The sequence below is a fragment of the Streptomyces sp. NPDC049879 genome, from assembly GCF_044461265.1.
Taxonomy (GTDB): domain Bacteria; phylum Actinomycetota; class Actinomycetes; order Streptomycetales; family Streptomycetaceae; genus Streptomyces.
The window spans coordinates 169,515-226,519 of sequence record NZ_JBITKT010000001.1; the positions used below are offsets into that span (position 1 = coordinate 169,515).

A 57,005-nucleotide genomic window follows, 5' to 3' on the forward strand; every position below is an offset into this window, starting at 1 on the left:
CGCTTCGCCACCGAGGACGGCACGGTCAAGGCGGTGGACGGCCTGTCGTTCGACGTGCTGCGCGGCCGGACGCTCGGCATCGTCGGCGAGTCCGGCTCCGGCAAGTCCGTGGCCAACCAGGCGATCCTCGGCCTGCACAACCCCAGGGTCGCCGACATCAGCGGCGAGATCCTGCTGGAGGGCGAGGACCTCGTCACCGCCCGCGAACGCCGCATGGAGCAGCTGCGCGGCAACCGGATCGCCATCATCTTCCAGGACCCGCTGACCGCCCTCTCGCCGTACCACACCGTCGGGCAGCAGATCGCCGAGCCGTACCGCAAGCACAAGGGCGCCGGACGGCGCGAGGCGCGCGAGCGCTCCATCGAGATGCTGGCGCGGGTCGGCATACCCAGCCCGCAGCGCCGGGTGGACGACTACCCGCACCAGTTCTCCGGCGGCATGCGGCAGCGCGCCATGATCGCCATGGCCCTCGTCTGCGACCCCGACCTCCTGATCGCCGACGAGCCGACGACCGCGCTCGACGTCACCGTCCAGGCGCAGATCCTCGACCTCCTGCTGGAGCTGCAGCAGGAGTTCGGCTCCGCGATCATCATGATCACGCACGACCTCGGCGTCGTCTCGCGCGTCTCGGACGACATCCTCGTGATGTACGCGGGCCGCGCCGTCGAACGCGGCACCGTCCACGACGTCCTCAGCCGCCCCCAGCACCCGTACACCTGGGGCCTCCTCAGCTCCATGCCCCGCCTCAGCGGCGACGTCGGCAAGGAACTCGTGCCCATCACCGGCACGCCGCCCAGCCTGCTGAACCCGCCGCCCGGCTGCCCGTTCGCCCCCCGCTGCTCCTTCCGCGACGAGGTGCCGGAGGGCCGCTCCTGCACCGAGGACAGGCCCGCCCTGTCCGAGGGGCGCGGCGCCGCCTGCCACCTCACCGACGGGCAGAAGCGCGTCCTGTTCACCGAACGCATCAGGCCCCGGCTCGTGTGAGCCCCGCCCGCCATCGCACCGCACGCACGCACGGACCGGAGACCGAGGACCAGATGACGACCGAGACCGCCGAGACCAAGGCCGGGACCGCCGGGGCCCGCAGCGCGCTGATGACCGTCCGGGGACTCACCAAGCACTTCCCGGTCCGCGGCGGCTTCCCGGTCAAGCGGACCGTCGGCGCCGTGCACGCCGTGGACGGCCTCGACTTCACCGTGCACGCGGGGGAGAGCTTCGGGCTCGTCGGCGAGTCGGGCTGCGGCAAGTCCACGACGGGCCGCCTGCTCGCCCGGCTGCTCGAACCGACCGCGGGCACGATCACCTACCGGGACCGCGACATCACGCACGCCTCGCGCCGCGCGCTGGCCCCGATCCGCTCCGAGATCCAGATGATCTTCCAGGACCCCTACTCGTCGCTCAACCCGCGGCAGACCGTCGGCACGATCATCGGCGGCCCGATGGAGATCAACGGCATCGTGCCGCCCGGCGGACGGGAGGCGCGCGTCCGCGAACTGCTGGAGACGGTCGGGCTCAACCCCGAGCACTACAACCGCTTCCCGCACGAGTTCTCCGGCGGCCAGCGGCAGCGCATCGGCGTCGCCAGGGCCCTCGCGCTCGAACCGAAGCTGATCGTCGCCGACGAGCCGGTCTCCGCGCTCGACGTCTCGATCCAGGCCCAGGTCGTCAACCTGCTGCGCAAGGTGCAGGAGGAACTGGGCATCGCCTTCCTCTTCATCGCCCACGACCTCGCCGTCGTCCGGCACTTCTCGCAGCGGATCGCGGTGATGTACCTCGGCAAGATCGTGGAGATCGGCGACCGCGAGGCGATCCACGAGCGGCCCAGGCACCCGTACACGCACGCGCTCCTGTCGGCCGTCCCCGAGGTGACGCTGGAGAGCGAGGACGGCACGCCCGCCGAGCCGCCGCGCGAACGCATCAGGCTCCAGGGCGACGTGCCCTCGCCCACCGACCCGCCGTCCGGCTGCCGCTTCCGCACCCGCTGCTGGAAGGCGCAGGACGTGTGCGCCGAGCAGGAGCCGCCGCTCGTCCGCATCGAGGGGAACGCGGCGGGCCATCTCACCGCCTGCCACTTCCCCGAGGACGGCACCACGCTGGCCGCCGACCGCCCCGAACCGGTGCTGCCGGACCCCGTCGTGCCCTGAGCCGCGCACGAGCACGGACGCCCCCCGGCGCCAGGCGTGGGCCGGGGGGGCGTGCGCCCCTTCTCTGCTTCCGTGCACCCGGCCGTGCGCGCGCGCCCGCTCGTTATGATCCATGGCACGTGACGGGCAGCACTCACCCGAGCACGCGCTGAAGCCTGTCGCCGGCCGCCCTGAACGGGCCCGAACTGTAGGGGTGATCCTCGGTGGCGCTCTCCGTCTCCGCCGTGCTGCTGCTCGCCATCATCGTCGTCCTCCTGGTCAGGAAGGCGGGGCTCAACCTGATGCACGCCTTCGTGTGCATGCTCCTCGGCTTCTACCTCGCCGGGTCGAACATGGCGCCCGCCATCAGCGACTTCGGGTCGAGCGTCGCGGGGATGATCAGCGAGCTGAGCTTCTGACCGCCGGGCGCCCTTGTTTTTCGCCCGGCACTTGCCTCCGGCGTAGGCTCCCGGCATGAGTCCGGTCACTCCCCGGGTGCTGCTGGTGCACGCCCATCCCGACGACGAGTCGATCACCACCGGTGTGACCATGGCGGCCTGCGCCGCCATGGGCGCGCGGGTCACGCTCGTCACCTGCACGCAGGGCGAGGAGGGCGAGGTCATCCCGGCCGCGCTGGCCCACCTCGCGTCCGGCCGGGACGACGCGCTCGGCCCGTACCGCGCGGGCGAACTCGCCGCCGCCATGCGCGCCCTCGGCGTCACCGACCACCGCTTCCTCGGCGGCCCGGGGCGCTGGCGCGACTCCGGGATGGCCGGACTGCCGGAGAACGCGCGGCCCGCCGCCTTCGACCGCGCCGACCCCGACGAGACCGGCGCCGAACTCGCCGCGGTCGTCGCCGAGGTGCGGCCGCACGTCGTCATCACCTACGACCCGTACGGCGGTTACGGCCACCCCGACCACATCCAGGCCCACCGCACCGCCATGCGCGGTGTCGAGATCGCGGCGGAGCGGCACGGCCACCGCGTACCGCGCGTCCTGTGGGCCGCCGCGCCGCGCGGCGCCGCCGAGGAACGGCTCGCCGCCCTGCGCGCGGCCGGTCCCGGGCGGTTCGCGGGCGTGGCGGGCATCGAGGAGATCCCCGGCGTCGTGGCGGACGAGGAGGTCGCGCTCACCGTGCGCGGCACCCCGGAGCAGGCCGCGGCCAAGGCGGCGGCGATGGCCGCCCACGCGACGCAGATCGAGGTGGAGGGCGGCGTCTTCGCCCTCTCCAACGGGCAGGCGCAGCCGCTGTGGGAGACCGAGTACTACCGGCTCGCCGCCGGGGTGCCGCTGCCGCCGGGCGCGGCCGACGTGTTCGCGGGCCTGGATCTCGACCACACGCGGGACATGGCGGAGGAGGTGCGGTCGTGAGGATCGCGGTGTACGCGCTGCTCGGCGTGCTCGGCGCACTGGCCGGGATCGCGGGCTCGCTGGTGCAGGGCGGCTGGTTCCCGCTCGGGCTGCTGCTCGCGCTCGCGGGCGCGGCCGGGCTGTTCTGGGGCGGCGCGCTCGTCACCAGGTCGCGGGTCGGGGCGGGCGCGCCGGCCGCTGGGTGGGTGCTCGCGGTGCTCGCGCTCACGTCGAGCCGCCCGCAGGGCGACTTCGTCTTCGCGGCGGGCGCGGGCAGTTACCTCTTCCTGCTGGGCGGCATGGCGGTCGCCGCCGCGGCCGCGACCCTCGCCCCGTCGGAACGCCCGCTGTTCGCCGTCCCCGAGGTGCCGCGCGCGTCACGGTGACGTCTCGCACGTCAGCGCGATGTGGCGAACCGGTGTGCGGCGACCGGCGCGGCGGCCCGGCCCCCGTACGGAGGCCCGGCGCCGCCGCCGGATATGTCAACACCGCCTGACCTGCGCTTACTTGGAATCGGCGGCGACCGGCCCGCCGAGGTTTTGCGCCGCGCGGCGCGGCGCCGTACCGTGGCCGGACGGTGTGCCCCCGTGGTGTGTTGCACGGATGTGCCAATCCTGTGGGGGCGGCGTACCACACGGCCGTCACCAGTATCGTGGGGCCAGCCGCCCGGTCCCGGTGTGTTCCCGGGCCGGCCGGTGAAGCCCAACCGGGAGATCCTGCCTTGAGTCGTGAATCTGACAATCCGTCCCCCCGTCCCAGGGGGTGGGGGGACCCCCAGCGCAGCGAAGGAGACGGTGGCGCACGCCCGGCGGCTCCGCAGCCGGAGGAGAAGAAGACCGAGACCACGCTGACGACGCGCGCCCGGATCAACATCCCCGGGTCCCGGCCGATCCCTCCCATCGTGGTGCGCGAGACGGTGCAGGACAGCCCCGACGGCACCGCCGCCAGGGAAGCCACCGACGGCGCGGGCACCGCGAGCGCCGCCCAGGCCGCGCCCGAGGCCGCCGCCGCGCCGCCGTCCGCCCGGCCCGCCGCCCCCGCGAACGGCACCGGCGCCGCGCCCGGCAAGAAGACCAGCTCCTGGTTCGAGCCGCGCAAGCCGCCGCCGCCCGCCCGCGCGGACACGCCCCCGGGAGGCCACCCGGCCGTCACCGACACCCCGCCCGGCGGCGTGCCGGACGCGCGGTCGGCCGCCGGACCCTCCACCGGGCCCACCCCCGTCGTACCGCCGCGGGCCGCCACCGACACGGGCCCCAACCCGCTGCTCGGCCGCCCCGAGCCGGACCACGCCCCGGGCACCGGCCCGAACCCGCTGCTCAGCGGCGGTTCCCCGGTGGAGCACGAGCCGCGCGCCGGCCAGGACCCCTGGTTCCCGCAGCACCCCGACACCCCGGCCGAGGGCGTGCCGCGCATCCCGCCGCGCCCGGTCGGCCCGACCAGCGGGCCCGTCACCGGGAACATGCCGCTGCCCCGCCGCCAGCCGCCGCGCCCCGAGGACGAGGACCCGGCCGGTACGACGATGGACCTCGGCGGTCCGTTCCCGCCCGCGCCGCCACCCGGCATCGCGGACCTGGAGGCGACCGGCCGGATGGCGCCCATCACGGACGCGGACGCGCCCGTTCCGCCCCGTACCACCGGGCCGCGTACGACCGGGCCCCGTTCCCCCGGGTCGGGGCCCGCCGGGCCGGGGGCCGCCGTGCCCCCGCCGGCCGACCCCGCGCCGCAGCAGACGGCGCCGCCGCCCGCCGCACCCGCGGCGAAGGCGCGCAAGGGCGGCCGTTCCAAGGTGAAACTGCTGGTGGTCGGCCTCGTCGGCGTCGCCGTGATCGCGTACGGCGCCGGGCTGTTCCTGAGCCCGGCCGACGTCCCGCAGGGCACCACCGTCCTCGGCGTGGACATCGGCGGCCTGTCCACCCAGGAGGCGCAGAACCGCCTGGAGAGCAGCTTCGAGGCCGCCAACAACGAGCCGCTCGTCCTGCGGCTCGGCGACCAGGAGGTCGAGCTGAAGCCGAGCGTCGCCGGTCTGTCGGTGGACGCGGAGGCGACCGCCGAGGGCGTCTCCGGCCAGGACTACAGCCCGGTCGCGGTGTACGGCTCGCTGTTCGGCGCCGAGCACCCGCAGGACGCGGTCGTCGCCGTGGACCGCGAGAAGCTGACGGTCGCGCTGCGCGACCTGACCGAGAGCGCGGGCTCCGGCCCGGTCGACGGCAGCATCACGTTCACACCCGAGGGCCCGATCGCGGACGCGGGCCGTCCCGGGCTCGGCGTCGACCCCGAGGCGGCGGCCGACGCCGTGGAGGCCGCCTTCCGCGACCGCGCGGCGGGCACCGGCGACGGTGTCGTGGACCTGCCCATGACCGAGCAGCAGCCGGAGATCGGCGAGGAGCAGGTCAGGGCCGCCATGGCCGACTTCGCGGAACCGGCGATGTCCGGCTTCGTGACGGTCAGGGCCGGCGACCAGGAGATCGACTTCAGCCCGCAGAACTCCATCTACCAGTTCATCGGCATGGCCCCGGCCAACGGCACGCTGGTCGACACGTACGACCTCGAAGCCCTGGCGGCGCTGTACGGGCGGACGTTCGAGACCGTCCTCGTCACGCGCGGCGACGGCTCGCAGACGCCCGTGATGCCCGAGGACGTCGCGGGCGCGCTGCGGACGGCGCTGCGGGAGACCGACCCGGCGGCGCGGGTCGCGGTCGTGGACCTCGACCCCAGCTGACCGGGCCCGTCCCGGCGGCGGCCCGTCCGCCCGTACCTCCCCGGTACGGGCGGACGGGCCGTCAGCCTTCGCGGGGCGCCGCGCGGTAGTGGTAGTGGCTGTGCGCCGTGAAGCCGAGCCGTCCGTACAGGGCGTGGGCGGGCGCGTTGTCCGTCTCGACCTGGAGGTACGCGGCGCTCGCCCCCTCGGCGAGCGCCGCGCGCGCGAGTTCGCCCACGAGGGCGGTGGCCAGGCCGCGGCGGCGGTGCGCCGCGCCCACCTCGATCGCGCCGAGACCGGCCCAGCGGCCGTCGACCGCACAACGTCCGACGGCCGCCGGGCTGTTCCCGTCCGCGGGAGCCGAGGCGAACAGCACCGAGGGCCCGCCGGTCAGGACCCGGCGGGCGCCCGCCGGATTCTCGCGCGTACGGGAGTAGGCGGCGAGCCACGCGTCGGACGGCGCGCGCTCGACGCGTACGCGCGGGTCGGGCGCGCGGTCGGCGAGCGCGGCCAGCGGGGCGACCATCGTCACGCTGTGCCCCGACGCCGCCCAGCCGAGCGCGTCGAGGCGTGCCGCGAGCAGCGCGTCCGCGCCGGTGCTCCCCGGCCCGTCGGTCGTCAGCTGGAGGACGAGGGGGAGGCCGCGGGCCGCGTACCAGGCGGTGAGCGCGCCGGTGTCGGGGTCGGCGGGGCCGCTGCGCACCGCCGAGTTGGCCCGGCGCGTCCAGCCGCCGCCGCCCGCGCGGGCGAGCCAGTCGCCGACCTGCCCGGTCTCCTCGCCCGGCCAGCCGCGCGCGGCGACCGCCGTCAGCTCGGCGACGTCCGCCGCCGGGACGCCGCGCCGCGGCGGCGGCGCGGGCGGCACCACCTTGCCCGCCACGAGGTCCGCCTCCGCGAGCCGCACGATCCGGCCGTCCCGCCGTGTGACGCCGACCACCCCGTCCTGCCACGACGTCAGCACGCCGACGGTGTCCGTGAACGTCACATCCGGCTCGTCCGGGCCCGTCAACGACCGCACCGACACCCGTTTCCCCACGTCAGAAGGGGTGATGCGCACGACGAGCTGTCCGCCCACGGTGAACTCCATCCTCTTGCCCGCCCCCTCTTTGGCCTCCCGGGGCCCGGACCGGAGATACTAAGGCGGGCACCGACGACGCCGCGCCCCGCGCGCCCCGGCGGTCAGCCGCCACCGTAACGAGGAGGACAGACAGCGTGACCTATGTCATCGCGGAGCCTTGTGTCGACCTGAAGGACAAGGCATGCATCGAGGAATGCCCTGTTGACTGCATCTACGAGGGTCAGCGGGCTCTGTACATCCACCCCGATGAGTGCGTGGACTGCGGTGCCTGCGAGCCGGTCTGCCCGGTGGAGGCCATCTTCTACGAGGACGACACCCCGGAGGAGTGGAAGGACTACTACAAGGCCAACGTGGAGTTCTTCGACGACCTCGGGTCGCCCGGCGGCGCGAGCAAGCTCGGCCTGATCGAGCGCGACCACCCCTTCATCGCGGCGCTGCCGCCGCAGAGCCACGACGAGTGACGTCCGGCGTCACCACGCCCGTCACCGGTCCCGTGCGGCAACGGCCGTACGGGACCCGTGCGCTGTCGGGCACGCGCCGCGCGTGCCCCGTTCCGCAGGCCGCCCCGTCGCCGGGGCGGCCTTCTCACCGAGAGAGTTGAGCCACCCCGTGTCCCTCGTCTCCGCCCGGCTGCCCGTCTTCCCCTGGGACCGCCTGGAGCCCGCCAAGGCCACCGCCGCCGCGCACGCGGACGGGATCGTGGACCTGTCGGTGGGCACGCCCGTCGACCCGGTGCCCGCGCTCGTGCAGCGCGCCCTCGCTGCCGCGAGCGACAGCCCCGGATATCCGACGGTGTGGGGCACGGCGCGGCTGCGCGAGGCGATCCTCGGCTGGCTGGCGCGCCGCACCGGCGCGGCGGGGCTCGACGAGCGGAACGTCCTGCCGGTCATCGGCTCCAAGGAGCTGGTCGCCGCGCTGCCCGCGCAGCTCGGCCTGGGCCCCGGCGACCGCGTCGCCTACCCGGAACCCGCCTACCCCACCTACGAGGTGGGCGCCAGGCTCGCGGGCGCGGAGCCCGTCCCCTACCGCGGCAAGCCGACCGAACTCGACCCGGCGGGGCTGCGGCTGCTGTGGCTGAACTCCCCGGGCAACCCGACGGGCCGCGTCCTGGGCGTGGACGAACTGCGCGAGACCGTCGCGTGGGCGCGGGAGCACGGTGTGGTCGTGTTCAGCGACGAGTGCTACCTCGAACTGGGCTGGGAGGCCGACCCGGTGTCGGTGCTGCACCCGGACGTCTGCGGCGGGGACACGTCGGGCGTCGTCGCGGTGCACTCGCTGTCCAAGCGGTCGAACCTGGCGGGCTACCGCGCGGCGTTCCTCGCGGGGGACGCGGCGGTGCTCGGCGAACTGCTCGCGGTGCGCAAGCACGCGGGGATGATGCTGCCCGCGCCCGTCCAGGCGGCGATGGCCGCGGCGCTGGACGACGACGGGCACGTGGCGGAGCAGCGCGCGCGGTACGCGGCCCGGCGCGCGGCGCTGCGCGGGGCGCTGGAGGCGCGGGACTTCCGCGTCGAGCACAGCGAGGCGTCGCTGTACCTGTGGGCGACGCGGGACGAGGACTGCTGGGCGACGGTCGGATGGCTGAGCGAGCTGGGCATCCTGGTGGCGCCCGGGGAGTTCTACGGGGTGGCGGGCGAGCGGTTCGTCCGGGTCGCGTTCACGGCGACCGACGAGCGCGTCGCGGCGGCCGTGCGGCGGCTGGCCTGAACCGCCGCGGGGCCGTGGCGAGATGCCACGGCCCCGCGGCCGGGGCGCGGGTCAGAGCGGGCTGCGCAGCAGGCTGAAGTCCTGGGTGTCCGGCAGCGCGGCGGTCGCCGCCGCCCCGCCCAGCTCGGTGGACGCGGTACGGGCCTCCTCCGGGGTGCCGACGACGTCGCGCAGCGTCGTGGCCGCCGTGCGCCCCGTGTCGGCGGCGAGGTCCCTGGCCATCGGCCCGGCGACCGGCATGACCGCCTTCACGGCCTCGCCGCCGATCTCGTTCACCACGCCGTTCGCGGCGGTCGTCACGTTGTCGAGCGTCTGCTCGACGCCCGCGCTCTCCAGGCCCTGCAGGCCCGCGAGCGGCGCGGCCAGCGGCTGCTCGGAACCGGCCGCGGCCGCCTGTCCCGCCGCGCCCGCGACCGGCGCGGCACCGGCCGCGAGGAGGAGGGCCGCCTTGGCGATCCGGCGGGCGAACGGCTGCCGGGGGGTGGACGAGCTGGACATGGTGCTCCTCTGCCTGGGTGGTGCTGGGGGTGCTGGGTGGGTGCTGGGATGTCGGGGAGCGGCGGGGCTGAGTCCCGGCCGCGCAGTGCCTATCGGCCGGGAGCGGCGGGAGGTTGCGGCCCGCGAGGGTAAAGGATTGGCAATGCGTGGACGCGGCGGGGAATTGCCGCCCCGCGCGTAATCCGGGCGCGTAATGGCGCATTCGGCGGACGGCGGCACGCGCGGCCGCCCGTACCGGAATTGACGTGGCGTCAGCATGGTGTGTCAACGGCCGCGGTTTCGCGGGGCTTTCCCGGCGGTTGTCCGAAGCGCAGGAGAACGCGCCGTATTCCGTTTGCCGTACCCGCGTGGACGTATTTCCGTACATCTGTACCGCCGCGTTATCCGGCCCCCGCCTCCCCGGCGGGCGCGGCGAATCCGGGCCCGTATTCCGGCGGGTTCTCCGGCCGCCCCCGGGCCGCCGTGGCTCCGGCGGCGAGGGCGCCCGGCGGCGCCCGGGTACCGTGAGGCCATGGAACCGCCTCTCCTCGACCTCGGCCTGGACGCCGCCGCGCTCACCGCGCGGCTCGTGGACATCCCCTCCGTCAGCGGCACCGAGAAGCCCCTGGCCGACGCGGTGGAGTCCGCCCTGCGCACCCTGCCGTGGCTGCGCGTGGACCGGCACGACGACAACGTCGTCGCCCGCACCGCGCTCGGCCGCGCCGAGCGCGTCGTCCTCGCCGGGCACCTGGACACGGTCCCCATCGCCGAGAACGTCCCGGCGCGCCTCGACGGTGACGGCGTCCTGTGGGGCTGCGGCACCTGCGACATGAAGTCGGGCGTCGCCGTCCAGCTCCGCGTCGCCGCCACCGTCCCCGACCCCAACCGCGACCTGACCTTCGTCTTCTACGCCAACGAGGAGGTCGCCGCCGAGCGCAACGGCCTCGGCCACCTCGCCGCCGCGCACCCCGACTGGCTCGCGGGCGACTTCGCCGTCCTCCTCGAACCGTCCGACGGCGAGGTGGAGGGCGGCTGCCAGGGCACCTTGCGGATGTTGCTGCGGCTGACCGGCAGGCGCGCCCACTCGGCCAGGTCCTGGACCGGCGAGAACGCCGTCCACGCCGCCGCCCCCGTCCTGGCCCGCCTCGCCGCGTACGAGCCGCGCCGCCCCGTCATCGACGGCCTGGAGTACCGCGAGGGGCTCAACGCCGTGCGGATCGGCGGCGGCGTCGCGGGGAACGTCATCCCCGACGAGTGCGTGGTCGCCGTCAACTACCGCTACGCGCCCGACCGCGGCGAGCAGGAGGCCATCGCGCACGTCCGCGAGGTCTTCGCGGACTGCGGCGTCGAGGAGTTCACGGTGGACGACCACTCGCCCGGCGCGCTCCCCGGCCTCGGCCACCCGGCGGCCCGCGCGTTCATCGACGCGGTGGGCGGCACGGCGCGCCCCAAGTACGGCTGGACGGACGTCTCGCGCTTCAGCGCCCTCGGCGTGCCCGCGGTGAACTACGGTCCTGGTGACCCCAATCTCGCCCACAAGCGGGACGAGCGGGTGGACACGCGGCAGGTGCTGCGCTGCGAGGAGCGGCTGCGCGCCTGGCTGACGGCCTGAGGGGTACGCGGCGGGAGACCACGGGTGAGACGAGCGGTACGGCCCGAGCGGGGGAGTACCACGAGGTGAGGAGCACGGCATGAACGGCAGCGCGGAGCCGGGTGCGGACCGTCCCGAGGGCGTGCCGGAGGGCGTTCCGGCCGATTCGGCGGCGGCGGACGAGGCCGCGGCGCGCGAGCGCGCGGGCGCGACGACCGAACGGGGCGAGCAGCGCCTCGGCCCGGTGGTGCGCCGCCGGGACCAGGTCGTCGCGGGCACGGCCGACCAGCGGCTGCTGGACACCAGGGGCCCGTCCGACTGGGTGCACGGCGACCCGTGGCGGGTGCTGCGCATCCAGTCCGAGTTCGTGGAGGGCTTCGGCGCGCTGGCCGAACTCGGCCCGGCCGTCAGCGTCTTCGGCTCGGCCAGGACGCTCCCCGGCTCGCCCGACTACGAGCTGGGCGTACGCATCGGGCGCGGCCTGGTGGAGGCGGGCTTCGCGGTGATCACCGGCGGCGGCCCCGGGGCGATGGAGGCCGCCAACCGGGGCGCGAGCGAGGCGGGCGGCGTCTCGGTCGGCCTCGGCATCGAGCTGCCCTTCGAGCAGGGCCTCAACGAGTACGTCGACATCGGCATCAACTTCCGCTACTTCTTCGTGCGCAAGACGATGTTCGTCAAGTACGCGCAGGGCTTCCTCGTCCTGCCCGGCGGACTCGGCACGCTGGACGAGCTGTTCGAGGCGCTGACCCTCGTGCAGACCAGGAAGGTGACGCGCTTCCCGATCGTCCTGGTCGGCACCGACTACTGGGCGGGGCTCGCCGCGTGGCTGCGCGAGACCGTCGTCGCGCAGGGCAAGGCGTCCGACCGCGACCTGGCGCTCTTCCACGTCACGGACGACGTGGACGAGGCGATCGCGCTCGTCACGAAGCCTTGATCCCCTGGGCCTGATTCCCCGCGCCTGACCCGCGGCGCGCCCGCCGTCAGGCCAGTCCCCGGCGGGCCACCGCCGGGGGCCGGCGGCCCGCGATCGAGGCCACCATGTCGAGCACCTGCCGCGTCTCCGCGACCTCGTGCACCCGGTAGACACGGGCGCCGAGCCAGGCGGAGACGGCGGTGGTGGCGAGCGTCCCCAGCAGCCGTTCCTTGACCGGCAGGTCGAGCGTCTCGCCGACGAAGTCCTTGTTCGACAGCGACACCAGCACCGGCCAGCCGGTCGCCGTCATCTCCCCGAGCCGCCGCGTGGCCTCCAGCGAGTGCCGCGTGGACTTGCCGAAGTCGTGGCCCGGGTCGATGAGCACGCCGTCCGGGCGCACGCCGAGCGCCACCGCCCGTTCCGCCAGGCCGACCGTGACGTCCAGGATGTCCGCCATCACGTCGTCGTACGCCACCCGGTGCGGCCGGGTCCGCGGCGCCGCGCCGCCCGCGTGCGTGCACACCAGGCCCGTGCCGTACTCGGCGGCCACCTCGGCGAGCCGCGGGTCCACGCCGCCCCAGGCGTCGTTCAGCAGGTCGGCGCCCGCCTCGCACACGGCGCGGCCCACCTCGTGCCGCCACGTGTCCACGCTGATCACGACCGAAGGGTGCCGCTCGCGCACGGCCGCGACGAAGCCCGCCGTCCGCCTGATCTCCTCGGCCGCGTCCACCTCGGCGCCGGGGCCCGCCTTCACCCCGCCGATGTCCACGATCGCCGCGCCCTCCTCGACGGCGCGCGCGACGCGGTCGAGCGCCGGGCCGTCCGCGAAGGTGGCGCCCTGGTCGTAGAACGAGTCGGGCGTGCGGTTGACGATCGCCATGACCACCGGCTCGTCCGGGGGGAACGTCGCGGTTCCGAGGCGCAGCATGCCGTTCAGTTCTCCGCTCCTTCGAGTCCGCCGGGGCCCGCGGTCCCGGCCTGCCCCGAACCTACCTGGCCGTCCGGGCACCCGGCCGCGGCGGGACGTGCGACGATCGGAGCGCCGCACGGCGGCGCGGCGGGGAAGAACCGACGAAGGGGACGCGGGTGTTCTGGATTCTCATCGCCACCATGGTGCTGGTGATCGCCGGTGTCACGCTGGCGGTGCTCAGCAGCGGCGACGGCGCGGGCGGCCCGGTCACCGGCGGCCTCGTGGACGCGGTGCCCGACCGGCTCGACGACCCGCTGCCCCGCGACCGGCCCGTCGGCCCGGCCGACGTGGTGCGCGTACGGCTGCCGGTGGCGGCGCGCGGCTACCGCATGGCGGAGGTGGACGACGTGCTCGACCGGCTCGCGGCGGAGCTGGCCGAGCGCGACGCGCGCATCACCGAGCTGGAGACGGCGCTCGCCGGCGCCCAGGCCGTCGCGCTCGACCACCGGGCCCCCGCCGGTGGCGCCGCCGCCGACGACGACCCGGGCCGCGCCGACGCCGGGCCGGGGGCGTACGCGGGGGAGCGCTTCGCCGACGACGACCGGGCGGCGGCGGACGCGGCCTTCGTGGACGGCGCGTACGGGGACGGACGGCCCGGCGGGGACACTCCCTAGGCCCTGCCTAGCGCCCCTCGAACCGCGGCCGCTCCTTGCGCAGGAACGCTTCGACCGCCGCCCGGTGGTCGGCCGACGCCCCGGCCTCCCGCTGGAGCCGCGCCTCCTCGTCGAGCGTCTCCGCCAGCGGATGCGACGCCCCGAAGGCCAGGGACCGCTTCAGCGCCGCGTAGGCGAGCGTCGGGCCCGCCGCCAGCCGCAGCGCGGTCTCCCGCGCCGCCGCCGCCAGCTCCCCGTCCGGCACGACGCGCTGGACGAGCCCGATCCGCTCGGCCTCCGCCGCGTCCACCCGGCGCGGGTCGAGCAGCAGCTCGGCGGCCCTCCCGGCGCCCACCGCGCGCGGCAGCGTCCAGGAGAGGCCGGAGTCGGCCGTCAGGCCGATCCCGGCGAAGGCGGTGTGAAATGCGGCACTCGCGGCCGCGAGCCGCAGGTCGGCGGCGAGGGCGAGGCCGAGCCCCGCGCCCGCCGCGGCGCCCTGGACGGCCGCGACCACGGGCCGGGGCATCGCGGCGATCTCCCGGGTGATCGGCCCGTAGTGCCGCGCCACGGTCTCCATGGCGTCCCCCGGCCGCTCCTCGCGGGCGAGGGCGTCGCGGTGCTCGGCGAGGTCCTGACCGACGCAGAACGCGCGGCCGTTGGCGGTGAGGAGAACGGCCCGTACCGCGGAATCCGCGGCCGCCGCGCGGAGTGCGCGCAGCAGTGCTTCCTTCGCCGTGACATTCAGGGCATTCAGCTGTGCCGGTCGATTCAGTGTGATCGTCGCGAGACTCTCGGTCACTTCGTACAGCACCGTGTCGTCCATGTCCTTCAGCATGGCGCGGACAACGGGAGTATCGCGGTCAATCGCCGAATTGAGTGGTTTTGCGCGCGCGCGTTGCCGAAGGGATACCACCCAATGTTGGTCAGGGGGACGTTCCATGCGGGATAATGACGTGGAGCAATGTGTTCGACGCCGGTGTCCGTTGGCTTCTCGTCCTCGGGTCGCCGGTGGAGACGGGCTGGTTCAGGAAGGGGAACGAGCATGGCGGCCATGAAGCCGCGGACGGGCGATGGTCCGCTTGAGGTGACCAAGGAGGGGCGGGGCATCATCATGCGCGTTCCGCTCGAAGGCGGTGGCCGACTCGTCGTCGAGCTGACCCCGGACGAAGCGGTCGCCCTCGACGAGGAGCTCAAGAAGGTGACCGGCTGAGCGTTCGCGCCGGCCGTCTCCGCATTTCCGTATCTCCTCGTAGCGGTTCTCCCGCCGGTTCGCCGGCACGACCCAGGGCTGCGCAGGACTTTCCGATCCGTTCCACCGCTTCACCACCAGACCGCTCGACGGCTCCACCGTCAGTCTCTCTCCGGTCTGTTCGGCGCTGCCCCGGTCCCGGCCGGGGCAGCGCCGTTTCCGCGCCGGGACTCAGACACGGGTCGCGCACAGCAGGCCGTCGCCGACCGGCAGCAGCGCCGGGACGAGTTCCCGGCTCTCCCTGACGGTCCGCAGCAGCTCCCGCAGCTTCCGCACCTCGGTGGGCTGCGCGGCCGAGTCCACGGTCCTGCCCCCGGCGAACACCCCGGCGAAGACGAGCAGCCCGCCCGGACGCAGGAGCCGCAACGATTCTGCGAGGCATTCGAGGCATTCGAGCCGGTCGCCGTCGCAGAAGACCAGGTCGTACCCGCCGTCGGCCAGCCGGGGCAGCACGTCCAGCGCGTGCCCGGGGATGAAGCGCGCGCGGTTGGCGGCGAAGCCCGCCGAGCGGAACGCCTGCCGGGCGAACTGCTGCCGCTCCGGCTCGATGTCCACGGTCGTCAGCACCCCGTCGGGGCGCATGCCGTGCAGCAGGTACAGGCCGGAGACGCCGGTGCCGGTGCCGATCTCCGCGACCGCACGCGCACCCGCCGTCGAGGCGAGCAGCCGCAGGGCGTCGCCGGTGCCCGGGGACACGGCGCGCACCCCGGCCTCCCGCGCCCGCTCGCGGGCCCACCGCAGGGCCGTCCCCCCGGCGCTGTCGGCGTCCGGTTCGCCATACGCCTCGGCGAACGCCCAGCTCCTCAGCCGGTTGCCGGTAATGGCCCTCTCCTGTCCCCGTCTGTCACGCGCTTTGACTGTAGCGACTCCGGGCGGGAACAGGACGCCCGGACCGCTCGTTGGATCAACCGGACGGCCCGCGGTCCCGATGTCCGCGGTCAAAGCCGGTCGAAAATGCTTATCCGGAGCTAACGGGCGAGGTGGCTATGGTAGGGACTCCACTGGACACCACCAGAGCCGACAGGGGAGGTGCGGCCACGTCCACGGGGCGGAAAGTGCTCAGGCGCTTTCTGCGGACGTCCGGCGGGCCGAATTCCGTGACAGACACCGCTGACGCCGATCGGGCGCACACCACCGCCGACTTCACCGACGGCTCCACCACCGCCGTCGCGACGTTCGGCGCGGTGTCCGACGGTCAGAGCTGGGCACCCCCCAGCTGGGAGGAGATCGTCAGCACCCACAGCACCCGCGTCTACCGGCTGGCGTACCGCCTCACCGGCAACCAGCACGACGCCGAGGACCTCACGCAGGAGGTCTTCGTCCGGGTGTTCCGTTCGCTGTCCACCTACACGCCGGGCACCTTCGAGGGCTGGCTGCACCGCATCACCACCAACCTGTTCCTCGACTCCGTCCGCCGCAAGCAGCGCATCCGGTTCGACGCCCTGGGGGAGGACGCGGCCGAGCGGCTCGCCAGCCGCGAGCCCACACCGCAGCAGCACTTCAACGACACCCACTTCGACGCCGACATCCAGCAGGCGCTCGACACCCTGGCGCCCGACTTCCGCGCCGCCGTGGTCCTGTGCGACATCGAGGGCCTCAGCTACGAGGAGATCGCCACCACGCTCGGCGTCAAGCTGGGCACGGTGCGCAGCCGCATCCACCGCGGCCGCTCGCACCTGCGCAAGGCCCTGCGCCACCGCTCCCCGCGCGCCCAGGCGGCGGCCGGGGAGCACGAGGCGGACGAGTCCGTCCTGACCGCCGCCCCCGCCGGGCCGGAAAGCGGGGCGGTGTGACGACCACCCCCGCGACCCCCTCGACTCCCTCCGACCCGTCCGGTCACGGGTGCGCCGACCGGCACCTCGGGGACCGGCTCGCCGCCCTCGTGGACGGCGAGCTGTCCCACGACAGCCGTGACCGCGTCCTCGCGCACCTGGCGACCTGCCCCGGCTGCAAGGCGGAGGCGGACGCGCAGCGCGCGCTGAAGTCGGCCTTCGCCACCACCCCGCCGCCCGCCCCCTCGGCGGGCCTCCTCGCGCGCCTCCAGGGACTGCCCGCCATGACGGCGGACGACGGCGGCGCCGACGGTCCCCGCGACCCGGGCGACCCCGCCCCGTTCGGCCACTCCCTGGGCGGCGGGCTCACCGGGGGACCGCTGTCCCGGGGCGGCGAACGCCCGGGCGCGGAGCGCGCCTTCGCGTTCGGCCTGCTGCCCGGCGGCAGGGACCGCGGTTCGCTGCTCGCCCCCGCCGCACTCGACACGGACCGCGGCTTCCGCATCCACGAACCGGCGCGCGCCCACCGCGGGCACCGGCTCGCGTTCGCCGCCGCGGGCGCGGTGTCCCTGGCCGCCTTCGCCATCGGTGGGGCGCTCTCCGGCGTCGGCGGCTCGTCCGGCGGCCCCGGCTCGACCGGCACGGTGGCGGCGGGCAACGGCCCGGCCAGCACCGCGTCGTTCCGCACGACGGCCGGACGGTCCGACGAGGAGAGCCGCGGCAGCCGTTCCCAGCCGGGCAGCCTGAGCGCGTCCCTCGGCCCGCTGGCGCCGAGCGGCCAGCTGCCCCCGCCGGGCACACCGCTCCTCGCGGCCGACTCCCTGCTCGTCCCCGGCATCGCGCTCTCACCCGATCCGGTCGTCGTGCCGGCCGTCTCGCCCCTGGCCATCACCCCGCCGAACGCGCTGTCGCCCGACGGCACGTCCCCCGCCCCGACCCCCACAGCCCCCGCCCCCGGCGCCCCCGGAGCCGTGAGCCCCCGCTGATCCGGACCGCCCGACCTGGTTCAATGCACCCACGGGTACGGGGACCACGGACGGCTCGCAGACGATGGGGACACCGCCATGGACAAGGGAAACAGCGTTCCCGGCCCTCAGGCCGGCTCCCAGCCGCCACCGGACCAGCAGGAACAGCGGGACTCCGCACCGGTGCGGGAGGACCACCCCGGGCACGACCCGTACGGCACCCCGCCGTACGGGCAGCCCGGGCCCTGGGCGCCCGCCCCGCCGGTGCAGCGCCCCGAGCCGACGCCCCCGGCCGGGACCGTCCTGCCGGGCGCGCCGCCGCCGCGCTCCCCGCGCTACGACCCGTGGGCCCCGCACCCCGTCTGGACCGTCGAGCCCGGCCCGGAGGACACCGAGCCGCGCCGCCTCCCCGGGGCGCGCCGCCTCGTCGCCGGTGCCGCCCTGCTGGCGCTGCTCGCGGGTGTCCTCGGCGGCGTCATCGGCGTCTACCTGGAGCGGAACGGCGCGTTCAGCGACGTCCACCTGTCCAGCACCGAGGGCCGCGACGCCCCGCCCGAGCCCGGCAGCATCGCCGGGATCGCCGACGCCGTGCTGCCCGCCGTCGTCACCCTGCACGTCTCGGGCAGCGACGCGGGCGCCACCGGCACCGGCTTCGTCCTCGACGACCGCGGCCACATCCTCACCAACGCGCACGTCGTCCGCCCCGCCGGTGAGGGCGGCGCCATACAGGTCATGTTCGCCAGCGGCGAGACGGCACGCGCCGAGGTCGTCGGCCAGGACGCCGGGTACGACCTGGCCGTCGTCAAGGTGACGGGCGTCACCGGGCTGACGCCTGTCGAGCTGGGCGACTCCGACACCGTGCGCGTCGGCGACCCGGTCGTCGCCATCGGCGCGCCCTTCGACCTCGCCGGGACCGTCACCTCCGGCATCATCAGCGCCACCGAGCGGCCGATCACCGCGGGCGGCGAGGAGGCGGACGGCTCCGACATCAGCTACGTCAACGCGCTCCAGACCGACGCCCCCATCAACCCGGGCAACTCGGGCGGCCCCCTCGTGGACCTCGACGGCCGCGTGATCGGCGTGAACAGCGCCATCCGCACCGGCGACTCGGGCGGCTTCGACGCCGGGGGCTCCGGCAGCGTCGGCCTCGGCTTCGCCATCCCCGTCAACCAGGCCAGGGACGTCGCCGAGCAGCTGATCAACACCGGCCGCGCCACCCACCCCGTCATCGGCGTCACCCTCGACACCGGCTACCTGGGCGACGGCGCCCGCGTCGGCAGCTCCACCGGCGGGACCGCCGTCGAGCCGGGCAGCCCCGCCGACGCGGCGGGCATCCGGGACGGCGACGTCGTCACCGCCGTGGACGGCGCCCGCGTGCGCAGCGCGGACGAGCTGATCGTCAGGATCCGCAGCCACCGCCCCGGCGACGAACTGACCCTCACCGTGGAACGCGACGGTGACGAAGTGACGCTGGAGGTCACCCTGGGTGAGGCCGCCGGTGGTGAATGAGGGACGGACCACGGGCGGGTGCCCATCGTTTACCCGCTCGTGGGGCTCGGCCCCTCCCATCCGCCTCCCCGGGCGGGTACCGTTTTGTGACAACCGCGTGCGCGAGGGAGCTGACAGGTGTTCTTCGATATAGGGTCCCTGGAGTTCATCGTGCTCCTGGTCCTGGCGATTCTGGTCTTCGGCCCCGAGAAGCTGCCGAAGATGATCCAGGAGGCCGCCGCCTTCCTGCGCAAGATCCGCGAGTTCTCGGACAGCGCGAAGCGCGACATCCGCTCCGAGCTGGGTCCCGAGTTCAAGGACTTCGACTTCGAGGACCTCAACCCGCGGACCTTCGCCAAGAAGCACCTCCTCGACAACGACGACCTCGGCCTGCGCGAGCTGGGCAGCAGCCTGGACATGCGCAAGGAGCTGTCCGACGTCGCCGACGCCGTGAACAGCCGCCCGGCCACCCCCGGGCTCGCCAAGCAGCCGGGCAGCACCGCCCGCCCGGCCGCAGGACCGGTCAGCCTGGCGAAGGACTCCGACCCCAAGCCGGTCGTCCCGCCGCCCGCCGCGGCGGCCGGGGAGCACGCCCCGTTCGACGCCGACGCGACCTGAGCCGCCCGGCGGCCCGCGGCCGTTCCGACGCCAGCAGAGTGGAATCCCCGGCGCACGGGGGCGCATGACGCCACCCGTCCTCCGGCATGCCCGCCTGCTCCGATGCGGATGGCTATCCTCCCTATGTCCGGGGTGTGCCCAGGACGAGGGCAATGAGGAGGCGTCGCGTTACATGGAGACGACCAGTCGAGCCGAACCGCAGGACGCCATGGGTGGTGGCGACGAGACCGGGGGACCCGGGGGACACGGTGCGGCGCAGGGGGTGCCCGGGGCGCGGCGCGCGGTGGAGGGCTACCTGATGGCCCAGTTCCCCTGGTACGGGCTGGACGAGGCGTTCACCGGGCCGCGCTGGCTGATGCAGGTCGGCATGGCGGCGGACGGCGCCGTCGAGCACGGCTCCACCGGCCACGGCGACGAGCCGTCGCTCCGGGGCGAACTCGGCGGCGAGGCCGACCAGCGCTTCACCGTCGTCGTGACGGTCGCGAGCCGCCCGGGGCGCCGCAGCCCCGACGGCAACGGCATGCTGGAGGCGACGTCCGTGTCCTCCGCCGCCTGGCTCGCCGGCTCGGGACTGCTCTCGTGCACCTGGCCCGCCCAGATGGAACGCGCGCTGCGCCAGGACTGGCTCGAACAGCAGACGGCCATCGCCTGGGAGCTGGCCGACGACCTCGACGGCGGCGGCTGGTCCACGCTGTCCCTGCCCGTGGACGGCGTCCCCACCGACTTCCTCTACCGCGAGTCCGAGTACGGCTGGGTCCTCGCGGGCGCCGCCCCGCACGGCGTCCACATCGGCGCGTACGGGCGCGGGATGAGCGCGTACGGCCTCGGGTTCGCGGTCGTCAAGGACATCGAGGGCTACGCCGAGCGGACCACACCGGCGACCTGACCCCGCGCCCCCGCGCGGCCCGACGACCGCCGGGCCGGACCCGCCGGGCCCGGCCCGCGCACGTCATCCCGTCAGCGCGGGGCGGCGGGCGTCAGAGCCTGCCGCGCGGGGTCAGCCCCAGCGACATGCCCGCCAGGCCGCGCTGCCGCCCGCTCAGCGTGGACGCCACCCGGCGCAGCGCCTCGGCGGCCGGGGAGGTGGGATCGGCCAGCACGACGGGCGTCCCGTCGTCGCCGCCCTCGCGCAGCCGCACGTCGATCGGGATCGAGCCGAGGACCGGCACCTCCGCGCCCGTCGCGCGCGTCAGCCCCTCCGCGACGCGCTGCCCGCCGCCCGTGCCGAAGACGTCCACCATCTCGCCGCAGTGCGGGCAGGGGAGCCCCGCCATGTTCTCCACGACGCCGACGATCTTCTGGTGCGTCTGCACCGCGATCGACCCGGCGCGCTCGGCGACCTCGGCCGCCGCCTGCTGCGGCGTCGTCACGACGAGGATCTCGGCGCCCGGCACGAGCTGGGCGACGGAGATGGCGATGTCGCCCGTCCCCGGCGGCAGGTCGAGCAGCAGCACGTCCAGGTCGCCCCAGTACACGTCCGCGAGGAACTGCTGGAGCGCGCGGTGCAGCATCGGGCCGCGCCACACCACCGGCGCGTTGCCCGGCGTGAACATCCCGATGGAGATGACCTTCACGCCGTGCGCGGACGGCGGCATGATCATGTTCTCGACCTGCGTGGGCCGCGCGTCCGTGCCGAGCATGCGGGGCACCGAGTGGCCGTAGATGTCCGCGTCCACGACGCCGACCTTCAGCCCCTGCGCGGCCAGGGCCGCCGCCAGGTTCACCGTCACGGAGCTCTTGCCGACACCGCCCTTGCCCGACGCCACCGCGTACACGCGCGTCAGCGACCCCGGCTGGGCGAACGGGATCTCCCGCTCGGCCTGCCCGCCGCGCAGCGTCGTCGCCAGCTCCTTGCGCTGCTCGTCGCTCATGACGTCGAGATCCACCCGCACGCCGGTCACCCCGGGCACCGCGCGGACCGCCGCCGTGACCTCCGAGGTGATCGAGTCGCGCATCGGACAGCCCTGGATGGTCAGATACACGCCCACGGTGACGGTGCCGTCCGGGGCGATCTCCACCGACTTGACCATGCCGAGATCGGTGATGGGCCGGTGGATCTCCGGATCGTTCACCCGCTGTAGCGCCGCCCGTACGGCGTCCTCGCCGACGAGGGAGGTATCGGTAGCCATGCCCCGATGGTACGGCGACCTGAAGGGCTGGGGTCCGTCCGGCGGATCTTGTCGCGGCTCACGGCGTCGGATGCGGTGCATCGCAAGGCGCCGGATCGCAGCTCATACCCGGCCGTATTCGCGCGATTCGGCAACGCAGCGAGGTTCCCCCAGGCCCAAGGGGCCTGGGAGGTACCCCCATGCCGGGCGTCGTGAGACAGGCAAGATCCGCCGGACAGACCCTAGCGGTCATGGCCCTTTCCGGGCCGCGCGCCCTTGCCGGTACGCTGCGGCTCACCTGTCAGCGACCCCAGCGAGAGGCAGCCCGTCGTGACCCCTCGTTCCCCCCTGTCCCGCACGGCACGGCGCGCTGTCCCGCGGCGCTCCAGACGGGAGGGGGCGCGGACGCTCCTGTGCGCCCTCGCGCTCGGCGCCGCGCTGGCGGCGTGCGGCGGCGAGGACCCCGACGCGGGGACGAACGGGCTCGGGAAGCTGGACGCGCCCGAGATCGAGGAGCGTGCCAGGGCGGCGGCGGCCGGCGCCGCGTCCGTACGGCTCGCGGGGACCGTCATCAGCGGCGGGCACGAGTACGAGCTGGACGTCCAGCTCGCGCGGGACGGGGCGGCGGGCGAGGTGGCGTCCGAGGGCGGCCACTTCCAGCTGCTGCGGGCCGGCGAGGAGCTGTACATCTCGGCCGACGCGGCGTTCTGGCAGAGCGACGCCGTCCCCGAGGGGCTCGAATCCGACCCGGCGCAGACGCTGGACGGCAAGTACGTGCTCGTGGCGCCCGAGGACCCGGCGTACGAGCAGCTGGTCGGCTTCACCGAGATGGATGTCCTGCTCGACGGGCTGCTCGTCCTGGAGGGGGAGCGGGAGAAGGACGACCGCGCCGAGGTGGACGGCGTCGAGACGATCCGGGTGACGGCGGACGGCGGGGCGGGCGGCGCGCTCGACGTGGCGCTGATCGGCGAGCCGTACCCGCTGCGCCTCGAACGGGGCGGCGGGGCGGGCGAGCTGACGCTGCGGGACTGGGACGAGCCGTTCGAGCCGGTGCTCCCGGACGAGGAGCAGGTGGTGGACTACGGCGAGGCGATCCTCGACGAGGGAGACGGCGAGGACGGCGGGGACGGCTGACGCGGCCCGTCTCAGCGGGCGCGGCGGCGCCGCCTGGCCGGGAGGCCGCTGGGGGTGCCCGAGCGGGTGGTCGCCGGGGACGGCAGCGGCGGCGCGGCGGGGGAGGCCGTCGGCATGTGGGCAGGGCGCACGACGGGCCCGCCGTCCGGCGCGAGCCGCAGCACCCGGCAGTCCGCGCGCCAGCGGGCCGCCGTCTGCGCGGCGGTGTCCCGCCCGTTCAGCCGCTTCGCCGCCAGCTCCGCCACCGCGGCGGTCCACTCGCGGCCGCCCGGCGCCGGTTCCGCCACGGCCGCGGGCCACGCGACGAGCCGCCCGCCCTTGTCCTTGCTGCGGCAGGTGACCTCGGCCCGGACGCCGTCCGCCAGCCCGAGGCCGTCCAGCGGCTGCTCGCCGGGGCCGCCGACGAGCCAGACCGCGCCGTCGTGCCAGACGTGCCACAGCGCCCGCGCGGGCCCCTCGGGGCCGCGCACCCACACCAGCGCCGACTTGCGCGCCGCCTCCTCGACCAGCGCCGCGTCGAACGCCGCCCCGGACGCGTCCATGCCCGTCACCCCTGTCAGCCCCGTCACCGCTAGGCGGACAAACCGAGCGCGCTCATCCGCTTGGTGTGCGCCTCGGTGATCCGCGAGAACATCCGGCCGATCTCCGCGAGGTCGAAGCCGTCCGCGACCCCGCCCACCAGCATCGTCGAGAGGGCGTCACGGTCCGCGACCACCCGCTGCGCCTGCGACAGCGCCTCGCCCATCAGGCGCCGCGCCCACAGCGCCAGCCGCCCGCCGACGCGCGGCTCCGCCTCGATCGCCGAGCGCACCTTCTCGACGGCGAACGACGCGTGCCCCGTGTCGTCCAGCACCCGCAGCACCAGGGCGCGGGTGTCCGCGTCCAGCCGGGAGGCGACCTCGCGGTAGAAGTCCGCGGCGATCGCGTCGCCCACGTACGCCTTGACCAGGCCCTCCAGCCAGTCGGACGGGGCGGTCATCCGGTGGAAGCCGTCCAGCGCCGACGCGAACGGCTCCATGGCGGCCGTCGGGTCCTCGTCGATCCCCCGCAGCCGCTCCGTCAGCTGCTCGAAGTGGTTCAGCTCGGCCGCCGCCATCCTGGCGAGCGCCGCCTTGTCGCCCAGCGAGGGCGCCAGCTTCGCGTCCTCGGCGAGCCGCTCGAAGGCCGCCAGCTCGCCGTACGCCAGCGCGCCCAGCAGATCGACGACCGCGGCGCGGTAGCGCGGGTCCCCCGACGCCGACGGCCAGTCCTGGGCGGCGATGCCCGTCGGCGCGGGCGCCTCGGACGGGGGCTGGTCTGCGGAAGTCTGCGGCGTCTCCATGGCAGTGCACAATAGCCGTCACCGGCGGTCCCGCACCCGCCCGCGGCCGAGCCCCGGACGCCACGACCTGACACATGTGCGTGGTTCCGGGGTACAGTGCTAAAGAGACCCGCCCGTACGCGGCGGATCGCCAATCCCCCTGCTGGAGTCCCGGCGGCCCGGAAGTCACGGAGCCCGGGGACCCCCCGCGGATGCCCGGTCGGTGGCCCGATCGGCTCCGACTGACCAGCCCTCCGCGCGGTCCGTGCACCCTCGCACGGGCCGCATCACGAGGGACCCGCTCGCGCGGTGCGTGCGCTTGAGCGAGACGACCGGGTCCCGCGCCGGCCGGCCGGCCCTGGTGGCCGCCGGACCACGGCGCGGTGGACAAGACCCGCCTCGCCACCGTGTGCCGCGTCACACAAGAAGAGGCAACGACCCTGTCCGCTACCAGCTCCCTCACCTTCCGCGATCTCGGCATCCTGCCCGAGACCGCCGAGGCCCTCGAGGCCGTCGGAATCATCACCCCCTTCCCCATCCAGGAGATGACGCTGCCGGTCGCCCTCGCGGGCACCGACGTCATCGGCCAGGCCAAGACCGGCACCGGCAAGACGCTGGGCTTCGGTCTGCCCCTGCTGGAGTCCGTCACCGTCCCCGCCGACGTCGAGGCGGGCCGCGCCACGCCGGAGCAGCTCACCGACGCGCCGCAGGCCCTCGTGGTCGTGCCGACGCGCGAGCTGTGCCAGCAGGTCACCAACGACCTGCTGACCGCCGGCAAGGCGCGGAACGTCCGCGTCCTCCCCATCTACGGCGGCCGCGCGTACGAGCCGCAGGTCGAGGCGCTCGCGCGCGGCGTCGACGTCGTCGTCGGCACCCCCGGGCGGCTGCTCGACCTCGCCGGGCAGCGCAAGCTGAACCTGTCGGTGGTCCGCTGCCTCGTCCTGGACGAGGCGGACGAGATGCTCGACCTCGGCTTCCTGCCCGACGTCGAGAAGATCATGGACCTGCTGCCCGCCAAGCGGCAGACGATGCTGTTCTCGGCGACCATGCCGGGGCAGGTCATCGGGCTCGCCCGCCGCTACATGCGCCAGCCCACCCACATCCGCGCCGCCGCGCCGGACGACCACGGCACGACCGTGGCCAACATCACACAGCACGTCTTCCGCGCCCACTCGATGGACAAGGCCGAGATGGTCGCCCGCATCCTCCAGGCGGAGGGCCGCGGCCTGGCGATGGTCTTCTGCCGCACCAAGCGGACGGCGGCCGATGTCGCCGACCAGCTGACGCGGCGCGGTTTCGCCGCCGGTTCCGTCCACGGCGACCTGGGGCAGGGCGCCCGCGAGCAGGCGCTGCGCGCGTTCCGCAACGGCAAGGTGGACGTCCTCGTCTGCACCGACGTCGCGGCCCGCGGCATCGACGTGGACGGCGTCACGCACGTGATCAACTACCAGACGCCCGAGGACGAGAAGACGTACCTGCACCGCATCGGCCGTACGGGCCGCGCGGGCGCCACCGGTACGGCCGTCACCCTCGTGGACTGGGACGACATCCCGCGCTGGCAGCTGATCAACAAGGCGCTCGTCCTGGACTTCCAGGACCCGCCGGAGACCTACTCCACCTCGCCGCACCTCTTCGAGCTGCTCCGCATCCCGGAGGGCACGAAGGGCACCCTGCCGCGTGCCGAGCGGACCAGGGCGGGGCTCGACGCCGAGGAGGTCGAGGACCTCGGCGGTCCCGACGCGCGCCGCAGGCGCGGCGGTGGCGGGCGCCAGGAGGCGCAGCAGAAGGACCAGCGGGACCAGAAGGACAAGGAGAAGGAGCGGGCGCCCCGTACGCCGCGCCAGCGCCGCCGTACGCGGGGCGGGCAGGCCGTGGCGGGCGGTGCCGAGGGCGCGGCGGAGGCCGCGGCACCGGCGGCCGGGCCCGAGGCGGCCGGTGAGCCGGGCGACGCGCCCGCGACGCCGCGTACGCCCCGCCGCAGGCGGCGCAGGCGCGGCGGCAGCGGCGGCGGTGGCACCGACGGCGCCGGAGCGGGCGCGGCGGGCCAGGCGGCCGCGGGCGACTGACCGGAGTGAACGCACGGGCGAGGCGGACCCGCACCTGTCCGCCTCGCGCACGAGGGGCCTGCGCGGTGGTCGCGGGCCCGCTCGGGGCACGGACGGGTGATCCGTCCATGCGCCAGGACCCGGGAGATCGGCCCGTCGCGGATCTCCCCGGGACCGACCCCAGCCCTATGAGGCACCGGGCGCGCGCCCGTCCAGGACTGTCACCGTTCCCGGCGCGGCCCCCGCAGGACCGGCGTCCGTCGCACGCGGCCGCTTGATCCCGTGAGCGCGTGCCATACCTCCCGGCCGCCCACACCGGCGCGATACCCCCGGCGGCGTCCGGGATGCGTCGCATCCCCGGCGTGGCCCGGTAGGCCGGCTCACCCGCCGCCCGCGAACGCGGTACGCATCCGGTCCCGCCCCGGCCGCTGCTGGCGCCGATGCTGTGCGGGCCGTATGAGCTGTTGGGCGTACATCCGGGCTCCGGCGGCGTCCGGGATCCGTCCCATCCCCGGCGTGGCCCGGAGAGCCGTCTCTCCCCGCCCGCGAACGGGTCGCGTGTCCACCTGATTCGGCTGACCGACTCCCTCAGCGCGTGCCACGCCTCCCGGCCACTGACGACAGCGTGCCGCGCATGCCGTGCGGGCTGTTCGGCGTACGCGTCGGCTCAACGGCCTCGTGGCTCCCGGCGGTGTGCCGGATCCGCGAGCACGGTGCCCATCCGGGGCTGACACGGCCGACCGGTTCCGGCGCCGGGAGACGGGGATGAGGCACCGGTCTCCGCGTTCCGGGAACCGGCCGAAGGCCCCTGGGACCCGGACGGGATGATGTCGCGGCCCGTCACCCAGTCCCTCCCGCCCCCCCACACCGGCGGCTCGACGTGGCCGTGGCCTCGGTGGGCGGGGACGAGAACGGTGCCCGTGCCCGTGGCGCGCGGATGCGGCACCCCGGCCCACCGTTTCACCGGCCCTCACACCCGGAACCGGAGCAGCACGTCACGCTGCGCAGAGGAGCGAAGGCCACCGGTGCGGGGCTTCAGGGTGTTCCGCGGGGCACTGTGGCCGCGCCCCGCCCCTCCTGGATCGTTCCGGCCGGAGCAGCCTCCCGGCGGCCTGCGCCGCTCTGCGGCGTGCGGCGGGACCGTTGGGCGCTCCGGCCTCGCGGAATGTCCGGTGGCGCGTCCGGGCCGGGGGAGAGGGGCCGGGAGGCGTGACCGGAAGGTGGTGTCCGGAACGGTGAGTCCGAGGACGGTCGTGTTGACGTCCCGGCCGTGCGGGGGTGGAGACGCGGAGTATGCGGGGAGTCGTGCCGGGCGGTGGGACCGCCCGTGCGGCGTCGTCCGCCGTGCGCGGTTAAGGTCGGTTCCGGGGATGTCCGGGGTGTGTTCGGGAGGACAGCGTGAGCAGGCCGCCGTTCTGTGTGCCGCCGGTCGGGGTGCGGGCGTACCGGCTCGTGACGCGGCGGGGCGACTTCGCGGTGCTGGACGTCGAGCCCGCCGGTGAGCCGATCGGCACCGTGCTGCTCGTGCCGGGCTACACGGGCAGCAAGGAGGACTTCATCGCGCTGCTCGTGCCGCTGTCGGCGGCCGGGTTCCGCGCGATCGCGGTGGACGGGCGCGGGCAGTACGAGACGGTCGGGACGCGGGCGCGCGCCTCGTACGGCATCGGCGCGCTCGCGGAGGACGTCCTCGCGCAGGCCGACGCGCTCGGCGGCGCCGGGCCCGTGCACCTGGTCGGGCACTCGCTGGGCGGGCTGATCGCGCGCGGCGCGGTGCTGCGGGCCGTCGCCGCGCGGCGCGACCCGCTGCCGTTCGCCTCCCTCACTCTGATCGCCTCGGGGCGCGGGCGGGTGGCACCCCTCCAGCGCTGGAAGGTCCGCATGCTCGCGGTGAGCCTCCCGGTGCTCGGCGCCGACCTGCTCTGGCGGCTGCTGAACCCCCGGGCGGAGCCGGGCGAGATCGCGGACTTCCTGCGCCGCCGCTGGCTGGCGAACGCGCCGACGCAGCTGCTCGGCACCGGCAGGCTGCTGCTGCGCGAGCCCGACCGGGTGGCCAGGCTCGCCGCCGCCGGGCTGCCGGTCCATGTCGTGTCGGGGGAGCGGGACGGCGCCTGGCCGGTGCCGACGCTCGACCGCATGGCGGAGGAACTCGGCGCCCACCGCTCGGTGATCCCCGGCGCGGAGCACTCGCCGAACGCCGAGCAGCCGGGCGCCACGGCGGCGGCGCTCGCCGGATTCTGGACCGGCCTGCCAGGCGCGGACGGCTGATCCCGGGGCCCGCCCGCCTCAGCGCGCCAGCAGGTCCCCGCAGAACGCGCGGATCGCACGCTCCACCACCACCGGCTTCTCCCACGGCAGGAAGTGCCCGGCCCCGCGTATCCAGAACGGGCCGACGGCCCGCGGGAACGCGAGGGCGCACCGCTCGTCCACGTGCTCGCCCAGGGTGACCTGGTCCGTGCCTATGAGGATCAGCGCGGGCTGCTCCACCGGCCGGTCGGTCAGCTCCGGCCCGGACACGGGCCGCGTGCCCATCACCACCTCGTAGTCGGCGAACGAGGCGCGCAGCCGGTCGGCGTCCGCGTACGGCTCGGTGAGGACGGCCAGGTCGTCCGCGCCGAACGCGTCGGGCGGGCACCACATCCGGTGGCCGAAGAACTCGGCGATGTAGCGCCGCCGCCGCTCGGGGGTGTCCAGTTCGGCGACCAGCTCGTCGGCGTGCCGCCCCTGGCGCTCCTGGTAGTCGTAGACGGCGGGCTTCGGGCGGCCCGGCGGCAGTCCTGCGGCGGCGAACCGCTCGGGCAGGTCGGGCATCGAGTCGTCGAGTATCACCACGCGGTCCACCCGCTCCGGGTGCCGTGTCGCCATGTCGATGGTGATCATGGCGCCCAGGTCGTGGCCCGCGACCACCGCCCGCTCCCAGCCGAGCGCGTCGAACAGGCCGGTCAGGTCGGCGTTGAACGCCTTGAAGTCGTAGAAGCCGTCCGGGGCGAAGTCGGAGTCGCCGTAGCCGCGCAGGTCAGGCGCGACCACGTCGAACCCGGCTTCGGCCAGCGGGCCCATGACGTGCGACCAGATGAGACCCGTGCAGGGGAAGCCGTGCACGAGCAGCAGCGGCACGCCGCCCTCCCCGGCGCGGCGGACCGCCAGCCGGTGACCGTCGCGGACGGTGACGAACGAGGGGGGCCGGACGGTGACGGAGCGTGCGGTCTGGTGCATGCGGCCATACTGGCACGGGGGTCTGACAACGGACCGTGACCGCCGGGGAGGGCAGCGCGCCCCTCAGCGGGCGGCGGTGACCGGCCCGGCGCCCGTCGCCCGCGCGACGATCGCCTCGTACGCCGCGGGCGCCGTCGTGTGCTCGCCCAGGCGGCACGTCTTGCGGCTGCCGTGGTAGTCGCTCGACCCGGTGGCGAGCAGCCCGAGGTCCGCCGCCATCGCGTCGAGCCGCAGCCGCGTGTCGATGTCGTGGTCCATGTGGTCCACCTCGATGCCGTCCAGCCCCGCCGCCGCGAGGCGGGCGATCGCGTCGTCCGGCACGACACGGCCGCGCGAGACGGCCATCGGGTGCGCGAAGACCGCCACCCCGCCCGCGCCGTGGACCAGCCGGACCGCCTCGAACGCGTCCAGCTCGTGCTTGCCCACGTGCGCCCGCCCGCTGTCCCCGATCCACTCGGGCGTGAACGCGTCCGAGACCGTCGCGACGACCCCCGCCTCCACCAGCGCCTGCGCGATGTGCGGGCGGCCCACGGACCCCTGGGCCAGCTCCCTGACGCGCTCCCACGTGATCGGCACGCCGAGCCCCCGCAGCCGTTCCACCATGGCCTGCGCGCGCGGCACGCGGTCGTCGCGCAGCAGGTCGCGCTCGTGGGCGAACGCGGGCTCCTCCGGGTCGAAGAGGTACGCCAGCATGTGGAGGCTCACGCCGTCCAGCACGCAGGAGATCTCCGCGCCTGGCACCAGGGTCAGCCCCGGCGGCAATGCTGCGGCCGCCTCGGCGAGGCCCGCCACCGTGTCGTGGTCGGTGAGCGCGACGACGTCGAGGCCCGCGTCGGCGGCGGCGCGGACCAGCCCGGCGGGCGAGTCGGTGCCGTCCGAGGCGGTGGAGTGCGCGTGCAGGTCGATCCGCATGGTGCGCAAGGCTACGGCAGGGGGCGCGGGGGCCCGTCAGCCGTCCGGCGCCATCAGCCGGGGCGACAGGGCGCCGCAGGGGACCAGCTCGATCTCGGAGCCCGCGTCGCGCAGGTCGGTGAGCACCATGTCCTCGTACAGCAGCGGGCCGCACAGTTCGGGCCACACGACGGCCCACAGCCACAGGCCCCTCGCCTCGCCCGCGAAGACGGCGCGGTCGGCGGGGGCATCCGCCACGTGCCACAGCGGCGTGGGGCGCCCGGCCGCGAGGACCTTCGCCTCGGGCGGGCGGCCGGTGCGCAGACGGGGGCCCGGGTCGGGCCCGGGTATGCCCGCGTAGTGCGCGCCGAGCCCGACGCCCGGCTCCTCGGCGACCAGCACCAGTTCGCCCGGCCCGCCCAGCGGCCCGGGGCCCGTGCAGGCGACGGCGGTGGCGCGCCCCCCGCCGCGGTCGTCACCCGCGCAGGCGACACCGCTGAACAGCCAGCCGACCGGGAGGGGCCACGGCATCCACACCGGTACGCGCGTCCGCTCCACGACCACCGCCAGGGCGCCGACGCTCGGCGGGACCACGGGCTGCACGGGATGCACGGCGCCGTGCGCGGCACACTGCCACGTGTCGGCGAACAGACCGGGCGCCCGCACCCGGCCACCGCACTTCGGGCAACTGGGTTCGCCCCTCATGGGGAACAACAGTCCCTTCCACCTGTCGGTCCGTCAAGCCGTCGCGATGAGACGTCCGCCGAGCGGCACTCATCCGCTGAGGGGTACCCCGGCCCGGCCCGGATCACGCGGATCGACGCCGTGCTCCCGCCACCGTTCGCGCAGGGCCTCCGCGCCACGCGCGCGTTTCCAGGCCGTCTCGTGCGGCGTCATCGGCAGCAGGGGCAGGAAACGCACCGGGTCGAGCGGCGCGGGCAGCGCGAGGTCGGGCACCGGGTCCCCCGGGTCGCCGACCAGCACGGAAGTGAACGGCGCGCCGGGCCACAACGGTTCACCCAGGTCGAGGGACGCGCCGGGCGCCACCACGACGCCCTCCACCACCGGCGACGCCGCCAGCACGGCCAGCGGACGCAGCACGCGGTCGGTGTCGGCCGCGCCCGCGCGGAACGTCAGCAGCAGCTCGGCACGCGGCCCCCGCTCCGGGTCGGCGACCACCGCCGCCGGGTCCGCCATCGGCGCCGCCGCCATGCCGAGCGTCGCGTACCGCACCGTCCCGCCGCCGGTGAAGCGCAGCACCTCGACGCGCTCGGTCCCCAGGAACGTGACGGACGCGCGGGCGTCGGGCTCGCCGAGCGCGGCCCGCAGGCGCTCCTCGACCAGCGGCAGCACGGACACGGGCCTCACGGGACGCGTTCCCCCCGGATCACCAGGGCGAGGCCCACCAGGACGGCGGCCATCGCCGGGTACGCGGCGGCGGGCGGGAACTGCCCGAGCCACACGGCCGCCACCAGCGCCGCGCCCGGCGTCTCCAGCAGGATCGCCGTGGACGTCACGGACGGGCCGAGCCCGGCGACGACGCGGTTGATCAGCGAGTGCCCGAGCAGCTGCGAGACGACCGTCAGCACCAGCAGCTTCCCCCACGTGTCGGCGCTGTAGCCGCCGCCCAGGGAGGCGCCGGTGGCGAGGCAGAGGACCAGCGTCAGCACGGCGGTGCAGCCGTAGCAGAGGAACGTGTAGACCGTCGTGCTGGTGGTGCGCCGCACCTCCGCGCCGATCAGGACGTACACCGCGGCCGCCATGCCCCCGGCGAGCGCCAGCGCGTCACCCGCGAGGGCCCGCGCCGACACGCTCAGGTCCACGCCGGTCAGCAGCAGCACACCGGCGAACGCGACGGACGTCCCCAGCCATACGGCGGCGGGCGGCCTGCGGCCCGTGAGACGCAGCAGCAGCGTCGTCCACAGCGGGGTCGTCGTCACCAGCGCGACGGACGAGGCGACCGACGTCAGCCGCAGACTGGGCAGCCACAGGGCGAAGTGCGCCGCCAGGGCGACCCCGGCGGCCAGCGACAGCAGCAGCGTCCTGCGGCCCACCCGCGCCAGCTCCCTGCGCAGCCCGGCCCGCAGCAGGACGACGGGCGCAAGGCCCGCGGCGGCGAGCCCGTTGCGCCAGAACGCGATGGCCAGGGCGGGCGCGGCGGTCGCCGCGATCAGGGGGCCCGACAGGGAGATGCCGACGACGGCGACGGCCAGCAGCGCGAAGTCGAGCCGCTGCGCCGGGCCGAAGGGGGAGAGGGGGACCGGCGGCGTGGTGGCGGTGGCGGTGGCGGTGGCGGCGACGGCGGCGGTGCGGCTCGTCGTGTCAGGAACGGCCACGGTTCCTCCCTCCCTTTCCGGCGGTCGCACAGCGCGTGTCGAGCATGGGGGCGCGCCCCCGGCGGCACAAGCCCCCAGGACAGCCGGAGGGCGGCCCGCCACGGCGGACCGCCCGCGCACGCCCCGGGGCGCGCCGTACCGTTCGAGCGCCCGGTGGCGTCAGACCGCCCCGAAGCCCACCCGGCGCGCGGCCGGCCTGCCGATCTCGATGTACGCGATCCGGTCGGCGGGGACGAGGATCTTGCGGCCGTTCACATCGACCAGGCTGAGCAGCTTGGCACTGCCGGAGAACACGTCGGCGACAGCGCTCTCCACGTCCTCGACAGACTGCCCGCTTTCGAGAGCGATCTCGCGCGGCGTGTGCTGAACGCCGATCTTGATCTCCACGGCTTGTCCCTCCACTGGTCCGTTGCTGGATCTCAGGTTAGCCGCGCCCGCGCCGCGCCCGCCGCCGCCCTGCCACGCCGAGAGCGAACAGCCGCCGCCCCCGGTCGGCGGGGACGGCGGCCGTCCGTACGGGCAGGCGGGCGCGCGTGTCAGTGCTGCTCGGCGCCGCTGTGCATCGGGAAGCCCGCGATGCCGCGCCACGCCAGCGAGGCCGTCAGGTTCTTCGCGACGTCGCGCGGGATCCTCCGGTCGGAGCTGAGCCAGTGCCGCGCCGTCACCTGCGCCATGCCGCACAGGCTGACCGCGAGCAGCATCGCCTGCTCCTCAGGCAGGTCGGCGTCCTCCGAGATCAGCGGGCTGACGAGCTTCGCGCAGTCCTCCGAGACCTGGTCCACGCGCTCGCGCACGGCGGGCTCGTTCGTCAGGTCCGACTCGAAGACCAGCCGGAACGCGCCGCCCTCGTGCTGCACGTAGCTGAAGTACGCGTCCATCGTCGCCGCGATGCGCTGCTTGTTGTCGTTCGTCGAGTCCAGCGCCTCGCGCACCGCGACCACCAGCGCCTCGCAGTGCTGGTCGAGCAGGGCGAGGTACAGCTCCAGCTTCCCGGGGAAGTGCTGGTAGAGCACCGGCTTGCTCACCCCGGCGCGGTCCGCGATGTCGTCCATGGCCGCCGCGTGGTAGCCCTGGGCGACGAACACCTCCTGCGCCGCGCCCAGCAGCTGGTTGCGTCGGGCCCGGCGCGGCAGGCGGGTGCCGCGGGGGCGAGCCTCGGTCTGCTCGGTGGCGCTCACGCCGGCCTCCCATGGGTGTCTGGTTCGGTGCGCCGCGCGGCTCGCGCCGTGCGCCGTGCGGTCATCGTACGTTCGTGCCGTCGCGCAGCGTGCATCTGTCGCGGGACGATCTCACGCTGCGGACACCCCGTTGCCCGGGGTGACCGCCCCCGGCGGCGGGGCGTCACGGCGCGCACCGGCCGCCGCTCAGCGGTAGTCGTCGTCACCCGGCCCGACCTCGCGGTCCTGCTCCGCCGCGTCGGCCGGGTCGGCCTCGTCGGGCAGCCGCACGCCGGGCCCGGGGTCGACCGGGTCCAGCAGCTCGCGCCGCTGCTCGGCGGCGTCGGCCTCCGGCGTGCCGTCGGCCAGGCCCTCCCCGGCGTCCGGCGCGTCCGCGCGCCGCTCACCGAGCGTCTCGTACGCCTCCGCCTCCTCGGCGAAGCCGTCCTCCGTCTGTTCCCTCGCCATCACAGTCACCTCCGGACGACCGGCGGGTAACTCCAGCGTAGGGGCGCGGCGGTGCGGACGCGAACCGGCCAGGTGCACGCCGTACGGGGGTGCGGCCGGTGCCGTGCTCGTACTATTGCGGGCATGCCGAGCACCGAAGAGCAGCGCGTCGAGGCCGCACTCGCCGCCGCGGAGGGCTGGCCGGGGGTACGTGACGGGGAGACCCTGCGGTCCGTCGCCCTGCCGGGGATGATCCTGGCGGTACGCCGCAGAGCCGCCGGGCGCGACGGACTCGAACCCGCCCTCTTCGTCCACGGTCTCGGCGGTTCCTCCCGCAACTGGTCCTCCCTGATGGCGCTCCTGGCCGACGAGGTCGAGTGCGAGGCCGTGGACCTGCCCGGCTTCGGCGCCTCCCCGCCGCCCGACGACGGGGACTACTCGGTGTACGGCCACGCGCGCGCCGTCGTCCGCGTCATCGAGTCCTCGGGCCGCGGCCCCGTCCACCTCTTCGGCAACTCGCTCGGCGGCGCCGCCGTCACCCGCGTCGCGGCACTGCGCCCCGACCTGGTGCGCACCCTCACCCTGATCTCGCCCGCCCTGCCCGAACTGCCCCCGCAGCGCACCGCGATCCCCACCGGCATGCTCGGCCTGCCGGGCGTCGCCCCGCTCGTACGGCGGCTCACCCGCGACGTCTCGCCCGCCCAGCGCGCCCGCGAGGTCCTGCGGCTCTGCTACGGCAACCCCGAGCTGATCACCCCCGAGGAGCACGCCGCGGCCGAGGCGGAGGCCGAACGGCGGCAGGCCCTCCCGTACTTCTGGGACTCGCTCAGCCGCTCGGCCCGCGGCATCGTCAACGCCTACACGCTCGGCGGCCAGCAGTCGCTGTGGCGGCAGGCGGAACGCGTCCTGGCCCCCACGCTGCTGCTCTACGGCGCGCGGGACCGGCTCGTCGCGCTGAAGTCGGCGAAACGGGCGAAACGTGCATTCGGGTGCTCCCGGCTGGTCGTCCTGCCGGAAGCGGGACATGTGGCGATGATGGAGTACCCAGCCGTCGTGGCCGGTGCGTTCCTGGACTTCAGGCCCGACCGGCCCGTCGGGCCCGCAGCCGCCGGGACGACCGCCGCCACGGAGGGCTGAGGGAGCCGCATGGACCACCGCGAGACCGCCGCACCCTCCTCCACCGCCGGGCCGGAGGAGGCGTTCGGCCCGCGCCAGGAGTATCTGGATGCCTTCGAGGACGAGACCTTCGGACGCGCGCAGCCCATCCCCGGGCAGCGCACGGCGCAGCGGACGGGCACGCCGTCGTCCGGCCGCCACGGCCGCCCGCCGCAGCACCGGCGCCGACGCGTGCCCGGGGATAGCGGGGGCCGCCGGACGGGCGGCAGGGGCAGGACGCTCACCGGGGTGGCCGCCGCGGCGGTCGTGACGGTGCTGGCCGTCGTCGTCGCCACGCAGGTGACCGGCGGCGAGGACGGCGGGTCGGCGCTGCCGCCGCCCGGCGGCGACGGGCGCGGGCCCGCGGCGGCGGTCACGCCGGAGCCGGAGCCGGAGGCCCTGGCCTCCTCGCCCGCGGCCGAGGCGCCGCCGGACCCGGAGCAGACGTACGACCGGATGATGACGACCATGTTCGCCATGGACCCGGAGCTGACCGGTTCCGGCGAGCTGGTGCCGGTGCCCGGGACCGATCCGGCCGCCGACCCCGAGGCGACGACCGTGCTGCGCTACCGCGTGGACGTCGAGGAGGGGCTCGGGCTCGACGCCGAGTTCTTCGCCGAGGTCGTCCACCGCACGCTCAACGACGAGCGGAGCTGGGGGAACGGCGGCGAGCGCAGCTTCGCCCGCGTCTCCGGCGGCGATCACGACTTCGTCGTCACCCTCGCCAGCCCCGGCACCGCCGCCGACTGGTGCGCGCGCTCCGGCCTCGACATCACCGAGGACAACGTCTCCTGCAACTCGTCCAGCACCGAGCGCGTCATCATCAACGCCTGGCGCTGGGCGCAGGGTTCGGAGACGTACGGGGACGACATCGCCGCGTACCGCCAGATGCTCGTCAACCACGAGGTGGGCCACCGGCTCGGGTACGGGCACGCGCTGTGCCCGTCGGAGGGCGCGCTCGCGCCCGTGATGATGCAGCAGACCAAGTTCCTGGAGACGGACGGCCTGACCTGCGTGCCCAACCCCTGGCCGCATCCGGACAACTGACCGACTCTCGAACCAATCGCGGTTAACGACCGGGGCGCGCCCCGAGTCACGAAACTTCACCCCTTCCGGTGGTGTGACGGACAACCGTCCGCCGTAACCGGCACATGTAGACATACCGTCTTTCCGTCACGGGAGAGACGTATGACAGGGGGTGCGCCGGTGCGCGTCGCATTGCTCACTGAGGGCGGATATCCGTACGTCCACGGCGAATCGGCCGCCTGGTGCGACCGGCTGCTGCGCGGCCTGTCCCGCTACGACTTCGAGGTCTGGGCGCTCAGCCGCAGCGGGCGGCAGGCCGCCGGGCCGCGCCGCGCGCTGCCGCCGAACGTCAGCCGGCTGCGCACCGCCGCCCTGTGGGGGCCGCCGCCCGGCGGGCCGGGGGGCGCGCGGGGGCGGCCCGCGCGGCGCTTCGCCGAGTGCTTCGCCGAGCTGGCCGCCGCGCTGTGCTCGCGCCCGGGGCACGCCGGAGCCCACGGGCAGGCGGACCGTTTCAGCACCGGTCTGCTGGGCCTCGCCGCGCTGGCCGCCGCGCACCGCGGCCTCACCCGCTGGCTCTACTCCGAGCAGGCCGTCCGCGTCCTGGAGGCCGCCTGCCGCGCCCCCGGCGCGCCCCGCGCGGTGCGCGCCGCCCGCGTGCCGGACCTGCTGGCCGTCACCGAACGGCTCGAACGGGCGCTGCGCCCGCTCGGGCTCCTCCCGCCCGGCGGGCCGCCCGGCGTCCACCTGTGCCACACCGTGGGCGCCGGGCCCGTCGCGCTCCCCGGGCTGCTCGCGGCGCGGCTGCACGGCGTGCCGCTGCTGCTCACCGAGGACGCCGGGCGGCCGGGCGCCGGGAGCGCGCCGGGGGCGGCGTACGCGGTCGCGCCCTCGGCGGCGCGGGCGCCGGTGCGCGCGCTCCTCGCCGCCTTCCAGGACCGGCTCGCGCACGAGACGCGCGCCGCCGCCGCGCTGGTCGCGCCGGGCGGCCGGGCGCCCGCGCCCGCCCCGGGGCCGGGCCCCGCCCCCGAGGACGCCGCGACGCTCGTGTGGGCCGGGCGGATCGAGCCGGCCAAGGACCTCGTCGGCCTGCTGCACGCCTTCCGCGCCGTACGGGACGCCGAGCCCGCCGCGTCCCTGCGGGTCGTGGACACCGGCGGCGCGCGCACCGACGCGGGCTACCTCGCGCGGTGCCGCGCGCTGGCGCAGCGGCTGGTGCCCGGCGGGGTCTCGTTCACCAGCGCCGGCACGCCCGGCGCGCCCACCCTGGCCGACGCGTACGCGGCGGGCGCCGTCGCGGTGCTGTCGAGCGTCGTGGAGGGCGTGCCCGTGCCGCTGATCGCCGCCATGCACCGCGGGCGCGCGACGGTCGCCACCGACGTCGGCGCGGTGGGCGAGGTCGTCGGCGCCGCCGCCGTCCTCGTACCGCCGCTCGACCCCGCCGCGCTCGCCGCCGGATGCCTCGCCCTGCTGCGCGACCCCGAGCGCCGGGCCTCGCTCGGCGCGGCGGCCCGCGCGCGGGCGCGCGAACTGTTCACCACCGACCACGGCGCCGCCGCCTACGGCGCCATCTACCCGGAGCTGCTCGCCATGGCGAGCACCCCCCGGCCCGTCCCCCACGGGGACACCGCTGGGCACGGCACACCCCGTTCCGTGCAATGCACATGACCGCCCTCTTCCCCCAACCCCACGATCGATCGTGCACACGCAAGGAGCACAGAGTCATGAGAGTGCTGCTTCTCGGCGCCGCCGGCTACCTCGGCCGGTTCGTCGCAGACCGGCTGCTCGCCGACCCCGCCGTCCAGCTCACCGCACTGGGCCGCGGTGACGACGCCGACGTCCGGTTCGACCTGTCCACCGGCAGCCCCGGCGCCCTGACCCGCTTCCTCGACGCCGTCCACCCCGGCGTGGTCATCAACTGCGCGGGCGCCATCCGCGGCACCGCCAGCGAACTGGCCCGCCACAACACCGTCGCCACCGCCACCCTGTGCGAGTCGCTGCGCCGCAGCGGCTGCCGCGCCCGGCTGGTGCACATCGGCTGCGCCGCCGAGTACGGCCCCTCCCCGAACGGCTCGTCCATCGCCGAGGACGCCGTCGCGCGCCCCGGCGGCCCGTACGGGGTCAGCAAGCTCGCCGCCACCGAGCTGGTCCTCGGCTCCGGACTCGATGCCATCGTCCTGCGCGTCTTCTCGCCCACGGGCCCCGGCACGCCCGCCGGATCACCCCTCGGCCGCCTCGCGGACGCCCTGCGCCGCGCGATGCAGCACGGCGACACCGAGCTGAAGCTCGGCGGACTCGCCGTGCACCGCGACTTCGTGGACGTCCGCGACGTGGCGCGCGCCGTGCACGCCGCGACCCTCTCCGCCGCCCAGGGCGTCGTCAACATCGGCACCGGCCACGCCGTGCGGCTGCGCGACGCCGCCGTCTCCCTGGCCCGCATCTCCGGCTTCACGGGCGCGCTGCACGAACTGGAGGGCCCCGCCGTGCCCCGGCAGGGCCACGAGCCCGGCGCCCACCCCCACACGCCCGCCGCGTCGCACCCGGTCGCGCCCCCGTACCCGGACGGCTGCGGCGGCTGGCAGCAGGCGGACGTCCGCACGGCGCGCGACCGCCTCGGCTGGCGCGCCAGGATCGGGCTGGAGGAGTCCCTGGCGGACATCTGGATGGAGGCGGCCTGCCGCATGTGACGCGCGGTGTCCGGGACGGTGCCCGCGACCGCGCCCGGACCGCCCGCGGGGACCCGCGCCCGGCCCTGCCGCGCCCTGCCCGCAGTGTGGGACGGCTGTCCAGGAATGCGACGGCGCGTGGCACTGTTGGGGGGAGAGTCACGACTGTCCCTAGACCTACGGAGTCCCCGTGTCGCTGCCACCCCTGGTAGAGCCGGCTGCCGAGCTCACCGTCGATGAGGTCCGCAGGTACTCCCGCCACCTGATCATCCCCGACGTCGGGATGGACGGGCAGAAGCGGCTGAAGAACGCCAAGGTGCTCTGCGTGGGCGCCGGCGGTCTGGGGTCGCCGGCGCTGATGTACCTGGCCGCGGCCGGGGTCGGCACGCTCGGCATCGTCGAGTTCGACACCGTCGACGAGTCGAACCTGCAGCGGCAGATCATCCACAGCCAGGCGGACATCGGCAAGTCCAAGGCGCTCTCCGCGAAGGAGACCGTCCAGGGCATCAACCCCCTCGTCCAGGTCAACCTGCACGAGGACCGCCTCGACTCCTCCAACGTCATGGAGCTGTTCGCCCAGTACGACCTGATCGTCGACGGCACGGACAACTTCGCGACCCGCTACCTCGTCAACGACGCCGCCGTCCTGCTCGGCAAGCCCTACGTGTGGGGCTCCATCTACCGCTTCGACGGCCAGGCGTCCGTCTTCTGGTCCGAGCACGGCCCCTGCTACCGGTGCCTCTACCCCGAGCCGCCGCCGCCCGGCATGGTCCCGTCGTGCGCCGAGGGCGGCGTGCTCGGCGTGCTGTGCGCGTCGGTCGGCTCGATCCAGGTCACCGAGGCCATCAAGCTGCTCGCCGGTGTCGGCGACCCGCTGGTCGGCCGTCTGATGATCTACGACGCCCTGGAGATGACGTACCGCCAGGTCAAGGTCCGCAAGGACCCCGACTGCGCGGTCTGCGGCGACAACCCGACCGTCACCGAGCTGATCGACTACGAGGCGTTCTGCGGCGTCGTGTCCGACGAGGCGCAGGCCGCCGCGGCCGACTCGACGATCACGCCGCGGCAGCTCAAGGAGTGGATCGACGCCGACGAGAAGATCGACATCATCGACGTCCGCGAGCCGAACGAGTACGAGATCGTCTCGATCCCCGGCGCGCGCCTGATCCCGAAGAACGAGTTCCTGATGGGCGGCGCGCTCAGCGACCTGCCGCAGGACCGGCGCATCGTCCTGCACTGCAAGACGGGCGTCCGCTCGGCCGAGGTGCTCGCCGTCCTGAAGAACGCGGGCTTCGCCGACGCCGTGCACGTCGGCGGCGGCGTCATCGGCTGGGTCAACCAGATCGAGCCGGAGAAGCCGGTGTACTGACCCGCGGGGCCAGGTACGGAACGGCGGCGGCGCCAGGGGTACGTTCCCCCGGCGCCGCCGTCCGCGCGTTCAGGCGTCGCACGTCGTCCCGTCGTCCGGGACGTCGCCGTCGAGCAGGTACGCGTTCGCCTTGTCGCGCACGCACTCGTTGCCGCTGTTGTACGCGCCGTGGCCCTCGCCCTCGTACGTCAGCTCGACGCCGACGCCGTCGCCCAGCGCGTCCTTCATGTGCGCCGTCCCCTCGTACGGGGTGGCGGGGTCGCCCGTCGTGCCGATCAGCAGGATGGGCGCCGAGCCCTCCGCCTCCACGTCCGGATGGTCCTGGCGGCCGCGGACGGGCCACCAGGTGCACGACAGCATGCCCCAGGCCATCGGCGGGCCGAAGACGGCCGAGGCGTCCTCGAACTCGCCGAGGCTGTCGCGCACGTCGTCCACCGAGAAGCGCTTCTTCGAGTCGGCGCAGTTGATGGCCGTCAGGGACGACTGGAGAGTGGAGTAGGTGCCGTCCGGGTTGCGGCCGTTCATGGAGTCGCCGAGGGACAGCAGGACGGTGCCGTCGCGCCCTTCGTCGGCCATGGCGTCGTCGAGGCCCTGCGTGAGGTAGGGCCAGAAGTCCTCGGAGTACAGCGACTGGGCGATGCCGTTCCACGCGAGGGACTGCGTCAGCTTGCGGCCCTCCGGGTCCTGCGTGCGCAGCGGGTGGTCGCGCAGGCGGTCGAGGAAGCGGCCGAGCCGGTCCTCGGCCTCGTCCTTGTCGCCGCCGAGGGGGCAGTCGTCGCTCTCGGTGCAGTGGTCCAGGTAGTTGCCGAGCGCCAGCTGGAAGCCCTTGGCCTGGCCGAGGGCGCCCTGCTCGCTGTCGCCCGTCGGGTCCACGACGGCGTCGAGCAGCGCGCGGCCGACGCGGCGGGGGAAGAGGTGCGCGTAGACGCCGCCGAGTTCGGTGCCGTAGGAGATGCCGAAGTAGTGCAGCCGCCGGTCGCCGAGGACCTCGCGCATCAGGTCCATGTCGCGGGCGGTGGCGGTGGTGGTGAGGTGCGGCAGGAGGTCGCCCGAGCGTTCCTCGCAGCCGTCGGCGAACTCCTTGAGGCGGTCGGTGTACGCGCGGCGCTCGCCGGCCGTGCGGGGGGCGGCGTCGGCGGCGAAGAAGTCGTCCAGCTGCCGGTCGTCCAGGCACTGCACGCCCTCGCTGTCGCCGACGCCGCGCGGGTCGAAGCTGACGAGGTCGTACCGCTTGCCGAGTTCGGCGTAGTCCTTGCCGAAGGCGGGCAGCGTCGCGACGCCGGAGCCGCCGGGGCCGCCGAAGTTGAACAGCAGCGAGCCGATGCGGTCGTCGCCCTTCGCGTCGGTACGGGCGCGGATCATGGCGATGCCGATCGTGTCGCCGCCGGGGTCGGTGTAGTCGACGGGCGCCTTCATCGTGGCGCACTCCCACGCGGCGCCGTCCGGCAGCGGGGTGGGGGAGGACTCGGGGCCCTGCGCCGGGTCGGTGCCGGGGCAGCGTGACCAGTCGAGGCGCTGGCCGGTGAGGGAGTCGGGGAGGTCGTCGGTGTCGGTGGCCCGGCGGTCGGCGGCGGCGCGCTGGGGGGCGCGTTCGGCGCCGTCCGCACCACTGCCGCCGCAGCCCGCGGCGGCCAGCAGGGCGGCGGCGGCCAGCCAGGACGGTGCGGCGAGTCGGGCACGGCTCATGCGGGCTCCCATCGATCGCTCCGACAGGCCCATCGTCCGCGCCCGCCGCGCGCCCCCGCACCCGCAGCACGTCAACCGGGTGAGCGGCGCACCGATCCCAGCCAGCGGCCGCGCAGCCCGATCAGCACGGCCGCCGCGACCAGCAGCAGGAGCAGGGAGACGGCGGTGGCGGCCTCCTGGTCCTCCTGGAGCAGCAGGTAGACCTTGAGCGGGAGGGTCTGCGTCGTGCCCTCCAGATTGCCCGCGAACGTGATGGTCGCGCCGAACTCGCCGAGCGCCCGCGCCCAGCACAGCGCCGCCCCCGCCGCCAGCGACGGGCCGACCAGCGGCAGCGTGACGAGGCGCAGGGTGCGCAGCGGGCCCGCGCCCATCGTCGCGGCGGCCTCCTCGTACTGCGGCTCGATCCCGGCGAGCGCGCCCTCCAGCGTGATCACGAGGAACGGCATCGACACGAACACGGCGGCCAGCACCGCGCCCGTCGTGCTGAACGGCAGGGTGATCCCCAGCGACTCCAGCCAGCCGCCGAGCAGCCCGCGCCGCCCGAGGCCCCGCAGCAGGGCGACGCCCGCGACGGTCGGCGGCAGCACCATCGGCAGGATGACGAGGCAGCGCACCGCCGTCTTGCCGGGGAAGTCGGTGCGCGCCAGCAGCCACGCCAGCGGCACACCGACCGCCATCGAGACGGCGAGGGCCCACGCCGAGACGAGCAGCGACAGGCGCAGCGCGGCGGCGACGGACGGCTCCGTCAGGCGCGTCCACAGGCCGGTCCAGGGCGCGTCGGCGACGATGCCGAGCAGCGGGACCAGCAGGAACGCGATGGCGAGCAGCGCGGGCAGGACGAGCGTCAGGGGCGGCCTGTGCCGGGGCGTCACGGGATCAGGGGGGCAGGGGGTCAGGGGGCGAGGAAGCCCGCGCCCGCCAGGACCTCCTGCGCCTCGTCGGTGAGCAGCCAGTCCACGAAGTCCTGGGCGGCGTCGGCGTTCTCCGAGTCGGTGACCGCGGCGGCCGGGTACGCGGCGAGGACGTTGTCCTCCTCCGGGATCGGCACCGCGCGGACGGCGTCCGCACCGGCGGCGGTCGCGTCCGTGACGTAGACGAGCCCGGCGTCGGCCTCGCCCAGCTCGACCTTGCCGAGGACGGCGCGCACGTTCGGCTCCTCCGAGTCGGGCCGCGCGTCGATACCGAGGCGGTCGAGGATCTCGCGCCCGTACCGCCCGGCGGGGACCTCGGGCGCGGCCAGGACGAGGCGGAGGTCCTCGTCGGCGAGGTCGGCCAGCTCGTCCACGCCGCCGGGGTCGTCGGGCGGGGTGACGAGGGTGAGCGCGTTGCGGGCGATGACGGCGGGGTCGTCGGTGAGGTCGGCGACGCCGTCCATCGTGGTCGTGTCGGCGGTGACCAGGACGTCGGCGGGCGCGCCCTCCTGGACCTGGGCGGCGAGTTCCTGGGAGCCGGCGAAGGAGAAGCGGAGGGAGACCTGCGGGTTCGCGTCCTCGTAGACCTCCTTCGCGTCCTCGAACACGTCGGTCAGGGACGCGGCGGCGAGCACCGTCAGCTCGACGGACCCGCCGCCGCTGCCGCCGGACGGGGACGCGCCGCCCGCGGGCGCGCCGTCCCCGTCGGAGGCGTCGTCGGAGCCGCACGCGGCGAGGAGGGCGGCGGCGAGGACGGCGGGCAGGGCGCGCGTCAGGGTCCGGGAGTGCAGCAGCGGCATGGGTACCTCACACCGTGTCGATGTGGACGTTGGTGGCCTTCACGCGGGCGACGGCCTCCATGCCGACGGCCAGGCCCAGTTCCTCGACGGCCTCGCGGGTGAGCAGCGACACCAGCCGGTGCGGGCCCGCCTGGACCTCCACCTGGGCCGCGACGTCGCCCAGCCGGACGGCCGTGATGATGCCGGGGAACGCGTTCCGCGCGGACGTGTACGGGGCCTCCCCGGCGTCCCCGCCCTCTCCGGCGCCGTCGGCGGCCAGGGCCACGGCGAAGGCGGCGAGGTCCGTGCCGTCGATCAGCCGCCTGCCCGCCTCGTCGCGGCGGGTCGGCAGCCGCCCGGCGTCCGCCCAGCGGCGCACGGTGTCGGGGCTCACCCCGAGGAGGCGCGCGGCGGGGCCGATTCCGTAGGAACGCATGTGCGGCACGTTATGTGTCCCGGGCTCGCATACGCAAGGTGGCCCGGGAGTTGCGGCTCGCAGATGCGGCGTCGGCACCGCGTCAGATGGCGCCCTTCCTGGTGAGCTGGGTGAACGCCAGCCAGCCCGGCAGCACCGGCAGCCAGAACGTCATCAGCCGGAACAGCAGCACCGCGCCCAGCGCCGCGTGGTCCGGCACGCCGAACGCCGCCAGACCCGCGCTCAGCGTCAGCTCCACCGCCCCGATGCCGCCCGGAGTCGGGGCCGCCGAGCCCAGCGCGTTCCCCGCCAGGAACACCACCGCGATCGTCGGATAGCTCAGCTCCCAGCCGAACGCCCGCAGCGACGCGTCCAGGCACATGACGAACGCCAGCGTCATCAGCAGCATCCCGCCGATGCCGGACAGCAGCTTCTTCGGCCGCTGCACCACGTCCAGCATCCGCGGCACCACGCCCGCGAACAGCGTACGCACCCGCTCCGACAGCGACTTCCGCAGCCGCGGCACCGCGGTGATGATCAGCGCGGCCACCGCGACCGTCAGGAGACCCGCGATCACCGTGCGGGACGGCGACAGCGACGGCGTGTGCTCGGTCCCCGTGATGTAGCCGAAGACGGCCAGCAGCACGATGTGGCTGCCCAGGCCGAACAGCTGCGACGCCCCGACGCTCGCCACCGCGTGCCCCGGGCGCAGGCCCTGCCGCTGGAGGTAGCGCGTGTTCAGCGCCACGCCGCCGATCGCCGCGGGCGCGACCAGCTTCACGAACGAGCCCGCCACCTGCGTGACGACCGTCCGCCCGTACGCCACCTTCTCCGGCACGAAGCCCAGCAGGCTCATCGCGGCCGCGAAGTACGTCAGCGCCGAGAACAGCGCGGCGACGATGACCCAGCCCCAGTTCGCGTCCTCCCACACCCGCTGGAACTCGGGCGTGATCACCTGGATCGACAGGAAGTACGCGGCGAACACGGCCGCGATGATGCTGACCAGCGTCCGCGGCTTGATGCGCTCCACGCGGGCGGGCTCTATCGGCGCCTGCGGCCTGATCAGCAGCACCTGCTGGCGGATCAGCGACAGCAGGTCCTGCTCGCGCGCCGCCTCAAGCGCCTCCTCCATCACCTGCTTCTCGGCCTGCCGCGCGGCCTTCACCGTCTTGCGGTCCGCGTTCTCCGGCAGGCTGCCGCGCGCCTCGCGGTACGCGCGGGTCGCCTCCAGCACGGCCTGTCGCTCCCGGCCCGAGCGTTCGCGGGCGAGCTGGCGCAGCGTGGCGCGCGTACCCCTGGTCAGCGCGATGGGCTGGAGCAGCGGCAGGCTGTCGGCCACCGCGTCGGGGCCGAGGACGGACACGGCGGCGGCCACCGTGCGTTCCGCGCCCACGCGCAGGCCGAACGTCGTCAGCAGCTGCGCCACGTCCATCCGCAGCAGCAGATCGCCCGCAGCGATCTCGCCACCGCGCAGATCGGTCAGGAAAACGGTGCCCAGGTGATCGACCAGCAGTGAGCCGCCGTCCAGGCGCCGGTGCGCGATGCGCCGCGACTGCAACGCGGTGACCTGCCGCCAGGCGGTCTCCATCAGCGCGTCGGTGATCTCGTCGTCGGGCAGCGAGTCCAGGTCACGGCCGCCGATGTGCTCGTAGACCAGCATCACCGCGTCGGGGCCCAGCTCGGATGTCGCGATCAGCTTCGGCGCGTTCGCACCGGCGGCGATGGCGGCGTACGCGAGCAGCGCCTCCTGCTCGAGGACCTGGCGCAGTGTCGGCAGGCTGCGGCGCTGGGTCATGCCGCGCAGCGCCAGCCGGCGCCACAGGCGGTAGAAGAAGCCCTGCGCCTGCTGGGCGCGGTCCACGACCGTCACGTCCAGGGGCGGCCCGTCCTCCAGCGTCACCAGGTAGCGCCGGGAAGGCTCGCTGTAGTCGCCGCGCTCACGCCTGGCGCGGCGCTCCGCCTCGTCCGGGTCCTCGGCGCGCAGCGCGCTCACCGGACGGAAGCCGACATGGCGCAGCCCGGCCAGCAACTGCTGCGCAGTGGGCCGTACGTTGGGCGAGCCGACGGTGTACAGCGTCGCGTACGCGATGGTCCAGCCGATCAGCATCGTCACGATGATGGAGAACGGCGTGGTGTACCCGGCCACCAGCACGGCCACCCCGTCGAGCACCAGCACCGACCACATCGCCAGCCGCCAGCGCGGCCGGTGCGTCATGCCGACGGCGGTCGCGTACGCGATGACGGGCGCCAGGTAGTCGTGCACCGGGTCGGTCAGTCCGCCGCCGGGGGCGTCGCGCGTCAGGGCGTTCTGCACGGAGTCGGGCGACATGCGCGCCACCCACAGACTGAACGTCAGCGACACGCCGTGCGCCAGCACCGCGGCCAGCACACCGTCCGCGATGCGCAGCCCGTCCCGTTTCACCAGCCGCTCGATGGCGAACGCCACCGGCACCACCAGGACCGCCACACTGGACGCGAACCCCGCGAAGCTGATCAGCAGCGAGGGCGCCTGCTCGGCACCCGCGTCCACGTCGTGCTCGATGCCCTCGGTCGTGCCGATCGCCCAGGTCGCCAGCGCCAGCACCACACCGATGCCCAGCAGGCCGAGCAGGACGCGCAGCAGGTCGGCGGGCCGGTGCACGCGCGCCGCGAGGATCGGTTCGTCACCGTCCACCGGGCCCGGCGGACCGCCGGGCTCCCCGGCCGCCGCCCGTCCGGGCTCCTGCGGCAGGTCGCCCACCCTCGTCGCGCCGAGCACGGGCTCCTCGTCCCGTCCGCCCGGCCGCCGCACGCGCTCTTCCTCGCCCCGTATCACCGGCCGCTTCCCCGCGCCTCTCCTCGTCCCGGGGCCGCCGACCAGCTCCCTCGTGCGTACGTCACCGTGATTCCCCCCGTGCTGGGACGATAGTGGCACGCGGGACGCCGCGTGGGGACCGCCCCGTGAGATACGGCACGATGGGCGGCATGGCCGAGTCCCGCGCGCCCCACCAGATCGGCGAGTACGCCGACCAAGTCCTGTCGGTCGTCGAGCACATCCCGCCGGGCACGGTCCTCACCTACGGGGACGTGGCGGCGGCTGTCGGGCGGGGCGGACCGCGCCAGGTCGGGACAGTCATGGCGCAGTACGGCGGCGCCGTCCCGTGGTGGCGCGTGGTGCGGGCGGACGGGCGGCTGCTGCCGGGGCACGAGCGCCGGGCGCTGGAGAACTACCGCGCCGAGGGCACGCCACTGCGTGACGCCGGGGAGCCCGGCGCGTATCCGCGGGTGGACATGCGGCGGGCCCGCGGGGACGATCCGGCGCCCTGAGTCCGGCCGCGGGTCGCGGTGTCCGGCGCCGTCGGGAGCGAGCCTCACACGTACCAGCATCCCGCACGGCGCGTCCGCCCATCGGATGACCGGTCCGACCGGGGGACACGGGCCGTGCCGTGCGCGGGGCGCGGGGAGGGGCGTACGGTCGTTCTTCCGCCCGGACCACCCGTACCGCCCGTCCTGCCCGTTCTGCCCGCAGCGTCCGTTCCGTCCGCCGTCCGTCCGGCCGCGCCGTCCGGTGGCGCGGCGGTCTCCCAGAATGCGCGATGCACGTGAGTCTCTCCGTCCCGTCGACCGATCGCCCGCCGTCCGCTTCGGGAGCGTACCGACTGGTCCGTCCCCCGGCCGCCGACGCACGCGCCCTGGCAGGGGACGCGAGCCAGGCCGCCGTGGTTGAGCACGCGGCCGGTACGGGCGGTCCACTTCTCGTACTCGCCGGTCCCGGCACCGGCAAGACGACGACGCTCGTGGCGGCCGTCGCCGAGCGCGTGGAGCGGGGCACCGAGCCGGAACGGGTGCTCGTGCTGACGTTCAGCCGCAAGGCCGCCGCCGAGCTGCGGGACCGCATGACGGCGCGCATGGGCGGGCGCGCGCCGCAGGCCACCACGTTCCACGCCTTCGCGTACGCCTTCGTGCGCTCCCACCAGGACCGCGAGCTGTTCGCCGAGCCGCTGCGGCTGCTCTCCGGTCCTGAACAGGACCTCTACCTGCGCGAACTGCTCGCCGGGCACCGCGACTCCGGGCGGCCCGCGACCGGCTGGGAGTGGCCGGACGAGCTGCGCGCCTGCCTCACCACGCGCGGCTTCGCCGACGAGCTGCGCGCCGTCCTCGCCCGCGCCCGCGAACTGGGCCTCGACCCCGGCACGCTCGCCGCCTTCGCCCGCCGCACCGGCCGCCCCGACTGGGAGGCCGCCGCCCACTTCCTCGCCGAATACCTCGACGTGACGCAGGCCCAGGGCGTCCTCGACTACACCGAACTGGTGCGCGGCGCCGTCCGCCTCACCGAGGACCCCGAGATCGCCGCGGCCGTCCGCGACCGGTACGACGCCGTGTTCGTCGACGAGTACCAGGACACCGACCCGGCCCAGGCCGCGCTCCTCGAAGCCCTCGCGGGCGACGGCCGCGACCTCACCGTCTTCGGCGACCCCGACCAGTCCATCTACGCCTTCCGCGGCGCCGACGTGAACGCCATCCTCGGCTTCCCCGACGCCTTCCGCACCCGCGCGGGCGCCCCCGCGCCCGTCGCCGTCCTCACCACCGGGCGCCGCTCCGGCGCCGCCCTGACCGCCGCCACGCGCCTCGTCACCCAGCGCATGCCCCTCGCCCGGCTCCCCGCCGACGCCGTGCGCCGCCACCGCGCGCTGCATGCCGTACGGGAGGGCGGGCGCGTCGAGGCGCACACGTACCCGACGCCCGGCGCCGAGCTGGAGAACATCGCCGACCTCCTGCGCCGCGCCCACCTGGAGGACGGCGTGCCCTGGCGCGAGATGGCCGTCCTCGTCCGCGCGGGCGCCCGCTCCCTGCCCGGCGTACGGCGCGCGCTGACCGCCGCGGGCGTGCCCCTCGACGTGGACGGCGACGACCTGCCGCTGCGCCAGGAACCCGCCGTCGCACCGCTGCTCACCGCCCTGCGCGCCGTCTCGCGGCCAGAGCCGCGGCGCGCCCCGGCCGAGGGCCCCGACAGCCACGACAGCCACGACAGCACCGACGACCCCGACGGCTCGGGCGACCGGCCCGCGCTCGACCCCGAGACCGCCCACACCCTGCTCACCTCCCCGCTCGGCGGCATGGACGCGGCCGACCTCCGCCGCCTCGGCCGCGCCCTGCGGAACGAGGAACGCGCCGCCGGGACCGCCGTGCCCCGCCCGTCCGGCGAACTCCTCGCCCGCGCCCTCGCCGAACCCGAGCGCCTGGTCGCGCACGACCCGGCGTACGCGGGCGCCGCCCAGCGCCTCGGCCTCCTCCTGCGCAAGACCCGCGAACTGCTCGCGGGCGGCGGCAGCGCCGAGGAGGCCCTGTGGCAGCTGTGGGACGGCACCGGCTGGCCCGGCAGGCTGGAGCGCGCCGCGCGGCGCGGCGGCGCCGCCGGGCGGAACGCCGACCGCGACCTGGACGCCATCTGCGCCCTGTTCGACGCGGCGGCGCGCGCCGAGGAGCGCGTCGGCGGACGCGGGGCGCGCATCTTCCTGGACGAGCTGGAGGCGCACGACATCGCCGCCGACACGCTCGCCGGGCGCGTCGTACGCCCGGACGCCGTACGGCTGATGACCGCGCACCGGTCGAAGGGCCTCGAATGGTCCCTGGTCGTCGTCGCCGGGGTGCAGGAGGGCCTGTGGCCCGACCTGCGCCGCCGCGGCTCGCTGCTGGAGGCCGACCGCATCGGGCGGCACGGCCTCGCCGACCCGCTCAGCCCCGGCGCGCTGCTCGCGGAGGAACGCCGCCTGTTCTATGTCGCGGCCACGCGCGCCCGCGACCGGCTCGTCGTCACCGCCGTGCGGGGCGCGGACGACGGCGACCAGCCGTCCCGTTTCCTGCGCGAGCTGGGCGTGGAGCCCGTCGACGTCGGCCAGCGCCCCCGCCGCCCGTTGTCCCTCGCCGCCCTGATCGCCGAACTGCGCGCCACCACCGTCGACCCCGCCACGTCGCCCGCACTGCGCCGCGCCGCCGCCGACCGGCTCGCGGAACTGGCCGCGCTGCGCGACGACGACGGGCACCCGCTCGTCCCCGCCGCCCACCCCCAGCGCTGGTGGGGGCTGCGCGAGACCTCCCGTTCCCCGGCGCCCGTGCGTGACCCCGAACGCCCCGTGGCGCTGTCGGGCAGCGCGCTCGACCAGCTCGTCAACACATGCTCGCTCCAGTGGTTCCTGGGACGCGAGGTGCACGCCGACACCCCCGCGACGGCGGCGCAGGGATTCGGGAACGTGCTGCACGTCTTGGCCGACGAGGTCGCCTCCGGCACGACACCCGCCGACCTGTCCGTGCTGATGGAACGCCTCGAAACCGTGTGGGACGCCCTGGCGTTCGAGGCGCCGTGGCAGTCGCGCAAGGAACAGGCGGAGGCGCGGGCGGCGCTGGAACGCTTCCTGCACTGGCACGTCCTCCAGCAGCGCGAGGGACGCGAGGCCACCGCGAGCGAGCAGGAGTTCGACGTCACGCTGACCGCCGGGCGGCACGAGGTGCGTATCCGCGGCGTCATGGACCGGGTCGAGCAGGACGCGGACGGACGCGCGTACATCGTCGACTTCAAGACCGGCCGCGGACGGCCCACCAAGCGGGAAGTGGAACGCCACCCGCAGCTCGCCGTCTACCAGCTCGCCATCAGGCACGGCGAGGAGGGCGTCACGCCCGCAGGAGCTGAGCTGGTGCACCTGCGGCAGGGCGCGGCCAAGAAGGACGGCGGCGACACACTGCCCGCCGTGCAGCGGCAGCCACCCCTGGGCGGGGAGAGCGGCGACGGCGGCGACGGCGCGTGGGTCGGGGAACTGCTGGCGGAGGCGGCGGGCCGGGTACTGGACGAACGGTTCTCGCCCCGCACCGGACAGCACTGCGGGACGTGCTCCTTCCACGGGGCGTGCGGCGCGCGGCCCGAGGGACGGCAGGTCGTGGACTGACCGGCGGGACCCGCGCCCCCCGCGGGGTGTAGCTGGCACCACCACCGGCTGACCACCTGGACGGCTGGGAACCGCCCGCCCCGTGCGGGAGCGTGGAGGCATGGCGGAAACGAGGGAGACGGCCGTGACGGCGACGAGGACGACGGACAGCACGCGCGACATGCACGACACGTGGGGCACACCGCCCCCCGCGCCCCGCAAGGGACGCTTCGGCCGCGAACTGGGCTACCTGCTCACCGGACTGCCCCTCGGCATCGCGGCGTTCTCCACCGTCCTGACCATGCTCGTGCTCGGCGCGGTCGGCCTCGCCCTGGTCGTCGGCGCGTCCCTGCTCGTCGCCGCGCTGGCCGTGGCGGGCGCCTTCGCCCGCGTCGAACGGCAACGCGTCGCACACGTCACCGGCCGCCCCATCCCCGCCCCCCGCTACCGGGAGCGCCGCGGCAGCGGCATCCCCCGCGCGCTGCACGCCCTGGGGGACGGTCAGCGCTGGCGCGACCTGGCCCACGCGCTCGTCGCGTTCCCCCTCCGGATCGTCACGTTCTGCTTCGCCGTCACCTGGACGGTCGGCGGACTCGGCGAACTGCTCTACGGCGCCTGGTCCTGGTCCCTGCCGCGCGACGAGGGCGAGGAAGGGCTGCTCGACCTCATGTTCGGCATCTCCTCCGAGGCGGCCGACATCGCGTTCAACACGGCGGTCGGCGTCGTCCTGCTGGCCACCGCCGTCCCCCTCCTGCGCGGCCTCACCGCCCTCCAGACCGCACTCGCCCGCGCCCTCCTCGCCGACCGCGCCTGACACCACCCGCGACCCCTCCCGCCACCGACGACGGCCGCACTGTCAGCGGCGGGGGATAGGCTCCCCCACGTGTCCGGCGCCCCACTCGAACGGCCCGAGCAGCTCGGCGAACTGCTCGGCATCCCGTTCACCCGCGAGCAGCTGGCGTGCATCACCGCACCGCCGGCACCCCAGGCGATCGTCGCGGGCGCCGGCTCGGGCAAGACCACCGTGATGGCCGCCCGCGTCGTCTGGCTCACCGGCACAGGACAGGTCGCGCCCGAACGCGTCCTCGGCCTCACGTTCACCAACAAGGCCGCCGCCGAACTGGCCGAACGCGTCCGCGCCGCCCTCGCCCTCGCCGGAATCGGCGGCGGCCCGGCACCCGGCCCCCACACCGCCCCCGACCCCGTTCCCGACCCGGACGCCGAGGCCACCGGCGAACCGCAGATCTCCACCTACCACGCCTTCGCCGGACGCCTCCTCGCCGAACACGGCCTGCGCCTCGGCGTCGAACCCGCCGCACGCCTCCTCGCCGACGCCGGCCGCTTCCAGCTCGCCGCCGAAGTCCTCCGCGCCGCACCCGCCGACTTCGAACCGCCCCCCGGCAGCTTCACCACCCTCGTCACCGACCTCGTCGCCCTCGACGCCGAACTCTCCGAACACCTCGTCGAACCCGCCGCCCTCCGCACGTTCGACACCGCCCTCCTCGCCGAACTGGAACACACCCCCCTCACCAACGCCGACCTGCGCCGCATCCCCGAGACCGCCGCGGGCCGCACCCGCCTCCTCGACCTCGTCGAGGAGTACCGCGCCCGCAAACGCGCCCGCGACCTCCTCGACTTCGGCGACCAGATCGCCCTCGCCGCCCGCCTCGCCCGCGACCTCCCCGAAGTCGGCCAGGCACTGCGCGACCAGTTCGGCGTCGTCCTCCTCGACGAGTACCAGGACACCTCCGTCGCCCAGCGCGTCCTCCTCGCCGGACTCTTCGGCGACGGCACCGGCCACCCCGTCACCGCCGTCGGCGACCCCTGCCAGGCCATCTACGGCTGGCGCGGCGCCTCCGTCGCCAACCTCGACGACTTCCCCGACCACTTCCCCCACCGCGACGGCCGCCCCGCCACCCGCCACACCCTCAGCGAGAACCGCCGCAGCGGAGGCCGCCTCCTCACCCTCGCCAACGACCTCGCCGCACCCCTCCGCGCCCGCCACCCCGCCGTCGCCCCCCTCCGCCCCGCCGACGGCGCCGAACACGCCGGACGCGTCCGCTGCGCCCTCCTGCGCACCCACGCCGAAGAACTCACCTGGGCCGCCGACCACATCGCCCACCTCGTCGCCACCGGCACCCCGCCGGGCGAGATCGCCGTCCTGTGCCGCACCGCCGGCGACTTCGGCGCCATCCAGCGCGAACTGGTCGACCGCCGCGTACCCGTCGAGGTCGTCGGCCTCTCCGGACTCCTGCACCTCCCCGAGGTCGCCGACCTGGTCGCCGTCTGCCAGGTCCTCGCCGACCCCACGGCCAACGCCGCACTCGTCCGCCTCCTCACCGGCCCCCGCTGGCGCATCGGCCCCCGCGACCTGGCCCTCCTCGGCAGACTCGCCCGCCTCCTCGTACGCCGCACCGACGCCGCCGCCACCCCCGAACGGCTCGCCGCGGCCGTCGAGGGCACCGACCCGGCCGAGATCACCTCGCTCGCCGACGCGCTCGACACGTTCATCGACAGCGGCCCGCCCGGCGACACCCCGCGCGAAGGCGACCGGTCGCCCTCCGAGGACGCCGCCCTCCCGTTCTCCGCCGAGGCACGCGTCCGCTTCGCCCACCTCGCCGCCGAGATCCGCGAACTCCGCCGCTCCCTCGGCGACCCGCTGATGGACGTCCTCCACCGCGTCCTGTCCATGACCGGCCTCGAAGTCGAACTGGCCGCCTCACCCCAGGCCCTCGCCGCCCGCCGCCGCGAGACGCTCGGCGCGTTCCTCGACGTCGCCGCCGGATTCGCCGCCGGCCGCGCCGGCACGGCCGTGGACAGCGAGGCCACCCTCCCCGCCTTCCTCGCCTTCCTCCGCGCCGCCGCGCAGTACGACAAAGGGCTCGACGGCTCCCTCCCCGGCGGCGACGACACCGTGAAGGTCCTCACCGCCCACAAGGCCAAGGGCCTCGAATGGGACGTCGTCGTCGTCCCCGGCCTGTCCGCCGAGGTCTTCCCCGCCAAACCCACCCGCGACTCCTGGCTCAAACAGCCCCGCGCCCTGCCCCACCCCCTGCGCGGCGACGCCGGCACCCTGCCCGCCGCACCCGAATGGACCGCCGCCGCCCACAAGGAGTACCTGGCCGCCGTCGCCGACCACCTCGCCCTGGAAGAGCTGCGGCTCGGCTACGTGACGTTCACCCGTCCGCGTACCCTCCTCCTCGGCTCCGGCCACTGGTGGGGCCCCAGCCAGAAACGCCGCCGCGGCCCCTCCGACTTCCTCGAAGCACTCCGCGCCCACTGCGAGACCCACCCCGCGCACGGCGAGGTCGAGGCCTGGGCCGACGAACCCGCCGACGACGAGGAGAACCCCGCCCTCGCCGACCGCGACGAGGACCAGCTGTGGCCCCTCCCGCTCGACCCCGCCGCCCTCGCCCGCCGCCGCGCCGCCGCCGACGCCGTACTCGCCCGGCTGCGCGACGGCACCGTCCCCGCCCCACGCGACACCACCGAAGACCCCCAGGGTCCCGACGACGGACCGACCCCCGACGACGGCCTGACCCCCGAGGAACGGCGCACCGTCACCTCCTGGGACCGCGACCTGGCCGCCCTCGCCCGCGAACTGCGCCAGACCCGCGCCACCTCACGCGACGTCCCCCTGCCCCAGTCCCTGTCCGCCTCCCAGGTGCAGCGCCTCGCCGCCGACCCCGACGGCTTCGCCCGCGACCTCGCCCGCCCCATGCCCCGCCCACCCCAGCCCGCCGCCCGCCGCGGCACCCGCTTCCACGCCTGGGTCGCCTCCCGCTTCGAAACCCTCGCCCTCCCCATGCTCGGCCCCGACGAACTGCCCGGCGGCGACCGCGACGACATGGAGATCCGGGACGAACGCGAGCTGGAAGCCCTCAAGGAAGCCTTCGGCCGCACCCCCTACGCCCACCGCAGGCCCTACCGCATCGAGGCACCCTTCCAGCTCCAGCTCGCCGGACGCGTCATCCGCGGCCGGATCGACGCCGTCTACCGCGGACCCCACGGCACCTTCGAGATCGTCGACTGGAAGACCTCACGCCGCCAGGACGCCGACCCCCTCCAGCTCGCCATCTACCGCCTCGCATGGGCCGAGCGCCGCGAACTGCCCCTTTCGGCCGTCACCGCCGCGTTCCTCTACGTCCGCAGCGGAGAGGTCGTACGCCCCAGCGTCCTGCCAGGACGCCGCGGACTGGAGCTCCTGCTGCTGGGGGAGGACTCCTGGGAGCCCAACGACCCCGGTTAGGCTTTTCATCATGAGTACAACCCCGGCGTCTCCGGACAACGTCGTCCACCCGATCGCCCTCACCGGCACCGGCGGCATCGACCGCGATGCCAGCCACCGCCTCGACGAAGCATGGCTCGCCGCGGCGTGGAGCCACCCCACCACACGCGTCTTCGTGGTGTCCGGCGGACAGGCACTGATCGAGGACACGCCGGACGGCCGTACCGAGCTCGTCACCATGCCGTCCTTCGACGCGCCCCTCACCGAGGCCCACCGCTACTTCCTCGGCACCGACGCGGACGGCGTCAAGTACTTCGCCCTCCAGAAGGACGCCCTCCCCGGCCGCATGGACGCCGCCGCCCGCCCCGCCGGACTCCGCGAGGCCGCCGCACTCCTCTCCGAACGCGACAGCGAACTCCTCGTCCACGCCGTCGCCCTCGAGAACTGGCAGCGCCTCCACCGCTTCTGCTCACGCTGCGGCGAACGCACCGTCATCGCCGCCGCGGGCCACATCAGGCGCTGCCCCGCCTGCGGCGCCGAACACTACCCGCGCACCGACCCCGCCGTGATCATGCTCGTCGTCGACGAGGACGACCGCGCGCTCCTCGGCCGCCAGATGCACTGGCCCAAGGGACGCTTCTCCACCCTCGCCGGCTTCGTCGAACCGGGCGAGTCCATCGAGCAGGCCGTCGTCCGCGAGGTCCACGAGGAGGCCGGCATCCCGATCGGCGAGGTCCAGTACATCGCCAGCCAGCCCTGGCCCTTCCCCTCCAGCCTCATGCTCGGCTTCCTCGCCCACGCGACCGGCACCGACGTCCGGGCCGACGGCGAGGAGATCGAGGAGGCCCGCTGGTTCTCCCGCGACGACCTGCGGGCCGCCATGGAGTCCGGGGAGGTCCTGCCCCCCTCGGGCGTCTCCATCGCGGCCCGGCTGGTCGAGATGTGGTACGGCAAGCCGCTCGCCTCGGCGTCCCCCTGGTGACACCGCCCCGGTGACAGGGCCCGGTGACACGGCCGGGTGACGCCGGGCACACCGCGTCAGGCCGTCAGCGCCTGCTTCACCTGCTGCAGCGACGGGTTGGTCATCGTGACCTCCGAGCCACCCGACTCCGGCGAGACCACCACGGTCGGCACCGTGCGGTTGCCGTTGTTCGCCTTCTCGACGAGTTCCACGGCCGACGGCTCCTGCTCGATGTCGATCTCGGTGTACGCGATGCCCTCGCGCTCCAGCTGGCTCTTCAACCGGCGGCAGTAGCCGCACCAGGTGGTGCTGTACATCGTCACGGTGCCAGACATCGTCCCGGACTCCTTCGTGTATCGCGCTGTCGTCCCCGTCAGGAGACTGGTCGCCTCCCCCCAGCAGAACATGCGAAGCGGTGTGACTAATTCCTCGGCCCTGTGGACAAGCCGCCCGCACCGCCGACCGGACCTGGCAGCATGACGTCCGTGAGCACCGCACCGGACACCCCGCCCACCTCACCGTCCCCCACACCCACGCCTGCCTTCCCCCCCACCCCCGACTCCGCCGACGCCGTGCTCGAAGGACTCGACCCCGAGCAGCGCGCCGTCGCGACCACCCTGCGGGGACCCATGTGCGTGCTCGCGGGCGCCGGCACGGGCAAGACCCGCGCCATCACCCACCGCATCGCCT

General features: G+C 75.2%; 53 protein-coding genes (2 of these 53 cut by a window edge). 31 read left to right on the plus strand and 22 right to left on the minus strand.

The window, feature by feature from the left end:
- The 6 genes from ACIBPC_RS00760 to ACIBPC_RS00785 form a co-directional block, all read left to right on the plus strand.
- On the plus strand, positions 1-984 hold the 3' portion of the coding sequence (locus ACIBPC_RS00760; RefSeq protein ID WP_398840343.1) for an ABC transporter ATP-binding protein. It extends 105 nt beyond the left edge of the window; only the last 984 of its 1,089 coding nucleotides appear in the window; its start codon lies off the left edge, out of view; the stop codon is at positions 982-984.
- Positions 985-1,037: 53 nt separating this feature from the next.
- Entirely contained in the window at positions 1,038-2,144 is a 1,107-nt protein-coding gene (locus ACIBPC_RS00765; protein WP_362966119.1) for an oligopeptide/dipeptide ABC transporter ATP-binding protein, read from the plus strand.
- A 203-nt stretch (positions 2,145-2,347) separates the two neighbouring features.
- Positions 2,348-2,542 (plus strand): hypothetical protein, encoded by a 195-nt coding sequence (locus ACIBPC_RS00770; RefSeq protein ID WP_398840345.1) that lies wholly within the window; start codon positions 2,348-2,350, stop codon positions 2,540-2,542.
- 55 nt (positions 2,543-2,597) lie between these two features.
- On the plus strand, positions 2,598-3,494 hold the full coding sequence (mshB, locus tag ACIBPC_RS00775) for an N-acetyl-1-D-myo-inositol-2-amino-2-deoxy-alpha-D-glucopyranoside deacetylase (protein WP_398840346.1): 897 nt from the start codon (positions 2,598-2,600) through the stop codon (positions 3,492-3,494).
- Entirely contained in the window at positions 3,491-3,859 is a 369-nt protein-coding gene (locus ACIBPC_RS00780) for a DUF6113 family protein (RefSeq protein ID WP_362966113.1), read from the plus strand. Before mshB ends, ACIBPC_RS00780 begins: the two co-directional genes overlap by 4 nt.
- A 515-nt stretch (positions 3,860-4,374) precedes the next feature.
- Positions 4,375-6,192 (plus strand): hypothetical protein, encoded by a 1,818-nt coding sequence (locus tag ACIBPC_RS00785; protein ID WP_398840347.1) that lies wholly within the window; start codon positions 4,375-4,377, stop codon positions 6,190-6,192.
- Between the two features lie 61 nt (positions 6,193-6,253).
- On the opposite strand, the gene ACIBPC_RS00790 is transcribed toward ACIBPC_RS00785, so the two are convergent.
- The gene (locus ACIBPC_RS00790; protein ID WP_398840349.1) at positions 6,254-7,258 is read right to left on the minus strand and encodes a GNAT family N-acetyltransferase; all 1,005 of its coding nucleotides are present in this window, start codon (positions 7,256-7,258) and stop codon (positions 6,254-6,256) included.
- Positions 7,259-7,383: 125 nt separating this feature from the next.
- Between ACIBPC_RS00790 and fdxA the strand changes: the two genes are divergently transcribed.
- Positions 7,384-7,710, plus strand: a complete 327-nt coding sequence (gene fdxA, locus ACIBPC_RS00795; RefSeq protein ID WP_362966107.1) for a ferredoxin — start codon at positions 7,384-7,386, stop codon at positions 7,708-7,710.
- Positions 7,711-7,858: 148 nt separating this feature from the next.
- The gene (gene dapC / locus ACIBPC_RS00800; protein ID WP_362966105.1) at positions 7,859-8,956 is read left to right on the plus strand and encodes a succinyldiaminopimelate transaminase; all 1,098 of its coding nucleotides are present in this window, start codon (positions 7,859-7,861) and stop codon (positions 8,954-8,956) included.
- A 51-nt stretch (positions 8,957-9,007) separates the two neighbouring features.
- Here the strand turns inward: dapC and ACIBPC_RS00805 are convergent, their stop codons facing one another.
- Positions 9,008-9,454 carry an ATP-binding protein gene (locus tag ACIBPC_RS00805; RefSeq protein ID WP_362966103.1) on the minus strand — a complete coding sequence of 149 codons (447 nt, stop codon included), beginning with the start codon at positions 9,452-9,454 and terminating at the stop codon, positions 9,008-9,010.
- Between the two features lie 511 nt (positions 9,455-9,965).
- On the opposite strand from ACIBPC_RS00805, the gene dapE reads away from it, so the two are divergent.
- Positions 9,966-11,045 carry a succinyl-diaminopimelate desuccinylase gene (gene dapE / locus ACIBPC_RS00810; RefSeq protein ID WP_362966101.1) on the plus strand — a complete coding sequence of 360 codons (1,080 nt, stop codon included), beginning with the start codon at positions 9,966-9,968 and terminating at the stop codon, positions 11,043-11,045.
- A gap of 79 nt (positions 11,046-11,124) precedes the next feature.
- A complete protein-coding gene (locus tag ACIBPC_RS00815; RefSeq protein WP_362966099.1) occupies positions 11,125-11,958 on the plus strand; it encodes a TIGR00730 family Rossman fold protein in 834 nt (277 codons plus the stop codon).
- Positions 11,959-12,004: 46 nt separating this feature from the next.
- On the opposite strand, the gene folP is transcribed toward ACIBPC_RS00815, so the two are convergent.
- Positions 12,005-12,865, minus strand: a complete 861-nt coding sequence (gene folP, locus ACIBPC_RS00820) for a dihydropteroate synthase (protein ID WP_362966097.1) — start codon at positions 12,863-12,865, stop codon at positions 12,005-12,007.
- 158 nt (positions 12,866-13,023) lie between these two features.
- On the opposite strand from folP, the gene ACIBPC_RS00825 reads away from it, so the two are divergent.
- Complete coding sequence (locus ACIBPC_RS00825) at positions 13,024-13,521, plus strand: DivIVA domain-containing protein (protein WP_362966095.1); 498 nt, start codon at positions 13,024-13,026, stop codon at positions 13,519-13,521.
- A 7-nt stretch (positions 13,522-13,528) separates the two neighbouring features.
- Here the strand turns inward: ACIBPC_RS00825 and ACIBPC_RS00830 are convergent, their stop codons facing one another.
- A complete protein-coding gene (locus ACIBPC_RS00830) occupies positions 13,529-14,323 on the minus strand; it encodes an enoyl-CoA hydratase-related protein (RefSeq protein WP_398840350.1) in 795 nt (264 codons plus the stop codon).
- Between the two features lie 219 nt (positions 14,324-14,542).
- On the opposite strand from ACIBPC_RS00830, the gene ACIBPC_RS00835 reads away from it, so the two are divergent.
- Positions 14,543-14,710: a DUF3117 domain-containing protein gene (locus tag ACIBPC_RS00835; protein ID WP_019434894.1), complete on the plus strand. Its 168-nt coding sequence runs from the start codon at positions 14,543-14,545 to the stop codon at positions 14,708-14,710.
- Positions 14,711-14,920: 210 nt separating this feature from the next.
- Here the strand turns inward: ACIBPC_RS00835 and ACIBPC_RS00840 are convergent, their stop codons facing one another.
- On the minus strand, positions 14,921-15,631 hold the full coding sequence (locus tag ACIBPC_RS00840; protein WP_362966152.1) for an O-methyltransferase: 711 nt from the start codon (positions 15,629-15,631) through the stop codon (positions 14,921-14,923).
- A 104-nt stretch (positions 15,632-15,735) separates the two neighbouring features.
- Between ACIBPC_RS00840 and sigE the strand changes: the two genes are divergently transcribed.
- The 5 genes from sigE to ACIBPC_RS00865 all read left to right on the plus strand — a co-directional run bounded on the left by sigE (position 15,736) and on the right by ACIBPC_RS00865 (position 20,478).
- Positions 15,736-16,542 carry an RNA polymerase sigma factor SigE gene (gene sigE / locus ACIBPC_RS00845; protein ID WP_362966090.1) on the plus strand — a complete coding sequence of 269 codons (807 nt, stop codon included), beginning with the start codon at positions 15,736-15,738 and terminating at the stop codon, positions 16,540-16,542.
- Entirely contained in the window at positions 16,539-17,507 is a 969-nt protein-coding gene (locus ACIBPC_RS00850; RefSeq protein WP_398840352.1) for an anti-sigma factor family protein, read from the plus strand. The genes sigE and ACIBPC_RS00850 overlap by 4 nt, the downstream gene beginning before the upstream one ends.
- A 78-nt stretch (positions 17,508-17,585) precedes the next feature.
- Positions 17,586-18,995 carry a trypsin-like peptidase domain-containing protein gene (locus ACIBPC_RS00855; protein ID WP_398840353.1) on the plus strand — a complete coding sequence of 470 codons (1,410 nt, stop codon included), beginning with the start codon at positions 17,586-17,588 and terminating at the stop codon, positions 18,993-18,995.
- Positions 18,996-19,112: 117 nt separating this feature from the next.
- Entirely contained in the window at positions 19,113-19,592 is a 480-nt protein-coding gene (locus tag ACIBPC_RS00860; protein WP_398840354.1) for a sec-independent translocase, read from the plus strand.
- Positions 19,593-19,764: 172 nt separating this feature from the next.
- The gene (locus tag ACIBPC_RS00865) at positions 19,765-20,478 is read left to right on the plus strand and encodes a hypothetical protein (protein WP_398840355.1); all 714 of its coding nucleotides are present in this window, start codon (positions 19,765-19,767) and stop codon (positions 20,476-20,478) included.
- 91 nt (positions 20,479-20,569) lie between these two features.
- Here the strand turns inward: ACIBPC_RS00865 and ACIBPC_RS00870 are convergent, their stop codons facing one another.
- A complete protein-coding gene (locus ACIBPC_RS00870; protein ID WP_362966082.1) occupies positions 20,570-21,721 on the minus strand; it encodes an Mrp/NBP35 family ATP-binding protein in 1,152 nt (383 codons plus the stop codon).
- Positions 21,722-22,030: 309 nt separating this feature from the next.
- Between ACIBPC_RS00870 and ACIBPC_RS00875 the strand changes: the two genes are divergently transcribed.
- A complete protein-coding gene (locus ACIBPC_RS00875) occupies positions 22,031-22,834 on the plus strand; it encodes a hypothetical protein (RefSeq protein WP_398840356.1) in 804 nt (267 codons plus the stop codon).
- An 11-nt stretch (positions 22,835-22,845) separates the two neighbouring features.
- Here ACIBPC_RS00875 and ACIBPC_RS00880 read toward each other — a convergent pair whose 3' ends face one another.
- Both ACIBPC_RS00880 and ACIBPC_RS00885 read right to left on the minus strand, forming a co-directional pair.
- Positions 22,846-23,376 carry a hypothetical protein gene (locus ACIBPC_RS00880; RefSeq protein ID WP_398840358.1) on the minus strand — a complete coding sequence of 177 codons (531 nt, stop codon included), beginning with the start codon at positions 23,374-23,376 and terminating at the stop codon, positions 22,846-22,848.
- Positions 23,377-23,405: 29 nt separating this feature from the next.
- Positions 23,406-24,155 (minus strand): ferritin-like fold-containing protein, encoded by a 750-nt coding sequence (locus tag ACIBPC_RS00885; protein WP_362966078.1) that lies wholly within the window; start codon positions 24,153-24,155, stop codon positions 23,406-23,408.
- A 524-nt stretch (positions 24,156-24,679) separates the two neighbouring features.
- On the opposite strand from ACIBPC_RS00885, the gene ACIBPC_RS00890 reads away from it, so the two are divergent.
- Positions 24,680-26,200, plus strand: a complete 1,521-nt coding sequence (locus ACIBPC_RS00890; protein WP_362966146.1) for a DEAD/DEAH box helicase — start codon at positions 24,680-24,682, stop codon at positions 26,198-26,200.
- 1,377 nt (positions 26,201-27,577) lie between these two features.
- Positions 27,578-28,444 carry an alpha/beta hydrolase gene (locus tag ACIBPC_RS00895; RefSeq protein WP_362966076.1) on the plus strand — a complete coding sequence of 289 codons (867 nt, stop codon included), beginning with the start codon at positions 27,578-27,580 and terminating at the stop codon, positions 28,442-28,444.
- A gap of 18 nt (positions 28,445-28,462) precedes the next feature.
- Here ACIBPC_RS00895 and ACIBPC_RS00900 read toward each other — a convergent pair whose 3' ends face one another.
- From ACIBPC_RS00900 to ACIBPC_RS00935, 8 genes are all read right to left on the minus strand, one after another.
- Positions 28,463-29,392: an alpha/beta fold hydrolase gene (locus ACIBPC_RS00900; protein ID WP_398840360.1), complete on the minus strand. Its 930-nt coding sequence runs from the start codon at positions 29,390-29,392 to the stop codon at positions 28,463-28,465.
- Between the two features lie 63 nt (positions 29,393-29,455).
- Positions 29,456-30,304 carry a PHP domain-containing protein gene (locus ACIBPC_RS00905; protein WP_398840362.1) on the minus strand — a complete coding sequence of 283 codons (849 nt, stop codon included), beginning with the start codon at positions 30,302-30,304 and terminating at the stop codon, positions 29,456-29,458.
- A 36-nt stretch (positions 30,305-30,340) separates the two neighbouring features.
- A complete protein-coding gene (locus ACIBPC_RS00910; RefSeq protein WP_398840364.1) occupies positions 30,341-30,988 on the minus strand; it encodes a DUF6758 family protein in 648 nt (215 codons plus the stop codon).
- 69 nt (positions 30,989-31,057) lie between these two features.
- Positions 31,058-31,642: a suppressor of fused domain protein gene (locus tag ACIBPC_RS00915; RefSeq protein ID WP_362966144.1), complete on the minus strand. Its 585-nt coding sequence runs from the start codon at positions 31,640-31,642 to the stop codon at positions 31,058-31,060.
- A 5-nt stretch (positions 31,643-31,647) separates the two neighbouring features.
- Positions 31,648-32,619, minus strand: coding sequence for a DMT family transporter (locus ACIBPC_RS00920; protein ID WP_398840366.1), 972 nt, complete (start codon positions 32,617-32,619; stop codon positions 31,648-31,650).
- A 159-nt stretch (positions 32,620-32,778) separates the two neighbouring features.
- A complete protein-coding gene (locus tag ACIBPC_RS00925; protein WP_362966068.1) occupies positions 32,779-33,006 on the minus strand; it encodes a DUF3107 domain-containing protein in 228 nt (75 codons plus the stop codon).
- Between the two features lie 149 nt (positions 33,007-33,155).
- The gene (locus ACIBPC_RS00930; RefSeq protein WP_362966066.1) at positions 33,156-33,797 is read right to left on the minus strand and encodes a TetR/AcrR family transcriptional regulator; all 642 of its coding nucleotides are present in this window, start codon (positions 33,795-33,797) and stop codon (positions 33,156-33,158) included.
- 186 nt (positions 33,798-33,983) lie between these two features.
- Positions 33,984-34,244 (minus strand): hypothetical protein, encoded by a 261-nt coding sequence (locus ACIBPC_RS00935; protein WP_362966064.1) that lies wholly within the window; start codon positions 34,242-34,244, stop codon positions 33,984-33,986.
- 123 nt (positions 34,245-34,367) lie between these two features.
- Here ACIBPC_RS00935 and ACIBPC_RS00940 point away from each other — a divergent pair, with 123 nt between their 5' ends.
- The 5 genes from ACIBPC_RS00940 to moeZ all read left to right on the plus strand — a co-directional run bounded on the left by ACIBPC_RS00940 (position 34,368) and on the right by moeZ (position 40,436).
- Positions 34,368-35,360, plus strand: coding sequence for an alpha/beta fold hydrolase (locus ACIBPC_RS00940; RefSeq protein ID WP_398840368.1), 993 nt, complete (start codon positions 34,368-34,370; stop codon positions 35,358-35,360).
- A gap of 9 nt (positions 35,361-35,369) precedes the next feature.
- Entirely contained in the window at positions 35,370-36,425 is a 1,056-nt protein-coding gene (locus ACIBPC_RS00945; RefSeq protein WP_398840370.1) for a DUF3152 domain-containing protein, read from the plus strand.
- Positions 36,426-36,584: 159 nt separating this feature from the next.
- The gene (locus ACIBPC_RS00950; protein ID WP_398840372.1) at positions 36,585-38,069 is read left to right on the plus strand and encodes a DUF3492 domain-containing protein; all 1,485 of its coding nucleotides are present in this window, start codon (positions 36,585-36,587) and stop codon (positions 38,067-38,069) included.
- Between the two features lie 56 nt (positions 38,070-38,125).
- A complete protein-coding gene (locus tag ACIBPC_RS00955; RefSeq protein WP_362966058.1) occupies positions 38,126-39,088 on the plus strand; it encodes an NAD-dependent epimerase/dehydratase family protein in 963 nt (320 codons plus the stop codon).
- A 169-nt stretch (positions 39,089-39,257) separates the two neighbouring features.
- Entirely contained in the window at positions 39,258-40,436 is a 1,179-nt protein-coding gene (gene moeZ / locus ACIBPC_RS00960) for an adenylyltransferase/sulfurtransferase MoeZ (RefSeq protein ID WP_362966056.1), read from the plus strand.
- A 69-nt stretch (positions 40,437-40,505) separates the two neighbouring features.
- Here moeZ and ACIBPC_RS00965 read toward each other — a convergent pair whose 3' ends face one another.
- From ACIBPC_RS00965 to ACIBPC_RS00985, 5 genes are all read right to left on the minus strand, one after another.
- The gene (locus tag ACIBPC_RS00965; RefSeq protein WP_398840374.1) at positions 40,506-42,134 is read right to left on the minus strand and encodes an alpha/beta hydrolase; all 1,629 of its coding nucleotides are present in this window, start codon (positions 42,132-42,134) and stop codon (positions 40,506-40,508) included.
- Positions 42,135-42,193: 59 nt separating this feature from the next.
- Positions 42,194-42,994, minus strand: a complete 801-nt coding sequence (locus tag ACIBPC_RS00970; RefSeq protein WP_398840375.1) for an ABC transporter permease — start codon at positions 42,992-42,994, stop codon at positions 42,194-42,196.
- A gap of 20 nt (positions 42,995-43,014) precedes the next feature.
- Positions 43,015-43,833 (minus strand): molybdate ABC transporter substrate-binding protein, encoded by an 819-nt coding sequence (gene modA, locus ACIBPC_RS00975; protein ID WP_398840377.1) that lies wholly within the window; start codon positions 43,831-43,833, stop codon positions 43,015-43,017.
- Between the two features lie 7 nt (positions 43,834-43,840).
- Positions 43,841-44,248: a helix-turn-helix transcriptional regulator gene (locus ACIBPC_RS00980; RefSeq protein ID WP_362966050.1), complete on the minus strand. Its 408-nt coding sequence runs from the start codon at positions 44,246-44,248 to the stop codon at positions 43,841-43,843.
- Positions 44,249-44,330: 82 nt separating this feature from the next.
- Positions 44,331-46,901, minus strand: a complete 2,571-nt coding sequence (locus ACIBPC_RS00985; RefSeq protein ID WP_362966138.1) for a lysylphosphatidylglycerol synthase transmembrane domain-containing protein — start codon at positions 46,899-46,901, stop codon at positions 44,331-44,333.
- A gap of 281 nt (positions 46,902-47,182) precedes the next feature.
- Between ACIBPC_RS00985 and ACIBPC_RS00990 the strand changes: the two genes are divergently transcribed.
- The 5 genes from ACIBPC_RS00990 (at position 47,183) to nudC (ending at position 56,336) form a co-directional block, all read left to right on the plus strand.
- Positions 47,183-47,533 (plus strand): MGMT family protein, encoded by a 351-nt coding sequence (locus tag ACIBPC_RS00990; RefSeq protein ID WP_362966136.1) that lies wholly within the window; start codon positions 47,183-47,185, stop codon positions 47,531-47,533.
- A gap of 269 nt (positions 47,534-47,802) precedes the next feature.
- Positions 47,803-51,147, plus strand: a complete 3,345-nt coding sequence (locus ACIBPC_RS00995; RefSeq protein WP_398840380.1) for an ATP-dependent helicase — start codon at positions 47,803-47,805, stop codon at positions 51,145-51,147.
- Between the two features lie 100 nt (positions 51,148-51,247).
- A complete protein-coding gene (locus ACIBPC_RS01000) occupies positions 51,248-51,940 on the plus strand; it encodes a sensor domain-containing protein (protein WP_398840382.1) in 693 nt (230 codons plus the stop codon).
- A gap of 69 nt (positions 51,941-52,009) precedes the next feature.
- Entirely contained in the window at positions 52,010-55,375 is a 3,366-nt protein-coding gene (locus ACIBPC_RS01005; RefSeq protein WP_398840384.1) for an ATP-dependent helicase, read from the plus strand.
- A 10-nt stretch (positions 55,376-55,385) separates the two neighbouring features.
- Positions 55,386-56,336 (plus strand): NAD(+) diphosphatase, encoded by a 951-nt coding sequence (nudC, locus tag ACIBPC_RS01010; protein ID WP_362966042.1) that lies wholly within the window; start codon positions 55,386-55,388, stop codon positions 56,334-56,336.
- A 56-nt stretch (positions 56,337-56,392) separates the two neighbouring features.
- Here the strand turns inward: nudC and ACIBPC_RS01015 are convergent, their stop codons facing one another.
- Positions 56,393-56,650: a mycoredoxin gene (locus ACIBPC_RS01015; protein ID WP_362966040.1), complete on the minus strand. Its 258-nt coding sequence runs from the start codon at positions 56,648-56,650 to the stop codon at positions 56,393-56,395.
- 141 nt (positions 56,651-56,791) lie between these two features.
- Between ACIBPC_RS01015 and ACIBPC_RS01020 the strand changes: the two genes are divergently transcribed.
- Positions 56,792-57,005, plus strand: the 5' portion of a protein-coding gene (locus ACIBPC_RS01020; protein ID WP_398840386.1) for an ATP-dependent DNA helicase UvrD2. 2,087 nt of this gene lie beyond the right edge of the window; only the first 214 of its 2,301 coding nucleotides appear in the window; its start codon is at positions 56,792-56,794; the stop codon falls past the right edge of the window.

Coding starts and splice junctions, on each gene's coding strand:
- dapE (WP_362966101.1), top strand. CDS start 9,966: ATGGAACCGCCTCTCCTCGACCTCGGCCTGGACGCCGCCGCGCTCACC.
- ACIBPC_RS00955 (WP_362966058.1), top strand. CDS start 38,126: ATGAGAGTGCTGCTTCTCGGCGCCGCCGGCTACCTCGGCCGGTTCGTC.
- ACIBPC_RS00890 (WP_362966146.1), top strand. CDS start 24,680: ATGACGCTGCCGGTCGCCCTCGCGGGCACCGACGTCATCGGCCAGGCC.
- ACIBPC_RS00835 (WP_019434894.1), top strand. CDS start 14,543: ATGGCGGCCATGAAGCCGCGGACGGGCGATGGTCCGCTTGAGGTGACC.
- ACIBPC_RS00805 (WP_362966103.1), bottom strand. CDS start 9,454: ATGTCCAGCTCGTCCACCCCCCGGCAGCCGTTCGCCCGCCGGATCGCC.
- ACIBPC_RS00940 (WP_398840368.1), top strand. CDS start 34,368: ATGCCGAGCACCGAAGAGCAGCGCGTCGAGGCCGCACTCGCCGCCGCG.
- ACIBPC_RS00880 (WP_398840358.1), bottom strand. CDS start 23,376: ATGGACGCGTCCGGGGCGGCGTTCGACGCGGCGCTGGTCGAGGAGGCG.
- ACIBPC_RS00865 (WP_398840355.1), top strand. CDS start 19,765: ATGGAGACGACCAGTCGAGCCGAACCGCAGGACGCCATGGGTGGTGGC.
- ACIBPC_RS00900 (WP_398840360.1), bottom strand. CDS start 29,392: ATGCACCAGACCGCACGCTCCGTCACCGTCCGGCCCCCCTCGTTCGTC.
- ACIBPC_RS00965 (WP_398840374.1), bottom strand. CDS start 42,134: ATGGGAGCCCGCATGAGCCGTGCCCGACTCGCCGCACCGTCCTGGCTG.
- ACIBPC_RS00870 (WP_362966082.1), bottom strand. CDS start 21,721: ATGGCTACCGATACCTCCCTCGTCGGCGAGGACGCCGTACGGGCGGCG.
- ACIBPC_RS00830 (WP_398840350.1), bottom strand. CDS start 14,323: ATGGACGACACGGTGCTGTACGAAGTGACCGAGAGTCTCGCGACGATC.
- mshB (WP_398840346.1), top strand. CDS start 2,598: ATGAGTCCGGTCACTCCCCGGGTGCTGCTGGTGCACGCCCATCCCGAC.
- ACIBPC_RS00945 (WP_398840370.1), top strand. CDS start 35,370: ATGGACCACCGCGAGACCGCCGCACCCTCCTCCACCGCCGGGCCGGAG.
- ACIBPC_RS00855 (WP_398840353.1), top strand. CDS start 17,586: ATGGACAAGGGAAACAGCGTTCCCGGCCCTCAGGCCGGCTCCCAGCCG.
- ACIBPC_RS00885 (WP_362966078.1), bottom strand. CDS start 24,155: ATGGAGACGCCGCAGACTTCCGCAGACCAGCCCCCGTCCGAGGCGCCC.
- modA (WP_398840377.1), bottom strand. CDS start 43,833: ATGCCGCTGCTGCACTCCCGGACCCTGACGCGCGCCCTGCCCGCCGTC.
- ACIBPC_RS00790 (WP_398840349.1), bottom strand. CDS start 7,258: ATGGAGTTCACCGTGGGCGGACAGCTCGTCGTGCGCATCACCCCTTCT.
- sigE (WP_362966090.1), top strand. CDS start 15,736: ATGGTAGGGACTCCACTGGACACCACCAGAGCCGACAGGGGAGGTGCG.
- nudC (WP_362966042.1), top strand. CDS start 55,386: ATGAGTACAACCCCGGCGTCTCCGGACAACGTCGTCCACCCGATCGCC.
- ACIBPC_RS00910 (WP_398840364.1), bottom strand. CDS start 30,988: ATGAGGGGCGAACCCAGTTGCCCGAAGTGCGGTGGCCGGGTGCGGGCG.
- ACIBPC_RS00995 (WP_398840380.1), top strand. CDS start 47,803: ATGCACGTGAGTCTCTCCGTCCCGTCGACCGATCGCCCGCCGTCCGCT.
- ACIBPC_RS00815 (WP_362966099.1), top strand. CDS start 11,125: ATGAACGGCAGCGCGGAGCCGGGTGCGGACCGTCCCGAGGGCGTGCCG.
- ACIBPC_RS01000 (WP_398840382.1), top strand. CDS start 51,248: ATGGCGGAAACGAGGGAGACGGCCGTGACGGCGACGAGGACGACGGAC.
- ACIBPC_RS00990 (WP_362966136.1), top strand. CDS start 47,183: ATGGGCGGCATGGCCGAGTCCCGCGCGCCCCACCAGATCGGCGAGTAC.
- folP (WP_362966097.1), bottom strand. CDS start 12,865: ATGCTGCGCCTCGGAACCGCGACGTTCCCCCCGGACGAGCCGGTGGTC.
- ACIBPC_RS00980 (WP_362966050.1), bottom strand. CDS start 44,248: ATGCGTTCCTACGGAATCGGCCCCGCCGCGCGCCTCCTCGGGGTGAGC.
- ACIBPC_RS01015 (WP_362966040.1), bottom strand. CDS start 56,650: ATGTCTGGCACCGTGACGATGTACAGCACCACCTGGTGCGGCTACTGC.
- ACIBPC_RS00905 (WP_398840362.1), bottom strand. CDS start 30,304: ATGCGGATCGACCTGCACGCGCACTCCACCGCCTCGGACGGCACCGAC.
- ACIBPC_RS00765 (WP_362966119.1), top strand. CDS start 1,038: ATGACGACCGAGACCGCCGAGACCAAGGCCGGGACCGCCGGGGCCCGC.
- ACIBPC_RS00935 (WP_362966064.1), bottom strand. CDS start 34,244: ATGGCGAGGGAACAGACGGAGGACGGCTTCGCCGAGGAGGCGGAGGCG.